This window comes from Rheinheimera sp., assembly GCF_030690345.1.
GTDB lineage: Bacteria > Pseudomonadota > Gammaproteobacteria > Enterobacterales > Alteromonadaceae > Alishewanella.
In genome coordinates this window covers 57,672-115,342 of the sequence record NZ_JAUYGV010000007.1, presented here as the reverse complement: position 1 = coordinate 115,342, position 57,671 = coordinate 57,672, and the positions used below count along the sequence as shown (strand labels likewise).

Sequence of the window (57,671 nt, the reverse complement as noted above, 5' to 3'; positions counted from 1 at the left end):
CAGCTTTAAGCGCAACGCGCCCATGGCTTCACAGACCACTTTATAGCTATCGGCACCGAAGAAAATTAAGTCACCGTTGGCAGCGCCAGTGCGCGCAATAATAGTGCTGATAATGTCCGGTGTTAAAAACTTCGCCACCGGTGATTGCACACCATCCGCGCCTGCGGCAATATCATTCACCTTCATCCAGGCTAAGCCTTTGGCACCATAAATGCCGACAAAGCTGGTGTAGTTGTCGATATCTTTACGCGATACTTTCTCGGCAGCGCCAGGTACTTTTAGTGCTACTACCCGGCCTTTGGCATCATTAGCCGGGCCGGAGAATACTTTAAACTCAACGTCTTTGAGTAAATCGGCAACATCGACAAACTGCATCGGGTTACGCAAATCCGGTTTGTCTGAGCCATACAGCCGCATCGCTTCCCAGTATTGCATACGTGGCATCTTGCCTAAATCGACACCCAGCAACTGGTTAAACATTTGTACAACCATCTGCTCGGTCACTTCCATGACCTGCTCTGCGCTCATAAAAGAGGTTTCAATATCGATCTGGGTAAATTCCGGCTGGCGATCAGCCCGTAAATCTTCATCGCGGAAGCATTTTACAATTTGATAGTAACGGTCCAGGCCCGACATCATCAGCAGTTGTTTAAACAGCTGCGGTGATTGCGGCAGGGCAAAAAACTCGCCTTTGTGGGTCCGACTTGGCACTAAGTAGTCACGTGCGCCTTCGGGCGTAGCTTTAGTCAGAATAGGTGTTTCGACATCCATAAAGCCATGGCTGTCCATAAAGTTACGTACAAAGCTGGTGACTTTAGCGCGAAACTTTAACCGCTCACTCATCAGCGGCCGGCGCAGGTCAAGGTAGCGATACTTTAAGCGCTGCTCTTCACTGTTGTTTTGGTTAGAGTCCAGCGGCAAAGGTGCAGCTTTATTGAGGATAATCAGTTCGCTGGCGTACACTTCTACTGCGCCGGTAGCCATATCTTTATTAATTTGCGAGTCTGGTCTTGCCCGTACCTGGCCTTTGATCTGAATACAAAATTCATTGCGCAGTGTATAGGCAACGTCAAACAGGTCTTTTAAATCCGGGTCGCAGACCACCTGCACCATGCCTTCACGGTCGCGTAAGTCTAAGAAAATCAAACCACCCAGGTCACGGCGCCGGTTAACCCAGCCGCATAAAGACACTTGTTGCCCAACATGTTGTGCGGTTAATAAACCACAATAATGGCTACGCATTAAACCTTCCTTCTACCTTGCTAATCAGCGGCACTAAAATGACGGCTAATTATATAGAAATGACGCCTAATGTCACTGCCCGCTTACGAAAACACCGCCCTGGAAAAACAGTACTGGTTTTTACCCTGCTGCTTAATGCGATACATCAGGCTATCAGCCACTTTCAGCAGTTTAGCGCTGTCGGTACCATCGTCCGGATAGATCGCAATGCCAATACTGGCCCCCACCTGCACCTGACCAACAGATAAGCTAACCGGTTGTGCGAATTGATGCAGAATTTTGCCGGCCACGATGGCGGCATCATCCCGGCTTAACAATCCGGTTAATAAAATGACGAACTCATCCCCGCCAAACCGCGCAACAGTGTCACTTTTACGCACCGTAGTGCTCAGCTGCTGCGCCAACTTCAATAATAACTCGTCGCCGGCGTCATGGCCGTGGGCGTCGTTTACTTCCTTAAAGCCGTCTAAATCAATAAACAACAATGCCATAATTTCATTGTGCCTGGCATGCTGCAACAGCGCTTGCTCAATCCGCTCTTTAATTAAACTGCGGTTGGGTAATTTCGTCAGATCATCATGCGTAGCCATAAAACGCATTTTTTGCTCGGCCTGGCGGCGCAACGCCACTTCACGGCGTAATGACAGATTCCAAATAATAAAAAACGTCAGCAACACCAGCACGACACCACCGATTTGCCACAACATTCTGACAAACTGTTCGCTGTTAATGCCTTGGGTGACTTGAAAATCAAACCATTTTTGGTACAACTGCTTTCGCTCCGCCTGGCCGATGCTGCGCAAGCCCTTGTTTAGCATGGTAACCAGTGGTTGATAATCGTTGCGCACACCAATTAACGAAGGATAGGCTTGCAAGCCATCAATAAGCTGAATGCGCAAATTAATGTAGCCTGTTTGACGCAGCAGTTGACTGGCCGCTTCTACCGAGTCGAGCAAATAATCGACTTCGCCCTGCTGCAATAACGTCAGGCCACGCCGCACATTGTCTACTAACACAACTTCACTTTGCGGCAGTGCTTCAGCACTGTGTTGTGCCAGTTGATAATCTTTCATAATGGCGATGCGCCTGCCGGCAAGCCCGGCAGCACTGCTGATGTCGCTGTCACTCAACTGGCTGATAACAGCCCACTGTATAGACCAAAATTCATCAGTAAAGGCCGCGTATTCATGTCGCTCTGCTACGTCAGACAAACTTGCGACCATATCAATTTTACGTTGCTGTAAATCCAGCAGCATCTGCTCAAACCGGCTGTAGCGTTTGATATCGAACCTTATACCTGTGCGCTGGCTAAGCAACTGCAAAATGTCGACCGTCACACCGGCAAAGTTGCCGTCATTATCGACAAACTCCATTGGTGCCCAATTGTCCAACATACCAACGCGCACCGGGTTGTGCTGCGCTAACCAGCTTTGTTCTGCATTAGTTAACGGTACGCTGTTGCGAAATAAGCTGAAATAATGCTGGCTGGGGTTACTTAGCCAATGCGCTTCAATCTGCTCCAGTTCGGTCAGACTAAGCAAATTAAAACCGTGGCGTATCTGCTCTTTTAACTCTGGCCGGTCAGATCTAATCAAGCTGTACAACGGTGCTTTAACCTGGCTATCCGGCAATGACGTAAAGTAATCCCAGATATTTAACTGTTGTAAGCGCAAATCAAGAATGGCTGATGCACCATAAAACCCGGCCAAATGGCCGCTCTGCACCGCCGCAACCATATCGCTTAGCGCGCTGTAACGCTCAAACTCAATGTTCGGATAACGCCGTTGTAACTCATCAAGATAGGTGGCGTTGCGAAACAAACCAACACGCAAGCCACTGACATCTGCCATGCTATGAATGTTAGTTTGGCGCGGGTAGTAAAACTCTGAGTTAAAGCTATACAGGTGGTATGCCTTGTCCAGCCCTGCCGGTAAATCGCTGACATCCGGAAAAGCCACCAAGGCGTCAATACGGTTTCTTTGCAGGCTGGTGATTAAATTGGCCGAGGTATCAGGCACAAACGCCACTTTAATACCGCTTTTTTCTGACCACTGCCGCCACAAGTCCACCAATAGGCCCTGCGCCTGGCCCTGAGCAGATACATGCATATAAGGCTGATTGTCTATCGGCACACCGAGGATCAGGGTGTCATCATCCGCCGCGCCGCCCAGCCAGCGTCGCTCCAACTTATCAAGATAGTCACGGGTAATTCCCTGCGTCAGGGTGGTTAGCGCCTGCGCCAGGGCAACATTATTATTCACAGCATAATTTAAATCGATTTTACGCAGTGGCATCTTGCGATACAGCGGAAACTGGCGTTGCAACTCATCATAACGGGCATAACGCGGCGGTAACCTGTCAAGGCCGCTAATGGCTTTTATATCGCCAGCCAGGGCAGCATCATACATTGCCGTCACATTGGGGTAATACTTTAACACTGCCTCCGGCACCAATGCCGCTACGGTATCGACATGGCTGGATTTATCCACTACACCGATGGCATAAGCTTTTAGTTCTGATAACGTGCTGACAGGCGGCATATCGCGCTGAATAAACACATTGCTGTAGATATCAATGCCGGTGTCGCCCAGCTGATACTGCTGCTCGCGTTCGACGGTGTAAGCAATACCGCCATGCACATGCACGGCGTCACTTTGCAGCAAGGTAATAGTTTGCGGCCAATTGGCGCCGACAAACTGCAGTTGCACGCCACCCAGCCGGCCAACCTCTTGCCAATAGTCTATGACCAGCCCGGCAAGTTGGCCCTGCTCGTCTGTGTACATGTAGGGGTAAGTGTCATCACTCACGGCAACCCGCAATGGGTCCGGTAATGCTGCACTGGCACCGTTGAGCGAAAAACACAGATAAATCAGGCAAATAATAGTTCTGGCTGTCATTATGTTATGCTTTGCGAACCGATATATTTAGTTTTACGCTGCCACTGCAACAAGGTCAAGCTGCCAATGTTATATCTTGGGTGCCCGGTATGGGCCAATCCGAAATGGAAAAACTCGCTGTTTTCGGCTGATGCGAAAAGTGCTGAGTATCTGCTGCAATACAGCCGGTTTTTTAACACCGCAGAGGGTAACACCACCTTCTATGCGGATCCGTCGGATGACACTTTGGCGCGTTGGCGACAGGACACAGCTGAAGACTTCCGCTTTGTGTTGAAAGTGCCGCAGCGCATCAGCCATCAGGGCAGTGCAGACAGCATACTACAGTTGCAAGACTGGCTTAAACGCATGTCTGCGCTTGGGCAGAAACTGGCACTGGTGCACCTGCAACTGCCAGCGCGCACCGGTCCGGCCGACTTTAGTTACATCAGCACTCTGGTTGAACAGATTAGCCAGCAGTGCCGCTGTGCACTGGAAGTGCGCCATCCGGCTTTTTTTGACAAAGGCCAACATGAAATTCAACTGCACAAGATGTTGCAACATTATGGCGCTGAACGTGTCGTCATCGACAGCAGGGCCTTATTCTCTGTGCCTGCTACCACTCAGGCGTTAACAGATGCCCAGGCGAAAAAACCACGGGTACCGGTGCATGCGATAAGTTTCAGTCAAACCCCGGTGCTACGCTTTATCGCTACCGATGATATGGCGCTAAACCGGCAGTTTTATCAGCCGTGGCTTATTAAGGTGCAGCAATGGCTGGACGAAGGCAAAAGCCCGTTTTGTTTTTTTCATACTCCGGATAACCATTTAGCGCCGCAGTTATGCCGCCGGTTTGCGCAGGATTTAGCCTACCCTCACAGCTGTCTGGAGCCCTGGCCGGGCGAGCAGCAATTCAGCTTGCTGTAGTTTTGTGGTATTTAAGGTAAAATAGCGCCACTTACACCGCTTCCTACCGACAAGTTTTTATGCAAAAAGATGCTATTTTCGCCGAGCCACTGGCTCATATTCAGGATTTTCGCTTTGACGATCAGGTGGCAGATGTATTCCCTGACATGATCCAGCGCTCTGTGCCGGGCTATCAAACGATTATTCAAACCATTGGCAAGTTAAGCGGCCGCTTTCAACAAGCCGACAGCAATTACTACGATCTCGGCTGCTCATTAGGTGCCGCCACACTGGCGATGCGACGTAATATCAGCGTAGCCAACAGCCGTATTATTGCGGTAGATAACAGCAGCGCCATGGTCGAGCGTTGCGAGCGGCATTTGCAGGCGTTTCGCTCCGACATACCGGTTGAGGTAAAACTGGCAGATATCAGAGAGCAAGCCATTGAACAGGCCGCCATAGTGGTAATTAACTTTACCTTGCAGTTTTTACCGAAAGAAGATCGCAATACCCTGATTAACCGCGTGTATCAGGGCTTAAAACCCGGTGGTTTATTGATCCTGTCGGAAAAGTTTATCAACAACGACCCGCTGACAAACGACTTGCTGGTGGAGTTACACCATGACTTTAAGCGCGCCAACGGCTACAGCGAGCTGGAAATCAGCCAAAAACGCAGCGCGCTGGAAAACGTGATGAAGCCCGACACTCTGCCGGAACACCAGCAACGCTTGCAGCAAGCCGGTTTTACCAGCCAAACCTTGTGGTTTCAGTGCTTTAATTTCTGCTCAATGGTCGCAATTAAATAAGGCCACTCTTAGATAAGGTTAGCTATGCTCGATTTCACGCCCTTTTATGCCCAATTGGCAACCAATAAACTGCACAGCTGGCTGCAGACGTTACCTGCGCAGCTGGCCGGTTGGAGCAAAGACGCTCTGCATGGCGATTTTAAACAGTGGCAAAAAGTAATCAGCAATCTGCCAACAACAACCCCCTCTGCTATTGAGCTGAAAACTGCGGTGCAGTTTGGTACTGCAAACGATATCAGTAATGGTGAAGCACAGCAGATCCGCTATTTACTGCAGCAGTTAAAACCCTGGCGCAAAGGCCCGTTCAGGATTCACGGCATTGATATTGATACCGAGTGGCGTTCTGACTTTAAATGGGACCGGGTGCTGCCGCATATTGCTCCGCTGGCAAAACGCACTGTACTGGATGTTGGTTGCGGCAGTGGTTATCACCTGTGGCGTATGCGCGGTGAAGGCGCAGAATGTGTCGTCGGCATTGATCCGTCGCAGCTGTTTTATGCGCAGTTTCAGGCGATTAAACATTTTAACCCCGACCCGGCAGTTAATCTGATCCCGATAGGCATTGACGAGATGCCGGCACTGAAACAGTTTGATACCGTATTCTCAATGGGCGTATTGTACCACCGGCGCTCACCGCTGGATTTTCTGCAACAGCTGAAAAACCAACTGCGCCCGGGTGGCGAGTTGATCCTCGAAACCTTAGTGGTAGAAGGTGACGAACATACGGTACTGGTGCCGGGCGAGCGTTACGCCAAAATGCGCAATGTCTGGTTTATTCCCAGCGTTGCTGCGCTAACGCACTGGCTACAAAGGTTGGGCTTTAGCAATGTGCGGCTGGTGGATCTTAACCGCACCAGCTTAGACGAGCAGCGCAAAACCGACTGGATGGAAAACGAAAGTTTAATTGATTTTCTCGATGCAACTGATCATAGTAAAACCATAGAAGGTTATCCGGCGCCGCTTCGCGCGGTGATCGTCGCCAACGTATAACGCCACAGGAGCGCACGCCCGTTATGCCCTACCGTCCACGTTCAACTCTGGAGCAATGGCGCATTTTGCAAGCGGTGGTCGATGCCGGTGGCTATGCGCAAGCAGCAGAGCTGCTGAATAAAAGCCAATCATCGCTGAACCATGCCGTAGCAAAATTGCAAACCCAGCTGGGTGTTGAGTTGCTGGAAGTGCGCGGTCGCAAAGCCTATCTGACCGAAGCAGGTGAAGTGATGCTGCGCCGCTCACGGTTACTGACACAGCAAGTGGAAGATTTGGAATTGCTGGCTGCCAATATCGACCAGGGCTGGGAGCCGGAAATCCGTATTGCAGTTGAACTGGCCTACCCGCGACGCTTTTTAAATGAAGCCCTGGCAGCGTTTTATCCGCTCAGCCGCGGCAGCCGTATTCAGCTTATCGATTGCGTTATTACCGGCACCGCAGAAATTATTCAGCAAAAACGCGCTGATCTGGTTATAGCTGCCTCGGCTGTTATTCCTAAAGGCTACCTGGGTGAACATCTGTGTCATACCCGCTTTATTCCGCTTACCGGTAGCCATAACCCGCTGGCCACGGCCAGCCATATTGATCAAAATGAGTTGAGCCAACATTTGCAACTGGTGATCCGCGACACAGCACAGAAACCGCAGGAAAATATCGGTTGGTTGCGCGCGGAGCAACGCTGGACAGTAGATAACTTCTTTGAAGCGATAGAAATTTTGCAACTTGGGTTAGGCTTTTGCTGGTTGCCGGATTTTATGGTGACAGACTATATTGCCCGTGGCACTCTGGTGCAACTTAGCCTGAACCAAAGCAGCGAGCGCATGGCAACCATATCGCTGGTCGCGCCCAAAGAAGAAACGCTTGGCCCCGGCAGTAAACAATTACGCCAGTTAATTCTGGCGGCTCATCAAAAATCCTGAGGCAACTATGCAACAACAAGAACTGAATAACTTAATGCAGGCCGCGGCCGCAGACGCGGTAAACTATGCCGCAGAAGAGCACAATATAACGCTGGATCACAGCATAGACAGCCTGCAGCAAATTGATGTTCTGCTGGCAGAATTACACAGCCGGGAACAAAAGCAGCGCCATTCGGCCGAAGTGGTGTTTACCTTATGTAACATTATCGGCGCATATATTGGCGAATTATTTATCGCCAATGTTGGCGGTCACTGGCAGCACGATCAGACCAACAGCGAAGCCCCCTTTGTTTATATACGGCTGAATGACAAAGAATTTCCATTTGCTTCAGTGTGTTACCACAAATTCACTAAGGACAACAGCATCAGCCTGTATGACTATGTAAAGCAAGCTATGGCAAATGCTATGCAGTAAGGCTTTTGTCGGCGGCGTTAAGCAGGTAAAATGCCGCCAATTTTTAGCCTTTCCACTTTCAGTCATTCGAGGATTGCCGTGAGCGAGCAGAAAACATCGTTAAGCTACAAAGACGCCGGAGTTGATATTGACGCAGGTAATGCGTTAGTTGAACGGATTAAAGGCGCAGTCAAACGCACACGTCGCCCTGAAGTTATGGGTGGTTTAGGTGGCTTTGGCGCCCTGTGCCAAATTCCGGCTGGTTATAAAGAGCCGGTACTGGTATCAGGCACTGACGGTGTAGGCACCAAGCTACGCCTGGCGATGGATTTAAAACGCCATGACGGCGTTGGCATTGACCTGGTGGCCATGTGTGTTAACGACCTGGTCGTACAAGGTGCGGAGCCTCTGTTCTTCCTCGACTATTACGCCACCGGCAAACTGGATGTTGACACTGCCTCAGCGGTAGTTAACGGTATCGCCGAAGGCTGTTATCAATCCGGCTGTGCGCTGGTTGGCGGCGAAACCGCAGAAATGCCGGGCATGTATCACGGCGAGGATTACGACATCGCCGGTTTCTGTGTTGGTGTGGTAGAAAAAGCCGATATTATCGACGGCAGTAAAGTACAACCGGGCGATCAGTTAATCGCCATGGCCTCTTCCGGCCCGCATTCCAACGGTTTTTCGTTAATCCGTAAAGTATTGGAAGTTAGCGGTCAGAGCCCGGATACTATACTGGAAGGCAAACCCCTGGCAGATCACCTGCTGGAGCCTACCCGCATTTATGTGAAAAACCTGCTTAACCTGTTTAAGCAAACCCCGGTGCATGCGCTGTGTCATATTACCGGTGGTGGCTTTTGGGAAAATATCCCACGCGTATTGCCGGAACATACCAAAGCGGTTATTGACGGTACCAGCTGGCAGTGGCCGGCCATTTTCAACTGGCTGCAACAGCAGGGTAATATCAGCCGCCACGAAATGTACCGCACCTTTAACTGTGGTGTTGGCATGCTGGTAGTGGTACCACAGGACAAACTGCAACAGGCCATCAGCATACTGCGTGATGCCGGCGAAACCGTATGGCACCTGGGTGAAATTCAATCTGCAGCTGCAGGTGATGAGCTGGTTATTATTAACGAATAAGGCAACCGATGAAATCTATCGTAGTACTGATTTCCGGCAGCGGTTCTAACCTGCAGGCCATTATTGATGCCTGCAGCAGCGGTTTTATCCCGGGCAAAGTCAGTGCCGTCATTGCCAATAAAGCCAACGCCTATGGCTTGGTGCGTGCGAATGAGGCGGGGATCAGTACTCAGGTATTGAGCCATAAAAATTACGCCAGCCGGGAAAAATACGATATTGCCCTGATGGATGCCATTGATCAGCACCAGCCGGATTTAGTGGTGCTGGCCGGTTTTATGCGCATTTTAAGCCCTGCTTTTGTACAACACTTTAGCGGCCGCTTATTAAATGTGCATCCTTCGCTGTTGCCAAAATATCAGGGGCTGGATACCCATCAACGCGCCATTGACGCCGGTGATAGCGAACATGGTTGCAGTGTGCACTTTGTTACCGAGCAACTCGATGGCGGTCCGGTGATTTTGCAAGCCAAAGTACCACTGTTTAACGACGATGATGCAACCAGCCTGGCTGAACGTGTACACGAACAGGAACACCGCATTTATCCGTTAGTGGTACGCTGGTTTTGTCAAAACCGTTTACAACAGCAGGCAGATCAGGCATGGTTGGATGGCAATGTATTAGCAGCCAACGGTTATGCCAATGATGATGAAGACTAACCGGCGCCTATGGGCGCCTTTTATCGTAATAGCAACACTCTTTAGCACTGCAACCAGTGCAGAAATCGCACCGTTAAGCAGCTTTAACGCTGACTATGTTGTCTACCGCGCCGGCAAAAAGCATGGTGAGGCCAACCGCTATTTAAAACAAACTGAACAAGGCTATCAACTCGGCTACAGCAGTAATATCAGCTGGATGATCTTTTCCGACAAGCGGCAGGAAACCTCTGACTTTGTTATTAATGACGGCCAAATCCAGCCACTGCGTTATGTACTTAACCGCACCGGCAGCGGCCCCGATCGTTATTATGAGCTGAACCTTAACCCTGACACCAAAGTGCTGAGCGAAGGCAAAAGCCGCAAAGCCAAAGCGGTAGATTGGCAGGATGACTGGCTGGATCAAATCAGTTATCAGCTGCAATTGGTGCTGGATCTTAAAGCCGGCAAAACAGAATTCAGCTACAACGTACTAAACCGTAACGGCAACAGTAAGATGTATCATTACAAAGTGGTGGCCGAAGAAAAGCTGCCTCTGCCTTATGGTAATATCGATACGCTGCGCATTGCGCGGATTGAAGCAAACAGCGATAAACAAATTTATGCCTGGGTAGCCCCTGAGCTGGATTATATGCTGGTACGCTTATGGCGCGGTGAAGACAACGTCGAACAATTTGATGTGCAGCTACACAAACTGGACCTGACACCGCAGGTTCAGGCTAACGGCTCGCCGTAGCGGAACAACTGACTCTCCCCCGCTTCCATCTTATGCCACTGCTCATTATTGGTCAGTGGCTCAGTAGCAATAATCGTCACCACATCATTGGGTGTGGTTTCGCGGCTGAAATCAATATCCACATCCACATCTGACAACCGCGCTACACCAAAAGGGGCGCGTCGGGTTATCCAGTGTAGTTTGGTGGTGCAATACGTCAGCAAGTACTCACCATCGGTCAGCAGCATATTAAACACACCCAATTTTTGCAGCTCTTTGCATTTACGTTGAATAAACTTAAATGCCGTTTTACGGCCGGGCGATTTATCCGGATAACGCTTATCCAGCTCGCTTAACAGATAGCAAAATGCGCGTTCGCTATCGGTAGTCCCCACCGGGGTAAAGCGCGCTACCGGCAACTGTTGATAGCCGCTCAGCTGGCCATTGTGCGCATAAGTCCAGTAGCGGCCCCACAGCTCACGGCTAAACGGGTGGGTGTTTTCCAATGCCACTCTGCCGCGATTCGCCTGGCGCACATGCGCGATCACAGCGCAGCTTTTAATCGGATAGTCTGACACCAACCTGGCAATTTCAGATTGATAACTGGGCAGCGCATCTTTAAAAGTGCAGACACCCTTGTTTTCATAAAACGCCACACCCCAGCCATCTTTGTGCGGTCCGGTGCGGCCACCGCGCTCTTTTAAGCCTTTAAAGCTGAAACAAATATCTGTCGGCACATTCGCCGACATGCCGAGTAATTCACACATACAGATCCTTAGCACAAAACCTGCCTGCAGCAGGCGAAACTGAGCCAAACGGCTATGCTTAAGCGTATAAGCCTACGAGTTGCACCTTAAGTTGACAATCACTTTGTGCATCAGCAGGTTTCAGGGCTTGCAACTTTAGCCAAAGCGTTCTACTCTAGCCGCATAGTGGTCAGACCTCTCATCAGGAGCAAAAGATGGAAGTGATAATTCTCTGCGCGGTGCTTATCGCCGCAATCGGTATCCTGGCATATAACCGTGCCAGTTTAACCATGTTTACCGCTGCAATAGCAGTAATTCTGGCGGTGGGTAGCGCCTTTGATGCTGCAGGCACGGTAGCTTGGGTAGTGTTTTTGTTGGTGGCACTGCCATTAAATATTGCCGTGATACGTCAGCAATATCTTACCAAGCCGCTGCTTAAGCTATACCGCAAAATAATGCCGGAAATGTCTACCACGGAAAAAGAAGCCATCGACGCCGGTACTACCTGGTGGGAAGCTGATTTATTCCGCGGCAACCCGGACTGGCACAAGATGCACAACTTCCCGGTACCACGCTTAAGCGCTGAAGAGCAGGCGTTTCTGGATGGCCCGGTAGAAGAATTACTGGCGATGGTCGATGACTGGCATACCACGCACGAACGTGCTGATTTAACCCCGGAAGTTTACCAGTACCTGAAAGACAAAGGCTTTTTTGCCATGATCATCAAGAAAGAATATGGTGGTCTGGAATTCTCTGCTTATGCCCAATCTTGCGTACTGCAAAAATTAACCAGTAAAAGTATGGTGTTATCCAGTGTTGTTGGTGTACCTAACTCACTGGGCCCGGGCGAATTACTGCAGCACTACGGTACTGACGAGCAGAAAAAACATTATTTACCCCGCTTAGCCAAAGGCCTGGAAGTGCCGTGTTTCGCGCTGACCAGCCCGGAAGCCGGCTCGGACGCCGGTGCCATTCCGGATACCGGTATTATTTGTAAAGGCCAGTGGGAAGGTAAAGAAGTCGTCGGTATGCGCCTGACATGGAACAAGCGCTATATTACGCTGGCACCTATTGCTACCGTACTGGGTTTAGCCTTTAAGCTGTACGACCCGGAAAAACTGCTTGGTGAAACCGAAGAGCTGGGTATTACCTGTGCGCTGATTCCGGTTAGCACGCCGGGCGTTAAAATTGGCCGTCGCCACTTCCCGCTTAATGTGCCGTTTCAAAATGGTCCTACCCAGGGCGAAAACATCTTTGTACCACTGGACTACATTATCGGTGGCGCCAAAATGGCCGGCCAGGGCTGGCGTATGCTGGTGGAATGTTTATCAGTAGGCCGTGCTATTACCCTGCCGTCAAACAGTACCGGTGGTATTAAAGCCGTAGCCCTGGCTACCGGCGCCTATGCCCGGATCCGTCGTCAGTTCAGATTACCGATTGGTAAAATGGAAGGCGTGGAAGAAGCAATGGCCCGTATCGGTGGTTATGCCTATATGGCTGATGCTTCCACTACGATGTCTGTCGGTTCGATTGACCTTGGCGAAAAGCCGTCAGTAATTTCAGCTATTACCAAATACCATATGACCGAGCGGATGCGCCAGGCCATCATCGATGCCATGGATATCCACGGCGGTAAGGGCATTTGTATGGGCCCGAACAACTATCTGGCGCGCGGTTACCAGGGTGCCCCTGTTGCCATTACGGTGGAAGGCGCCAATATTCTTACCCGTAATATGATTATTTATGGTCAGGGCGCTATCCGCTGTCATCCTTATGTACTGGCAGAATTACAGGCTGCGCAGTTGGACGACCAGGGCGCAGCAGTAACTGCCTTTGATAAAGCGCTGTTTGGCCATATCGGTTTTGCTATCAGCAACTTCTTCCGTACCTTCTGGTTATCGCTAACCGGTGGCGCTTTCAGCAGCAGCCCATACAGCGACGCCACGGCGAAGTACTACAAGCAAATGAACCGTTTCAGCGCCGCTATGGCACTGATGTCTGACGTAGCAATGGGTACCCTGGGTGGCGATTTAAAACGCCGCGAACGTATCTCTGCCCGGCTGGGTGATATTTTAAGTATGCTGTATCTGACCTCAGCGGTATTAAAGCGCTACAACGACGAAGGCCGTAAAATTGACGATTTACCGCTGGTGCAATGGGCCTGTGAAGACAACCTGGCCAAAGCACAGCTGGCGTTAAACGAGTTGTTTGATAACTTCCCTAACCGCGTGGTGGGTGTGGTATTAAAACGCGTGGTATTCCCGTGGGGCCGTACCTTACGCAAAGCGTCTGATGTTATCGAGCACCAGGTTGCCCGCATTATGCAAACGCCGGGCGAAGCGCGCTCACGTCTGGGCCATCATATGTACCTGACCAACGAGCCGCAAAACCAACTAGGTTTAATGGAACAGGCGTTACTGGATGTACTGGCAGCCGAGCCAATCTTTGATAAGGTAACCCATGCCGCCGGTAAGCGTCTGCCGTTCTTCCGCCTGAACGAAGTGGCCGATCTGGGTTTAGAGTTAAAAGTCATTACCGAAGCCGAAGCCAACATACTGCGCACCGCAGAGAAAGGCCGCTTATTTGCCATTAACGTTGATGACTTTGAGCCGGAATATCTGGCTGCCGACAAAACTCTGACCCAACAGGGCCCGGGCGCAGTGGCCAAAGATAAAAAAGATAAAGCCGCTTAACGCTTTACCTTTAGCTAAAAAAACGCCGGCAGTTGCCGGCGTTTTTATTTGTTGCACAGTTTGCTACACAATAACACTGCAGCTTAGTTAAAGTTCACCACTAACTCAGCCGAGCAGCTTGCAGTAGCCTGCTGACAAATTTTGTAGCTTACCGTTGTCGCTTCAGAGCGGAAGCTGTCATTTACCCGGCCGGAGCGGTTTAAATCACGTACTGCTACATTGTCACGATACAGCGTTAAATCTGTTGCATCGCCACTCCAACGCAGTTGCACAAGGCTTTGGCCTGAGCGTGAACGTATGGTACGCAACAGTTCTAACGTCACATCCAGCGGCGGAATAACAGCCGGCAAACTGAACGACACCACCACCGGATCATGATCTGATGAGCGGTACGCATCCGCCGCGTAATAATCTAACTGCTGTTGCGCCGACTTCGACTCAACATTGTAATCCAGCGCTATCGGCTCATCGGCATTAATATTCCACTTGGTCGCATCCTGAAGATATTGCAACGCCATGTCATTTAACAGCGCATGATCCAGCGCGCCGGATAAACCGGAGAACACATAGCCATGGCCCGGCACTTTGCCCAGCGCTTCAAACACATTGATATAACCGGCTTGCGCCAGCGCAGCAATAGGGTCTTCTTTGGCGTAGGCATTGAGATCACCCATTACCACGGCCGGGGTATCGGCAAACTGCTCTGCAGCAAAAATGCCTATTGCTTGTGCGGCGCGGGTGCGGCTGATATTACAGTTGCCCTGGCCATCGCCGGTATCACCGTCTTGTGCGCCACAGCCTGAGCCTTTCGATTTTAAATGGTTTACCATAACGGCAAATTCGGCGTCATTTTCCAGCAAGCGGAAACGCTGTGCCAGCATCGGCCGGTTACGGTTGTCATCAAACAACGCCACGCCCTGCTCATCTACTGCTGAATTGCCGGAATCCAATATCAACAACGGCGCAGCTGGTGTCACCAGATCGGCACGGTAAATTAAGCCTACCGCAATTTCATCCGTGCCAACCGGGCCACCGGCGTTAATATACTGCCAGCTGTCATTGCCGGATGCGCTGCGCAAGCCAGCGATCAGATCGGCAATGGCAGAAGTGTCACTGTAGCCGTCGTTCTCAATTTCCATCAAACCGACAACAGCAGCATCCAGTGCCAGCATTGCCGACAGAATTTTCGCCCGCTGGCGGTCAAACTCCAGCGCGCTATCTGCACCACGTGCCGTCGGGAAGCCGCCGCCCAGGCCATCGCCATTAAAGTAGTTCAGCACATTAAAGCTGGCTACTTTGATATTGCCGTCAGCCGCCAGCTGCGGCGCTGCAGTGCGTGGGTTGCTGTGAATAAAATTAACGCTTTGCGTCGGCATAATGCGGTATTCATTAAAACCGTAATGCACAGTACCGGTAAGGTTAAGCACCGTATCACCACTGCGCACCACATTCGCCGCCGATAAGCCACCGGTTGGATAAGGCACCACAGCAGGGTTCTGCACAGTACTGGCATCATCCAGTACAATTTTATTCAGTGCATGCTCTGCTGCCAGCGCTATAGCGTCCGGCCCCGGGTTTACTACCTGAGTTGGCGTATAGCGACGGCCATTGGCCAGCGTCAGCTCGCCAAAGCGGCCGAGGGTGGAGGTGTCGTTTACCGTTAGTTGCTGAGCAAAGCTTACCAGCATGCCTTCTACTGCTTCAAGCTCTGCCAGGCTGCTGACCGGCAAACCAAAGGGTGTCGGCGCCGGTAAGGTGCTGCTGCCGCAATCGAGACTGGCTCTGATATCCGCCAATTGAGTATGGCCAAAATATTCGCCCACGGTACCTTGTAAGCGCACACGTTGGCCAACCTCTACCGCAGGGCTGCTATTAACATAGACAAACAGCCCTTCTGAGCTGGCCGGATCATTATCCTGCTCATCGCCAACGGCTTGAATATTATAACCTTGCAAGCCCGGTAGCAGCTGGGTTACCACGGCTTCAACCTGCACCACTTCACCCACCAGCGGGCTTGCCATACCGCTACCCTGAATAGCAGAAACCGGCGTAGCCGGCTCGCCACAGGCTAATATCGGTTCCGGCTCAGGATCCGGATCTCCGGGGCCACCGCCTTCACCGTTAAATAAGCCTATATCGCTAAAATCGTCCTGGGAAAAGCCCAGCCACTGGTCTGCCGGGTCAAAGCTGTCATTTGGATTTGCATCATAGCTGACAGCGGCACGGCGCAGCGTATCGTTTGCGGTGGTAATACTACCTGAGCCCCAGGCAGAGCCCGGGTCAACACCCAGCTGGCCTATTGAGTCCAGCACCACACCATTTTTACTCAAGGTAATGGTGTCATCGCCGTTCCACAGGCTTTGTGTTACCTGCAGATCCGTCAGTGCCAGTAACTGTGCTGCCGAATCATTATCGGCAATAACAAAGGTCGCCCCTGCAGCAATACTGCCACTGAGGTTAATCGTGGTACCTGCTGTGGTATTGCCATTGAAATAGACCTGAACGCTGTAGGCATCCAGTGCAATGGCATCATTGGTTGGGTTATACAACTCCAGCGCTTTATTATTGCCGGACCCTTCAACATATTCGGAAATAAACAGTTCGGCATGTACTGCCGGTGCCAATAACATGGCGATAGTTGCTGATAATGTCCTGATTTTCATTTTGTGCTCCCTGGTTGTTTTATTAAGGACAACCGAATATAAAGCGCTTTTATGGCACATTCATTAACTTTGGTTAATTTATGCCACTTATTTTATTACATCAAATCGTCAAAAGTTTTTACAACACATACCTAACCCACGCGGTGCTAAATAAATAGACGTAAAGCCATCCAAATTTAAGCCAGCCACTTCCATCTGCGGCCGGGATCAGGTTTACTGTGGCTGAGCTTAGCTAACGGAGAATAAGATGTTTAAAGTAAACCAGTATTTTGACGGCAAAGTGGCGTCTATCGCCTTTGCCGGTGAGCAATTACCGGCAACAGTGGGTGTTATGGCGCCTGGCGAATACGAATTCGGCACCAGTGCGCATGAAGTGATGACCGTCGTCAGCGGTGCCTTAACTGTGTTATTGCCGGGTGCTAACGGTTGGCAAACCTATAGCCGCGGCCAGCAGTTTGAAGTGCCGGCTAATAGCAAGTTTCAGTTGCAGGTAGCAGTAGATACCGCGTACCTTTGCACCTATGCCTGATATGGTAACAAGGAAACCGTCATGCGCGGTATGCGCTCTGCAGCAAAACAACCAGAGCCGGTAAAACGGCCGCAAGCCACTAACCTGAAACAAACCCTGGCCATGCTATGGCCGTATTTGTGGCAGTTTAAATACCGCGTATTACTGGCGCTACTGGCCTTAATTGCCGCTAAGGCTGCCGTGCTGCTAATGCCGCTGGCGTTGAAATACATTGTCGACGCACTCGACAGCGGCCAGCACAGCGTCTTGCTGCTGCCGGTGGCGTTGTTATTGCTGTATGGCGGCCTGCGCTTCGCCGGGGTGTTTTTTGGCGAAGTGCGCGATGCGCTGTTTGGCCGGGTCACCGAGCATGCCATGCGCCAGCTTGGCCTTAAAGTATTTCAGCACCTGCACAGTTTAGAGCTGGCGTTTCACCTGGACAGACAAACCGGCGGCATCAGCCGCGATATTGAGCGCGGTACTAACGGCTTAAGTTTCTTAATGCGCTTTTTAATGTTTAATATTGCGCCTACGCTGTTTGAAATTCTGGCCGTCGCGGTGATTTTCGCCACGCTGTTCTCCCCGCTATATTCGCTGGTGACCGTGTTAGCCGTTGGCATCTATATCTTTTTTACCGTAGTGATTACCGAGTGGCGCAATAAATACACCCGCGAAGCCAACCAGGCTGATAACACTACCAACAGCCGCGCTATCGACAGCCTGCTGAACTACGAAACAGTAAAATACTTTAATAACGAGCAGTATGAAGCACAAACCTATGACAGCTTTTTGGCCAAATGGGAGCAAGCACGGTTAAAAAACCGCTTAAGCCTGCTGGCGCTAAACTCCGGCCAGGCGCTGATTATTGCCGCGGCTATTACAGCGCTAATGTGGCTGGCCGCCGATGAAGTGGTCAACAAACAGCTGACCCTGGGTGATTTGGTGATGGTAAATGCCTATATGATCCAGCTGTTTTTGCCGCTGAATTTTTTAGGTTTTGTCTACCGTGAAATCCGCCGCGCACTGACCGATCTGGAAAATATGCTCGGTTTGCTAAAGCGAGAGCCGGAAATAACCGATAGTCCGGCTGCTCAGCCGCTGCTGCTGACGCAAGGCAATATTACCTTTCATCAGGTCGGCTTTGGTTATCAGCGCGAGCGGCCGATTTTGCAACAGCTCAGCTTTAGTGTACCGGCCGGCAGCAAGGTCGCCATCGTCGGCGCCAGCGGTGCCGGCAAAAGCACCATCGCCAGGCTACTGTACCGCTTTTATGCTGTCAGCAACGGCAAGATCTGTATTGATGGTCAGGACATCAGTAACGTCACACTGGACAGCCTGCGCCGCTCCATTGCTATAGTGCCGCAAGATACGGTGCTGTTTAACAACAGCATTCGCGATAATATCCGCTATGGCCGCCCCGATGCCAGCGAGGCGCAGATTGACCAGGCCATTGAGCTGGCCCACCTGCGCAGCTTTATCGACAGCCTGCCGCAGGGCGATGCCACTGTGGTCGGCGAGCGTGGCTTAAAAGTCTCCGGCGGTGAAAAACAGCGTATTGCCATCGCCCGCGCCATTTTAAAACAGTCGCCGATTTTGCTGTTTGATGAAGCCACCTCAGCACTGGACTCCGCCTCCGAACAAGCCATTTTGCAGGCGATGCGCGAAGTGGCGCGTAATCACACCAGCGTGGTCATTGCCCACCGGCTGTCGACTATTACCGACGCCGATAATATCATCGTATTAAAGCACGGCCGGTTGGCTGAGCAAGGCACGCATGATGAGCTGTTAGCCTCAGCTGGTGAATATGCCCGCATGTGGCAGTTGCAGCAAAAACAGCATAACTAATACCGGCCGGCACTGGCATTGCGCACCCGGCCCTGCCTATACTGATGACGCTTAAAATGATAACAATAAGGTACTCTTATGACCCCATTTAAATTCTCTGTTACTGCCCTGCTGGTAAGCTCTGCCCTGCTGCTGGGCGGCTGCGGACCACAGCAACAAAAAGTTACGCCGGCACAGGCTGAGCAAAAACAACTGACCGAAGCCGATGCCGTGGCGTTTCTTAGCGAAACAGAAACTAAACTGGTGCAACTGTATAAAGAATCCAACCGTGCCGAGTGGATCTACTCGAACTTTATAACCGAAGATACCGCCTCACTGGCCGCTGATGTAAATGAAAAACTGACGCTGGAAATGGTGCAACTGGCCACCGCCGCAGCGAAGTTTGACCAGGTAACCTTGTCAGATGACAGCCGGCGCAAACTGGATAAACTGAAACTGGCGCTAACCTTACCGGCGCCGCAAGATGCGGCGAAAACCGCAGAAATGGCGAAAATTGTCGCTGAACTGGGCGGCATGTACGGTAAAGGCAAGTATTGCAAAGCCGATGGCAACTGTTTATCGCTCGGCGACATGTCGGCCATTATGGCCAGCAGCCGCGATTACAACGAGCAGTTGGAAATGTGGCAGGGCTGGCGTGAAATCAGCAAGCCGATGCGGCCGCTGTACACGCGCTTAATTGAGCTGACCAATGAAGGTGCCAAAGAGCTGGGTTATGCCGATACCGGCGCCATGTGGCGCTCTAAGTACGATATGCCGGCAGATGACTTTGCCAAAGAGCTTGACCGCGTCTGGGGCCAGGTAAAGCCGTTGTACGAATCCTTGCACTGTCATGTGCGTAGCAAATTGTCTGAGCACTATGGTGCCGATAAAGTGCCGCTGGATAAACCGATACCGGCGCATTTACTCGGTAATATGTGGGCGCAAAGCTGGGGCAATATTTATGATTTAGTGGCACCGAAAGATGCCGATCCGGGCTATGACGTAACCAAACTGCTGGAGCAGCATAATTACGACGAAATTAAAATGGTGCGCGGCGCTGAAGCGTTTTTCAGCTCGCTCGGTTTTGAGCCGCTGCCGGAAACCTTCTACCAGCGTTCACTGTTTACCAAACCACGCGATCGCGACGTAGAATGCCATGCTTCCGCCTGGGATTTAGACGCCAAAGACGATCTGCGGATTAAAATGTGTATTCAGCGCACCGGTGAAGAGTTCTCGGTTATTCACCACGAACTGGGGCATAACTATTATCAGCGCGCTTATAAAGACCAGCCGGTATATTATCAGGAAAGCGCTAACGACGGCTTCCACGAAGCCATTGGCGATACCATTGCCCTGTCGGTAACGCCGGATTACTTACAGCAAATTGGTTTACTGGACACAGTACCGGACGAGAGCAAAGACATAGGCCTGCTGCTGAAAATGGCGATGGACAAAATTGCTTTTGTACCCTTTGGCTTGTTAGTCGATCAGTGGCGCTGGCAGGTATTTAACGGCCAGATCACACCGGAGCAATATAACCAGAGCTGGTGGCAATTGCGCGAAAAATATCAGGGCGTAGCCGCGCCAATCGCACGCTCAGAAGCCGATTTTGATCCGGGCGCCAAATACCATGTACCGGGCAATGTGCCTTACACCCGTTATTTCCTCGCGCATATTTTGCAGTTCCAGTTCCACAAAGCATTGTGTGATATCGCCGGTAACGAAGGTGCTGTGCATCGCTGCTCGATATACAACAGCAAAGAGGCCGGCACTAAGCTAAACCAGATGCTGGAGATGGGCTCCAGCCAAAGCTGGCAGCAGGCATTAGAAGTGGTAACCGGCAAACCGGAGATGGATGCCAGTGCCATATTGGCCTATTTTGCCCCGCTGCAAGCTTATTTAGACGAACAAAACAAAGGTATGCAGTGCGGCTGGTAACAGCTTAAGCTAACGAAAAAACAAAAAGCCTGCTTCGTGCAGGCTTTTTACATACTGACAATAAAGACCGTTATGCCGTCTTAGTATCAGCACTGATATAACGATAAATCACTGCACCGATAACGGCACCCACGATCGGCGCCAACCAGAACAGCCATAACTGCATCACCGCCCAGTCACCGACAAATACCGCCACACCGGTGCTACGCGCCGGGTTAACCGAGGTATTGGTGACCGGTATGCTGATCAGGTGGATCAGCGTTAAACACAAGCCGATGGCAATCGGCGCAAAGCCTGGTGGCGCCTTTTTATCGGTCGCGCCCATAATAACCAGTAAAAACAGCATGGTCAGCACCACTTCGGTCAGCAAAGCCGCCTGTAAGCTGTAGCCACCGGGCGAGTGTGCACCATAACCGTTAGAGGCAAAACCGGCTGACACATCAAAACCGGCTTTGCCGGTAGCAATGCAGTACAACACCGCACCTGCGGTAACAGCGCCCAACACCTGGGACACTATATAAGGTAACAACTGCTTCGCCGCAAAGCGGCCACCGGCCCATAAGCCAATAGATACCGCCGGGTTTAAATGACAACCGGAAATATGGCCGATAGCATAGGCCATGGTTAATACCGTTAAACCAAAAGCTAACGACACGCCGGCAAAACCAATCCCCAGCTCCGGAAACGCCGCCGCCAATACTGCACTGCCACAGCCACCCAGCACCAGCCAAAAGGTGCCGATAAACTCCGCCACATAAGCTCTCATAGTGTTCTACCTTATTTAACTAAACATCAACCAAAGCAGCGCACAGCACACCAGAATACAGCGACAACCTGATTGCCGGCATATATAACGCATTGAAAATAGTCTGCAAAATAAGAAACAGCAAGGTAGGAACAACAGAGCGGTATCAACTTATCGGCCGCAAAACATTAATGACAGGCGAAGCAGTTTTTCTAGCTGCTGGACAACAGATAGGCCGCTAGCAGGGCCATAACAGCGGTTTTATCTATTCACTTCGGGATGGCTCATATGTGTTATGCATTATAGCAACGCAAACCTTCTGTTTTTACACCATGAAATTCGTCCATCCCTCGACAAAACTCTGTAGCATGGCGACCCAGCAGTGGAGCCCAATACTTGCCAGGCAACTCAGTTTGATTTTGCATATTTTCTAAAAAACCTGTTGCGATGATATCCCTAACTTGCGCGTCACCATTTTCAAGAAGAACTTCTACTGAGACGAAAAGCTCATCACTATTGTCATAGTTTCCTTCAGTGAATCTTTCCAAAACTAATGCTGATAAGGAACCGATTAAGATGATATAAAGAATGCTACCGTCCTCAGACATCCAATCGCTTGCTCGAGAAACCATCCTATCTCTAAAGCCAGGATAGCTCTTGCAGAGTAGTTTTATCATTTCCTCTTTGTTTATCATCAATCCGTACTAACCCTCATGCATAACGCCGATTGTGCGGCAACTTGTTATGTGTTTTGCCGCTTATAATTGCCACCTAAATGTACCTTAAGAACAGGCCAAGATAGTTGTTATGGATATTACTTTTCCAAGGGTTGCCATACAAACGAAATCCTAGTTGCTCAAGTATTTTCACCATCGCCGGATTAGCTGAAATTTCAGTAGAGGCCATTAGATTCTCTTGCCCGAACTCATCCAGCAGCATGCGAGCAATATTTTTTGCTATGCCTTTACCAGCATGGTTTGGGGCCGTGTACAGATACCCAAGCTCCCATTCAAAATCACTGCTTTGCTTTGGAAGCCCAGCTTTCTCATTTGAGAAATCGGATTTAGTCATGACCTTGATAGCGCCAACTCCAGCTACCTTCCCATCAATTTTGGCGATGCATAAAAACTTACACCTGTCAGCTTTGGCCCAAAGATCACCTTGAACTTTCCCCTGCTGCTTCAGTGCGGCAGCAAAGCATTCTCGGACTTTATCTGTAATCTGACTTTTCGAAATTAAATCATATTCGACTTTCATATTCCTAGAATGCTTCCTAGTCGTTCGTTGCGGCACGACGCTTTCTTCACATAACGCCCGCCACACACGCGAGTAACTTGTTGCGAGTCGAGCGCCCAACGGGCGCGTTTTTGATGGCGCTTGTTAACTAGCTGAACTTGCAATTGTATTTGCACTTTTAATAGCCAAATCCAAGTACCGCTCCGCTTCATTCTGTGAAATTGCAAAGTCTGGTAAATGACTGGCTCTGTTTCTTAACTGCCGAAGCTCGTTAATAAGTTCAATGCTATCGGAACTAAAATTTCCCGTGCTTGATAAATGCTCTAAAATCAGTCTCGGATTCGTTCTTTTAATTGTTGTGCCTGTGGTCAGGTTACTTTTAACAGCTGCTGTTTCTATTAATGTCCAAGCTTCTACAATCGCAGCCCGTGGTGAAATTTCGGCAAGTCTATACAGCATTTCTTTTTGACTGATAACTTCAGGGTTTTCATCAAAAATAGGTGCTTCAGGCTGATTCATAACTGAAGCCTTTTGTTCAGCTTTGGCTAGCTCTTTTTCAAAGCTAATTTCAGTGTCACCGTGTCTTAGCGCTGTCAGCCTGTTTAACAGACTTCGGACTTCATTTCTGAATAAATAACCGAGCCAGACGACTGAAACAGGCCAAGCTAAAGCTTTTACTATTTCTACGAAATGCTCCATATCTCTCCTTGGCCAGTTAACGCCGCCAGCACGCGCGACTTTGTAGTGGAGGCGCAGCAGCAACAAAAAAGCCGTCGAGGTGCCTGGCTTTATTATGCATCGGTCTCATGCCTGGTTTGCCAAAACGTCAGTTGATATCCTTCCAGGTCTTCCGGATCGTCTGGCATGAATAGTGAGACAGTGCACGGCTTCGATGGAAACTGCCAAGCCAATTTAGCTTCGTAGATTTCCTTCAGAACGTTGCCCAAATAGGCGATCTTTTCTGCATTCGCTTTGTCATTTTCGTGGTTGTGGAAATCGAAAATGTGAACATGGTTGATAACACACTCGACAGATTTTCTGGTGCTATGTGTCTGTGCTTCAAAGCCTCTCACGTTTTCTGCTTTTGTTCCTTCCCTAAATATATAGCCGTCAAATTCCATAAATCTAGGCCAGAATATAGTGGAGTAGCCTAACGCCAGGTTGAAATTCCCCTCGTGACCAATCCATGCGTCGACGTCAACGCCCTTTCCGTTGTTCCAGAGTCGAGTTTCCTCTATAAGATGTTCAAGTTTCTTCATAGCTCTCATGCATAACGCTCAAAGCAGCTGCGCGGTACGCGTCGGCTGCCTTTGCTTATTAAATGCTGGACGCTACTGAGGAATTTCAATATTGGCCAGCTCCATTTGCTCTTTCGGGTTCCAGTTTGGCGGAATCAACTTTTTATTGCCCCACCATTTACAGTTATCTTGTTTGACCCACTTGAGGCGGATCTTAGCAAGATGCTCAGGTGTAGAGCGCAGGTCAAATTCTGCACCTGACTCAGAGCCACAGCACTCGCAGATTTCAAATGTGGTGCAGTTGAAATCATCTAAAACCGTTATATCCGCAAAACCGCAGATTGGACACCCTTGCTTGTTCATACTTATGGCATTTAACATTTTATTATTGAGCATGCTCGTTTTCTCAATTCCGATAGAGGAAACAGGAATTGATAGTTTATTGAAAAATAACCACAAATTCTCAACTGCCATTATCACATTCTGGAAAAACGAGCTTGCCTTATATTTCGGGAGCTGTGCGTTATATTTCTGCACCCTTCGCCTTAAGTACCTAATTTATAGGATGTACATATATTCAGCAACCAGCTTATTAATGTTTGCCAGCACTAAAGTGCTATGGTGCATTTTTCACCAACTGCTTAGCTTGTGTGGTACCCCAACAGGAGCTAACACCATGTATAACTATAAAAATTATTTACTTACCGCCCTTGTTACCGTTTTTGCCAGTTGCAGCCTGATGCTGCAGGCGGCTTGTGTTGATGCGGTGGTACTGGTACACGGCAATACCGCTACACCGGCAAGCTGGAATAACACTTATAACTACTTACTGACCAAAGGCTACAGCAGCAGCGATATTTACCGGCCGGACTGGGGTTCGAAAAGCTGTGCTGCCTGCAATGACCACAACGGCAGTGAAGAAACCCCGGTACGCAATGCACTGCAACAGGCCTTAGCCAATTCCTGCACCGGCAAGATAGATGTTATAGGTCATTCGATGGGCGCTACCCTGGCGGCTCAGCAAATAGACAAGCTGGCTATAGCGTCACAGGTAAACAGTTTTGTCGGTATTGCCGGCGCGTTTCGCGGCTTATTAAGTTGTGGTGTCTACCCGTACAATGTATGGAACTCAACCTGCGGCAGTGCCGGTTTGTCGGTATCCAGCCCGTTTCTGGACAGCTTATACGGCACCCGCTTCGGCCAAAAAGTGTATTCAATCAAAAGTTACAGCGATCAGGTGGTGTGTGCCAGCGGCAGCTGCCTGGTATATGGTATTCACAGCAGCAGTATCTGGGGTGAAAATGCCAGCTATAACTATGTGCTGGGGCATTTCGGCCTGCAAACCGACACCGCGGCGCAGCAATATCAGCTGATTAAATAATTAGCATTGGCCTTCAGGATCAGGTCCTGTAAGTCTCATATAATAAGCTGAATTTAAACAACAAACCGGCAATATGGCTTATATTGGCTGCAGCGTCCAAGCTGCAGCCGTGTTGACTTACCAGGGCTGATTAGTAGGCAGCACAAAGATTTCGGCCACATTGACATGTGCGGGGGCCTCGAGGGCAAAAAGCACAGTGTTAGCAATATCTTCAGCTTTCAGAAAGGTCATCTGTTGTTTTAAACCTTCCATTTGCTGACGATAGTTTTCATCTGAAATATGTTCAAATAACTCAGACTCGACAGCCCCGGGCTGAATGCAAGTTACTCTTATATTGTGTTTTGGTGCGATTTCAAGCCTCAGCCCTTCAGAGAAGGCTGTCACAGCATGTTTAGACGCACAATACACACTCAGGCCCGGAAACACCTTACGCCCGGCAATAGAAGAGGTATTCACTATATGTCCGCTGCCCTGGCGTTGCATATAAGGTAAAACAGCAGCAGTGGTATTGAGCACTCCTTGCACATTCACATCCAGCATCTGCTGCCATTCCTGCGTTTTTAACTGTTCAATATCTGAGATCGGCATTAAACCTGCGTTGTTAAAAGCGATGTCGATTGAACCATAAGTTTTCGCCAGTAACTCCACTCCGGCTTGCACCGAGTCAGGATCCGTAACATCCATAGTTAGCGCTATAGCTTCTCCACCTGATTTTCGGATTTGTGCAGCCAGCACCTCCAGTTGCTGACTACGCCGGGCAGCCAAACCTACTTTGGCACCGGCTTCAGCCAGTTTTAGCGCGGTGGCTTTACCAATACCGCTGGAAGCCCCGGTAATTAATGCGACTTTGTGTTGAATATTCATAGATCACCTCTGTTTCAGCAATTTTCGATTCACTAAAATCCAAATGTTTTAGTGTTTGCTGATCGTGACAGTAAAGCAGAGGGGCCGCCGCTGCGCTTTTGAGCAGACTGTTGTGATTTTGCTGCGCTGTGAGCTTTTCAGTAATTATAAGCAGCCATTTCTGTATTGTACTGGCGTAACACCAACTTCGCGTTTAAACAGCTGACTGAAATGGCCAGGATTTTGATAACCAACCTGCAGGGCTATATCAATAACAGTATCGTTACTTTGTCTTAAGAGTTGCTGTGCTAACTCAATACGCAAACGGATCTGATACCGGGAGGGCGATACACCTGTAGATTTTTTGAACGCCCGGCAAAAATGGGCTTCGGTCAGTTCTGCAACCTTAGCCAAAGCCGACAGCTGAAAAGGTTCTGTGAGCTGTTGCTCCAATAGCCTCAGTACTTTTTGCAATTTAAAAGCCGGAAGACCTCCTTTGAATACTGTTTTGTTTTTATCACCAATATAATTGCGCAGTAAATAAACTGTCAGACTTTGCCCCAATCCTTGCATCATAAGTTGGCTGCTTTTGTTTTGCATCAGTTCCGTCTGAATTTGCCTCAGATAAAAACTCAGTATCGGGTCTTCCTGCGCTGAGAGCTCCTTTAAGCTTATATCTTTAGTGCTGCGGCCATAAAGCTCACAGAAAGTGCTTTGCAACAAAGGTAAGCTTAAATACAAGTGCATCACAATAAAGGCTTCTGTTGTTGTGCTTTGCCAACATAATTCGGATGGAGTACTACTGCTGGTTAAAAAAAAGTCTCCCTTTTTGGCTTGGCTGTAGTGCCACTCTCCATCCGGTTCTCTCTCTCCTACGTTGGCCTCGCCAGAAACGACCCATACCAGCAAAGGTTCTGGTACCGCAGGGATCAGAAAGGAGTTTTGCTGGTGGTGGCGATGAAATATTTGGACTAACAAGCCTTTATCTGCATGGTTGGCATTTGAGAATAACAAAGTGCCGGGAACCTGCTGATCCAATGATAACGGAGAACTGAGTTCAGTGTGCATGGTGCTTATTCTGATGACATCTAGAGCACCATAATATCGGATCCTGCAACGCTATGCAGTTCTGTCATTACTCAACACTATAGGCGCAGCATGTGTTGGTATCACTAAAACTGCCCGCTGAATAACCATTGCTGTAACTGCGCCAAAGAGTTCACTTCTTTATGTGGTGTTATACCTTGTGGCCGTGCAGCGCCATGGCGGTTTAGCCAGCAGGTGTCGATACCGGCGTTAATGCCGCCCTGAATATCGGCATGCGGGTTGTCGCCGACCATTAAAATCTGCTGCTTCGGTGGATGGTCCATCAGCGCAAAAGCATGGTTAAAAATATCAATATGCGGTTTGGCTACGCCTACCTGCTCTGAAATCACCAGCGGCGAAAATACTTCGGCAAAACCGGTGCGCTCCAGGCGGATTTGCTGCAACTCAGTAAAACCATTGGTAATAATACCCAACTTAGCACGGCCTTTTAACGCAGTTATCAGCTCAGTGGCACCGGGCAGTGGTGTACAGATATCGGCCATTGCCAGCATAAAGGCGCTGTTCAGCGCCGCAGCACTGGTATTCAATTTGGCCGCCCAGGGCGTAAAACGGTTTACCTGCAGCTGTTTGGCGCTGATTTCGCCCTGCTGGTACTGCTGCCACAGCGGCAGATTGATGGACTGGTAATAATCGTATTCCGTGCTATCGAACGCATAGTCATGGCGGGAGAACATTAACTGCAGCCCGGCAAAGGCATCAAAATGAAACAAAGTTTCGTCGGCATCAAACAAAATCCACTGGTAACGCACCGCACTCTCCACAACTTATTACAAAGCGCCAGTTTACCAGCTTAAGGCCGCAGCACACACCCGCGCGGTGTAAGTTGTTACTGCAGTTATAAAACCTTACATTTTGTTGCTGGGTTGGTTAGCTTAACGCCGCTATTATTGCGCTGCATCAAAACTGACAAGCCGGCTGTTATATAGCATACAGTCTGCGTGTTACCCTTGATGGTATTCGGCCGGTCAGAACCCCAACCTTCTGGCCGGCCTTTTTTACCACTGCAATTGCTGCACAACATATTCGCATAACTGATGGCTGCTAAGCGCCCGCTTATTTTCAGTACTGTTAGTGCCGCCGGTATCCAGTTGCTTGATAAAAGCGTCCAGCATGCTAACAAAACCGCGCCGGTATAAGGTGCTATGCCAGTCGTGCTGCGGCAACTGCTGCACCTGGCCTGCCTCAGCAAGATGTCCCTGCACAAGGTTATCAATTTGCCAATGCCTGTTGTGGCTGTAATATTCCAGCCGTTCGATATTAGCGCCGGCCAGGCGGTTCATCGACACTGATACGGTAGTTTTACCCAATTGCCAGTTTACCTGCACTGCAGCAAGCGGTTTGATGCCAGAGTGGCTATCATCAAACTGGCCGTACACCGCAGGCGTGAAGTTTCCCTTGTTGTGCACCACAGTAGCGTAATGAGCAAAATCAAGCAGGTGAATAAAATCGTCATACACAAAGGTGCGTACATCCGCGGGCAAATTGTAACGGTGTTTCTGGTAATGCAACTGCACAGGTAATACAGCCAGCGGCGGCTGATACAACGGCACATAACGGCGGTTAAAGCCGGCAAATAACAGCAGGTTTCGCTGCTCTGCTAAGGTAAGTAACTGCTCACACTCTGCCAGCTGATAACTGAGTGGTTTATCAATAAATACCGCAATACCGGCATTAAGCAGTTGTGTTGCAATACTGAAATGGCTGTCGGTGCTGCTGTGGATCATCACCGCATCGGGCCGGGCAGCAATTAACTGCGAAAGTTCAGTGTAGCCCTCTTTGATACGGTATTGCTGCATCAGCTGTTGCAGCAAAGCTGGTTGGCGGGTGCAAAGCACAGTTGTTACGCCCGGCATGGCCGTAACAACCGGTAAGTAGGCTTTTTGCGCAATATCACCAAGCCCGAGTAACGCTATTCTCATGCCGTACCCTTAATAGTTGTTCTGCTACAGGGTACGTAATGCAGTTAGCGCAAACAAGGGTTAAACCAGATGCTGACGGAAAAAATCCAGCGTGCGCTGCCAGGCCAGTTCTGCCATGTCTTTGTTGTAGCGCGCGGTAGAGTCGTTATGAAAGCCATGATGCGATGCGGGATACACTTCAATTTTGTAGTCCAGCTTGTGCTGCTTAAACAGTGCTTCTGCTGCGGGCCACATGGCATTTACCCGCTGGTCCAGCTCGCCCAGTTGCACCAGTAGCGGCGCTGTAATATTGGCAATACCGTCGGCCGGTGGCGGTGAGCCGTAAAACGGCACCCCGGCATTCACAACAGTTGGCAGCTCTGCCGCCAGACGCCCGGTCATGGCGCCACCAAAACAAAAACCGACGACGCCCAGCTTACCACTGCTGCCTTCCAGTTGCTTTAGCCACACTGCCGCCGCTTTAAAATCAGCCACTATTTTGCCGGGCTCCAGGCTGCGCTGCATATCGCGGCCCTCATCATCATTGCCGGGGTAGCCGCCCAACGGCCAGAGTGCATCGGGTGCAAAAGCAATAAAACCGGCCTTGGCAAGACGACGCGCCACATCTTCGATATACGGATTTAAGCCACGGTTTTCATGGATCACCAGCACCGCCGGTAAGGCTGCGGCAGCATTTTTCGGTTTCACCAAATAGCCACGGCCCTCGCCGTGGCCCTGCGGCGCGGCGAATTTTTGATAGCTGGCAACAATATCGGCATCGTTAAAGGACACCTGCTGCGCCAACGCATAGTTGGGCAGCATGCTGTTAATAAAGGTGGTAGCCAGCGCCGCATTTACCGCCAAACCTGCCATAGCAGTAAAAAAATCCCGCCGGCTGAGCATGCCGTGGGCATATTTGTCGTACAGTTGAAAGGCTTGCTCTGGTATCTGAGTTGAGGGCTGTTGTGCTCTGTTTTTCATCCGTACGCTTCCCGTTGCTTAATTGTTGTGCAGGTGTACGGTTTATAGTGCAAAAACGATCGGCTGTCAGTGTCAGCCGATCGTCTGAAGCTGAATTCAGTGCTGTTTTAACGGGATCTTGATATAACTCACGCCATTGCTTTCGGCTTTAGGTAACTGGCCGGCGCGGATATTCACCTGCACTGACGGGTAAATTAACCGCGGTACGGCGAGGGTTTTATCGCGCGCTTCACGTTTTTGTACAAACTCCTGCTCCGCCGTGCCGGCGTTAACATGAATATTCTGTGCTTTTTGCTCAGCTACGCTGGTTTGGTATTTCAGCTGCCGACCGTTAGGCTGATAGTCGTGGCACATATAAATTTGCGTAGCGTCCGGTAGCTGATAAATACGCTGAATGGAGCGATACAGAATATGCGCATCACCGCCCGGGAAATCGCAGCGCGCGGTACCGGCGTCCGGCATAAACAGTGAATCACCGACAAATAAATTGCCTTCGATCAAGTAACTGACACTGTCGTTAGTGTGGCCCGGTGTATTAATCACCTGCGCAGTCAGGTTGCCAATACGGAAGCTTTCATTATCGGCAAACAGTTTGTCGAAGTAATCGCCCTTCGCCTGCAGTTCATCATCACCGAGGTTAAATACCAGCTTAAAAGTTTGCTGTACCTTTTTAATGCCCTCGCCTATTGCCACCGGCGCACCGGTTTTAGCATGCAGATAGTGCGCCGCCGATAAATGATCAGCATGGGCATGAGTTTCTAAAATCCACTCCACGCGAAGATTATTAGCCGCTATGTACGCCAGCATCTTATCTGCATCTGCTGTGCTGACACTGCCAGCAGCCGCATCGTAATTTAACACCGGGTCGATAACAGCAGCACTACCGCTGCTGTTGTCAGCCACCACATAGCTGAAGGTTGAGCTGTCAGGGTCAAAAAACATTTCGATATGCAGCTTGTTAGCGGCCATACACACCTCGTAAATTAGAATATGCTAAATTTAGATTGCAGCTTAGCGAAAACCACTCTAGAATGCAATTCATGTTATAAGCATATTCCATTATGTTATATAAGGTAAAGTCATTATGTTAGCTTTGCTGGGAGCCTTAGTCATTGGCCTAAGCCTGGGGTTATTTGGCTCCGGTGGCTCTATACTTACCGTGCCGGTATTGTTGTATCTGCTGCATATGCCGCCGCAACTGGCCATAGCATCATCGCTGCTAATTGTAGCCGGCATCAGCTTATTCGGCTCGGTGCGTAACGGTTTACAACGTTTAATCAGCTGGCGTCATGTGATGTGGTTTGGTGTGCCCGGCATGTTGGGCACCTATGGCGGAGCCTGGTTAGGTACCTTAGTCGATGCGCGTTGGCAGCTGTTAGTCTTCGCCCTGCTGATGCTGGTGGCGGCAGTAATGATGTGGCGCAGCAAGGTTGGCGAGCTGGGTAACGGTAAAGCGTTTAAACCGGTAAAAATTGTTATTGATGGCTTAGCTGTGGGTGCCATAACCGGTTTTGTTGGCGTGGGTGGCGGCTTTTTAATAGTACCGGCGCTGGTGTTACTGGGCGGTTTAACCATGCCGGTCGGCGTGGCGACCAGCCTGGTGATCATTGCGATGAAGTCCTTTGTAGGTTTTGGTAAATACTATTGGGTGATGGCCGCAGAAGGCGCCGTATTTGACTGGAGCACTATAGGCCTGATGATAGTAGCCGGTATTGCCGGTAGCTATGTTGGTGCTGCCGTTGGCAAGCGCTTACCCAAGCAGCAGCTACAGCGCGCCTTTGCGGTGTTTTTAGTGATTATGGCGGTAGTGGTAATTTATCAATCTGTTATTTAATTTCAGCGGGCAGGAGCGTCAGATGAAAACAGCACAACAGTTAGTGGCACAGGCCAAAGCGGTAATTAAAGAAGTCAGTATCAATGAGCTTAACGCAGCGCTAACTGCCGACGCTGAAACCCTGTTGGTAGATGTGCGCGAGCCGGCCGAATTTGCCCAGCAGCATATAACCGGCGCGGTAAATTACCCACGCGGCGTACTGGAAATGAATATTCATAATCATCCGAAAGTAGCGGCCAGCGGCTGCGCGCCGGAGATGGCACTGGCGCAGTTAGCACAAAGCCCGCTGTATTTAATTTGCCGCTCGGGCGCGCGCTCTGCCCTGGCAGCAGAATCATTGCAACGCATGGGATTCAGCCAGGTGTATTCCGTCGCCGGTGGTATGCAAGCCTGGTTAGACGCTGGTTTAGCCGTTAAACAATAGCAGGAGACGTTTGTGGAAAATTTCACCCCGTTTACCGCCTTAATCGGCGGCAGCCTGATAGGCTTGGGCGCACTGATATTATTTGTGTTTTCCGGCCGCATCGCCGGTATATCCGGCATAGCCGGCGCCGCGCTGTTCTCCCGGGAAGGCCGCAGTTGGCGCTTAGCATTTGTAGCCGGCATTATCGCCGGGCCCTTGCTGGTTGGCGCCGTTATCAGTGATTTCAGCTACAGCACCCCGCAGCTGAACTGGCAGGTTATTGTTGCCGGCTTACTGGTTGGCATCGGCACCGGCTGGGGCAGCGGCTGCACCTCCGGCCACGGCATTTGCGGTATCAGCCGCTTATCGCCGCGCTCGATCACCGCCACTGTGCTGTTTATGTTTAGCGGCATGCTGGTTGCCACTTTGCTGCATTAAGGAGGCTGTAATGCCGATTATTATTGCTTTTATTGCCGGGTTACTGATGTCAGCCGGTATTGCATACTCACAAATGATTGACCCGAACAAAGTACTGGGCTTTTTAACGCTGAATGCCAACTGGGATCCCAGTTTAGTGCTGGTGATGGCGGCAGCTTTGGCGGTTTACAGCACGGGGTATTGGCTGTTTGTAAAAAAAGATAAACCGCTGTTTGCTGAGCATTTTAGTTTGCCCGGCAAAAAAGATTTAGATAAGCCGTTGGTCATCGGCTCACTGTTATTCGGTGCCGGCTGGGGCTTAGTGGGTTATTGCCCGGGCCCGGCGCTGGCCGCCATCAGCTCCGGCAGCAGCGGTACCCTGGCCTTTATTGCCGCTATGGTCGCTGGTTGGTTTATCAGCCGTAAGCTGCCCATTTAGCCGGCACTTGCGCCAGATCAATTTGCTGCAGCCAGCTAAGGTCGCCGCCGCCAGAATGCTATGTTATGCTGATTTTACTTACTGTAATCTGGCAGGACTTGCGAGCTTATGACTGGATTTACCTCTGTTTATCTGTTTGTTGAACGCACCTTTTTTGGCAGTTTAAGCCGGAAAATTATCGGTAATATCAGCTTTCTGGCTATTTTCTTTTTACTGGCGCTGTACTTAGCCTATCCGGCAGACGGAGCAAGCAGCAGTTGGTGGGCCCTGTTGCTGCTGGGGATGGGCGCCTTTATCTTTACCATCGGCTATATGCATTATTTAATAGTGCGGCCGGTAAAAGCGCTGGTATCGGCGCTGCACGACACCAACCGCAAAGGCACCGATTTAAACCATCGCCTGCCGGCTTTTACCTTTGATGAATTTCGTACCCTGTCTGAGGAGTACAATCAGTTTGTCAGCCAGTTGGGTGTGCTGCTGGGCGATATTCACCAGCAGGCACGCGAAACCCATCAGGTAAATGAGCAGGTATCTTCAGCGGTAAAAAGCACCCGCAGCCATTTGCAAGACACTGAACAGCGCAGCGGACAAATTCGCGGCGAAAGCGACCAGGTACTGCAGTATTTAGCCGACATAGTGCAGCACGGCGACGAAGTTAGCCAGGTATCCGGCGTGGCGGTAGATAAAGCCAAAGTGGCCAGCGGCCAGATGCAGCAGTTAAGCGGCCAGTTATCCGGTATCGTTAAATTGCTCGACAGCTTTGGCCATACCATTAATGGCCTGCATAAAAACTCAGAAAATGTGCGGCAAATTTTGGTGATGGTAGAAACCTTTTCCGATCAAACCAACCTGCTGGCATTAAATGCCGCCATTGAAGCGGCCCGCGCCGGTGATGCCGGCCGCGGTTTTGCCGTAGTGGCCGATGAAGTGCGCACCCTGGCCGCCAAGGTAAATGATGCCACCAAACAAATTTCCGGCTTTTTAAATGAAATGGAGCAGCTGGTAAGCGAAACCCGCACTGAATCACAAAGCCTGAACCAACAAGCGCAGCAGGCGCAGCAACAAATTGACAATACCAGCGGCGAGTTCAGCCAGTTGCAACAGGAGCTGCAGCAGGCGAAAAACGGTATTCAGAACATAAATAAAACGGTGCTGGAACTGGAGCAGCGTTATCAACATACTCATCAACATTTAAGCGCTATTGAACAGGTAACCAGTGACGCTTACAGCCAGATGGCGTCTATTGATCAAGCCGCGAAAGACTTACTCAGCGGCACCGCCCGCACTCAACAACAACTGGGCCGCTTTGCCCGCAGCCAATCATAATCTTCGCAGCACAGATATTGTTTCACAGAACGAGAATCGAATTGCCCTAAGCTAACCGTTGCAGGCCAGGATGGCCGAATCGAGCCCCCAGGGATGGGTTTACGGCGTGTTGGCGTGGGCAAATCGGTTCGTGTCGCAACAAAGACTGTGTAAGCCCATAACTCTGATTCACATTGTGTAATGTTAAGCCGGCTATATTTGCTTACAGTTGCAAGCTTGCTGACATTCATGCCTGTAGGTATATTTCACGCTACGCTTAACCCCGCTCTGCCGCTTTTTGCCGCCAAGGATATTTTATGTTGAAAAAAATTGCTGTCTCGCCTGTAATTATTGCTGTGATATTAAGCCTGATGCTGGTGTTTTGGCTGTTCAGCGGCGATAACTACAGCGCTAAAGACGAGGCGCCGGCAGAGCAGCAAGTACCCGAAGCACAGTTGGCACAGGTAGAAACCCGCTGGTCTGAGGCCACACCTTACCAGCTGACGCAAATTGCCCAGGGCCAGGTATTACCCTGGCGCAGTGTCAGCATTAAATCGCAGCAAGCCGGCACGGTTAAAGCACTGTTAAAGCAACAGGGCGATACCGTGCAACCTGGTGACAAGCTGCTGCGTTTATCCGATGAAGGTCGCACCGCCAGGCTGGCGCAGGCACAAGCCAACCTTAAACTGCGTAAAAGCGAACTGGACAGTGCCCGCGCGTTGGGCAAAGCGCAATTTTTATCCGCCACCGAACTTACGCGATTGGAAAGCGAACTGGCCCAGGCCGAAGCCGAGCTGCAAAGTGCTGCATTGGCCGTTAACCAAACAGAACCGGCGGCACCTTTTGCCGGCGTGGTAGACCGGCGCCATATTGAGGTGGGTGATTTTATTCAAGCCGGCACAGAGCTGATGCAGCTGGTACAAATTGATCAATTAAAAGTGACCGCACAAGTGCCGCAGCAACATATTGCCGCGTTAAGCGAAGGCCAAAACGTTACGCTGCGTTTGCTCGATGGCCGCGAGCTGAGCGGCACGCTGAGTTTTATCAGTTATGCCGCCGATACCGCCACCCGCAGCTTTTATATTGAAGTTACCGTAGCTAACCCGCAGCTTTGGCGCATCGCCGGTGCCAGCGCCACTGTGGAAGTGCAACTGACGCCGGTGTTGGCGCACCTGGTGTCACCGGCATTGCTTAGCCTGGACAGCAACGGTAATTTGGGCGTATCTGTGGTGGATGAACAGCAGCAAGTAGTGTTTTATCCGGTACAAATTTTAACGGCCGATAACGACGGCGCCAGGGTCAGTGGTTTACCTGAGCGTAGCCAAATTATTACCCAGGGCGCCGGCTTTGTGCAGCCGGGCGACACAGTGCGGGTGGCAGGAGCTGAACTATGAACAGCATTATTCAGGCGGCGATACAGCGCAGCCGCGCCAGCTTAATGCTGCTGCTGTTTTTATTTATCGCCGGCATTACCGCTTATCAATCCATTCCGAAAGAAGCCAATCCCGATGTTGCCATTCCGATGATGTACGTGTCGATGTCACTGGATGGCATCAGCCCCGAGGATGGTGAGCGTTTGCTGGTGCGGCCGATGGAGCATGAGCTGCGCTCATTAGAAGGCATTAAAAAGATGACTTCTACCTCCAGCGAAGGCCATGCCTCGGTAATGTTGGAATTTGATGCCGGCTTTGATGCCGACAAGGCGCTGGCTGATGTGCGGGTAAAAGTCGATGCCGCCCGCTCCAAGTTACCCAGCGAAGCGGACGAGCCAACGGTAAATGAGATTAACGTTGCGCTGTTTCCGGTGTTGTCAGTCGGTTTATCCGGGCCAATATCAGAAAACCAGCTGGTGTATATCGCACGGCAGTTGCAGGAGAATATAGAAGCCATTCCTGAAGTACTGGAAGTGGACATCGGCGGCGACCGTGAAGACTTACTGGAGATAGTGGTAGATCCGCAAGTACTGGAAGGCTATGGCCTGGATTACCAGCAGCTGTTTAATCTGGTATCAAACAATAACCGCCTGGTGGCAGCCGGCAGTTTAGATACCGGCGCCGGCCGCATGGCCATGAAAGTGCCCGGCGTGATTGAGAATTTAGATGATGTGTTATCAATGCCTATCAAGGTAGATGGCGATACGGTGATTACCTTTGGTGATGTGGCAACCATCAGCCGCAGCTTTAAAGATCCGCTCGGTTTTGCCCGCATTAACGGCCAACCGGCTGTGGTACTGGAAGTAAAAAAACGCAGTGGCGCCAACATTATCTCCACCATTGAGCAAACCAAAGCGTTAATAGACAAAGCCAGTGCACAGTTTCCTGACGGCATGCAGATTAACTACATTATGGACCAGTCCAAAGAAGTAAAAAGCATGTTGTCCGATTTGCTCAACAACGTGCTGACCGCTGTAGTGCTGGTGCTGATCCTGATTGTTGCCACTATGGGCGTGCGCTCAGCGCTACTGGTGGGCATTACTATACCCGGCGCCTTCTTTGCCGGTATTTTAATGGTCTACGCGCTGGGTTATACCATGAACATAATCGTGCTGTTTGCCCTTATTCTGGTGGCCGGTATGCTGGTAGACGGCGCCATAGTAGTCAGTGAGCTGGCCGATCGTAACCTGGCCGAAGGGCAAAAACCGAAGCAGGCCTGGGCTAACGCGGCCGGTCGCATGGCCTGGCCGATCATCGCCTCTACCGCCACTACAGTGGTGGTATTTATGCCCTTGCTGTTTTGGCCTGGCGTAGTTGGTCAATTTATGAAATACCTGCCGGCCACCGTTATTTTGTGCTTGCTGGCATCACTATTTATGGCACTGATTTTCTTGCCGGTAATGGGCGGGCTTAGCAAAGCGCAGCCACCGGTACACGAAGTAGCACAAAGCCGTGCCGGTAAGGCTTATCGTGGCTTACTGGCCCGTTTGCTGCGCCGGCCCGGGCTAACTTTTGCCGGTATGCTTGGCGCCATGGTGGTGATTTTCTTTGCTTATGGCAAATACAACCACGGCCTGGAGTTTTTCCCGTCGGTAGAGCCCGAGTCGGCCCAGGTTTGGGTGCGGGCCCGCGGCGATATGTCGATCTATGAAAAAGATGCTTTACTGCAAAAAGTCGAGCAGCGCTTGCTGGGGTTATCCGAAGTAAAAGCGCTGTATGCCCGCTCGTTAGCCAGCGCAGGTGGGGAACTGGCAGCCGATGTGGTCGGCACCTTACAGTTTCAGTTTATTGACTGGTACGAGCGTCGCCGCGCCGCAGAGATCCTTGATGAGATGCGTAAGCTTACTGCAGATATTCCCGGCATCATCCTGGAGTTTCGCCAGCAGGAAGAAGGCCCTTCGGGTGGTAAGCCGATAGAGCTGCAAATCAGCGCCAACGAAGCCGCTGCTACTGAACAGGCGGTAACGCAAATTATCAGCCAAATGCAAAAAATGGGCGGCTTTGTTGATATTGAAGATGACAGAAGTTTACCCGGCATCGAATGGCGCATTGAAGTTGACCGCGCCGCAGCCGCCCGCTTTGGTGCCGATGTGCTTACCGTGGGTAATGCGGTACAGATGATCAGTAACGGCTTGCTGCTGGCAAAATTCCGGCCGGAATATGCCAGCGATGAAGTGGATATCCGCGTGCGGTTTCCGCAAAGCTGGCGCTCGTTAGATCAACTGGGCCGCCTGACCATTCAAACCGAACGCGGCCAGGTGCCGCTGAGCAACTTTGTTACCTTAGTGCCGGCACCAAAAACCAGCGTTATTAAGCGTATTGATGGCAACCGTGCGGTAACGATAAAAAGCGATTTAGCGCCGGGCGCGCAGGTAAGTGAACGCTTACAGGCGCTGCTGGCAAGCGATATTAAACTGCCGGACAACGTTAACATAAAAACCGCCGGCGAAAGCGCTGATCAGCAAGAGGCGATGACCTTTCTGATGGGTGCCTTTGCTACTGCTATCTTCCTGATGCTGATGATTTTACTGGTGCAATTTAACAGCTGGTATCAAAGCTTGTTAATTTTATCCGCCATTATTTTCTCTACCGCCGGGGTATTACTCGGTCTGTTGGTGAATGGTCAAAGCTTTGGCATCGTCATGGTAGGTATGGGTATTATTGGCCTGGCCGGCATAGTGGTAAATAACAATATCGTGTTAATTGATACCTATAATCAGCTGCGTGACAGCGGCTTATCAGCCTTTGCGGCAGCGTTGGAAACCGGTTGCCTGCGCTTACGGCCGGTATTGTTAACCTCGATTACTACAGTACTGGGTTTAATGCCAATGGTGCTGGCAGTGAACGTTAACCTGCTTGAACCCAGCCTTGGCTTTGGTGCGCCGTCAACTCAGTGGTGGACTCAGCTGTCCAGCGCCATTGCCGGCGGTTTAACCTTCGCTACGGTGTTAACGCTGTTTTTAACGCCGTGCATGCTGGTGCTGGGTGAAAAGCTGCGGCCGCGTAAAGTGCAGGACGATACCGCAGCAATAAGCAGCAGTGATGATATTGCCCTGCTGTTGAAAAAACGTGCCTAAGCTTATCGCTGCTATGCTGGTGCTGCTTGGCAGCGCCGGCAATATCAGCATGGCGGCAACGCCTGCTTATCAGCTGCACTGGCAGCATGATTTCAGCGCTGCGGAGCAAGCAAAACTGAGTCAGTGGCTGGCGTTTAGCAGCCAGGCTACCTTAAACCAGCTTGGTCCTTATCCGTTTGAAATGCAGTTATATCTATACCGCCGCCCCGGTAATGAGCCGGTGCCCTGGGCCAACACCTGGCGTGAGCATAGCCAGCAGATACATTTTTATGTTGCGCCACAATTTAATAAAGCACAGTTTATAGCCGATTGGACGGCTTACCATGAAATGGCACACCTTGCACTGCCGTATCTTGGCCGGCGTCATGCCTGGTTTGCTGAAGGCTTTGCCAGCTATATGCAATATCAAATCATGCAGCAGGCCGGGTTAATCGACAGTGCCGCCAGCCACATCAGCACAAAGTTTGCCGTGCAGCGTAAACATTATCTGCAGCAGCACAGCATGGCCGATACCGCCGCTTTATTGCTAAGCCAACGGCGTTTTGCTGCCGGTTATTGGGGCGGTGCCCAGTTTTTTGTGGTCGCAGAGCGCTTACTGCAACAGCAGGGTAAAGCGCCGCTTAATCAGCAGATCCAGCGCTACCAGCAATGTTGCCGCCTGCAAGACACTAACCTGCAGCAAGTTATCCGGTCATTAGATAGCGTTAGCGACAGCACAGTATTCAGCCAGCTGTTACAGCAATTTAATCAGCTGCCGGCAGCGCAATTTCTGCAGTTGTATCAGTTGTAAGTTATTAAGTCAGCCAGTAAGTTAAGCCCTGTGCCTGCAAAAACGCCCCGGCATCAGCGCCTTGCAATAATGCGGTAGTGGCCAGCATGCCAGCCAGTAAACAGTTGGGTGCTGCCACGGTAACCGAGCGTGGTGCGTCGGTTACCGGCCAGCCGGTTTTCGGGTTTAAGATATGGCTATAACGTACACCATTTTTTAGCAGGAAGCGGCGGCTATCACCGCTGGTGGCCAGCGCGCCCTGGCTTAAGCCTACGGCTGATATGGCCTGATCGGCAAGTGTGGGGTTTTCAATACCTATGTGCCATAAGCTGCCGTCATCACGCGGCCGGTTACAGGCCATATCGCCGCCAAAGTTGACGACAAAGCCGGGTAAATCAGCCACCGGGAACTGCTGGCTTAGCAGCTGCAGCACCTTATCAACCGCATATTCTTTGGCGATGCCGCCCAAATCCAGCTCCATGCCAGTGGGTAAAAACAGCTGATCCGCCTCAAGCGTTACTTTATGCCAACCAATAAAAGGCAGCAGAGCGTCAAGTTGCTGCTGGCTGGCAATATGGTCTGAACCGTCAAACCGCCAAGCCCGGCGTAAAATGCCGCTGCTGATATCAAACAGACCATCGCTAAGCGTATAACAGGTATTGGCAAACTGCAGCAGGGCTGCAGTTTCAGTATCAACAGCTTGCCATTGCCCGGTATTATGATTCAGCAGGCTTAATACGCTGTTACTGCGATAACGGCTGTATTTTTGCTCTATACGCTCAACTTCTGCAGCAGCAAGTTGGGTGAGTTGTTGGCACAGTGCAAAGTGCTGCCCCTCCAGCAGAACTTCGCACGGGCTGGCCATAGCGCGAAACCGGCCAACCACACAGTTATTGCCCTGCTGCACACTGATGGCTGTCATAGGTTTTCCTGGCTGAATAACTATCAGAAAGAATAACTTACCTGTGCCATCACTGCCGTAACTTTTTCATACAGCTCGACATCTGCCAATATACCCGGCGCAGTAACACCATCATTTTCCGGCGTTTGCTGATACATGGCGATACGGAACGACAGCTCATTGCCGGCCGCCAGCTTGGTGCCAAACTTAGCGCCCAGGGTATAGGCACTCATTTTACCAATGCGATAATCGGCGCTGGCATATTGTGGCACCGGTTCATCTTGCTGCAAAAACGGCAGATAAAACTCAGCCGCACTTTGCTGGTAGTAACGCAGCTGCGGCTCAACATACCAGCTCTGGCCCAGCGGCAGACGCCATTTTACATCTGCGGTATGTGAGCTCAACTCCCAGTCATCCCACATATAACGGTACGATGCATCAAGGTAACTGCCGCTTAAGTGCAACTTATTCTGCCAGTATAAACTGTGTTTAGTGCGCTTATCCGGCCTGCTTTCGTAAAGGTTCTGTTGTACTTCACCATTGCTGTTTACCACGCTGACCAGTTTAAACGGGTCCGTCATATAGCCATCAGCCACACTTAGCGAGTAGTTAAACTGCATTAACCAGTCGCGGTTGATTACCTGCGTCAGCCCCAGCAACATATCCAGCGTATCTTTGGTATCGTCCGCTCTGTCGCGGGTGGCAGCAAACGCGGCCTGATAACTTTCATCATCGGCAAAGCTACTGCGCAGCAGCATAGGCGCAAAAGGTGCCGCTATGCCGCCTTCGGGTTCAATGCTGTCATGGCTGTATGCCAGGCCCAACGACAGCGTGGTATTTTTCTGGTTAAAATCACGCGCTATAGAGCCATTTAGCCCCAACGACAGATAATCGTACTCTTTAGACAGATGGCCGCCGCCACTAATGCGCCAGTTCGGCGCCAATGGTTGCTCCCAGCTGGCATCAAGCTGCACCCGTGTATCATGAAACGTATCGTCCAGCGGCGTATCGCCGGGCGCAACTTCATAGCTGCCACGACCGGAGGGTCGGGTAAAACTCTGCACATAAGGCTGCGCTACCGCACCGGTGGCTGAAGCGCCGGTCAGCGCATCGACCACTAATCCCAGGTTAAGATACTTATCATCGCCAAAATCGCCACGCGCAGTGAATACCGCTTCAGCGGCGCTGACGCGATCAGTTTCGTTATACAGCAAGATGGCACTGTTAAACTGCCAGTCATCCAATAAGGTGCCGGCTTGTGCCTGTTGTCCGAGCACGGCGCAGCTGGCCGCTGCCAGTGCTGCACTGATATTCGCCAGCTGTTTTAATTGCATCCGCAACCTCCACCGGCAAAACTGCGGCCACCGCTACTGCCCTCTTTACTGAAATAGATATGGTCATCCAGCCGGTTATCCAGCGGCGCACTGTTAAGTGCCATCTCCTCTTTGGCCATAATGTCGCGCTCCCAGGGTTTTACTCCCAAACTGCTACAGGCACTTAGCTGGCCCAACAGCAGAGCCAGAGTGATGCCAGCTATTATTTTTTTGTATTGCATTGCGCTTACTCCTCAGCCAATAACTGGCGGATCTGTGTTTCATAGCCGGCGATATCGGCTTGTTTAAAACCAATATGGCGATAACGGATTTGGCCTTTTTTATCGATCAGAAAACTGCTGGGCATGCCCATCAGCCGGTATTGCTGTGCCAGCGCGCCGGCCTCGTCGTACAACACGGCAAACTGCGCCGGTATCTGTTGTAAAAACCGCCTGGCATCACTGCGCTCGTTGTCCTCATTGACTGCCAGTACCAGCAAGCCCTCTGCGCCATGTCGCTGCTGCATCGCATTTAACCAGGGAAAAGACTTGCGACATGGCACACACCACGAGGCCCAAAAATCAACCAGTATCACCTTGCCATTTAGCTGCTGCATACTGCTGACCGGGCTGCCGTCTAACTCGCTAAGCTCAATGGCCAGGGCTTTACTGCTAACAATGCCGCTGCCAAGCAAACATCCCAGCAGCGCTGCCGTTATCACTCTGAATTGCATACCACCTCCAATACATTCAGGCTCAGGCTAACCGGCAAACCTTAAGCAAACCTTAAGCCTTACTAAGGTTGTCCGGGCAGATGATATTGTTGCTGCCGATACAGATAAGATGGCAACAGCACCTGTGCCAGCGCGCGTTTAACCTGCGGTGCTGAGGGAACCTGCGCGGATAACTGCAGCTGTTTAAGCTGTGAGTTATAGTGCGCACTGACCGGTGTTTGCCCGGGCCGCAAAATGGTGACCTGCTGCTCCTCAAGCAGCGCAAAATACTGATCGAATTGCATTAGCGCCCTGCCGGGGCTGGTAGCATCACGGCTGAAATCACGACCGGTTAACGGCGTACTGCTGCTGATGCCCATCAACGATAACAGCGTTGGCGCCAAATCAATCTGGCTGGCAACCGGGGTGATGCGCCTGGGCTCAAGATCAGCGCCGACAATCAACGCCGGGATATGAAATTTCTCTACCGGCACTAAATTATTGCCATATACCCGGTTGTCATGATCTGCGACTATTAAAAACAGTGTGTCCTGCCAGTACGGTTGCCGGCGCGCTTCGGCAATAAATTTACCCAAGGCATAATCGGCATATTTCACCGCATTATTCATCGTGGCTTTGGGCTCTTCATATAAGCTGATGCGGCCATCAGGAAACTCAAACGGGGTATGGTTAGAGGAGGTAAATACCAAACTGAAAAACGGCTTTTGCTGCTGGTGCATATCAGCCAGATGTTTGGCTGTGGCGTTAAATAAATCCTCATCACTGGCGCCCCAGCTACCAACAAACACCGGGTCTGGCATTTGTGCCTGGTCTATCACTTGCTTTATACCGTTGCCGGTAAAAAAACTGCGCATATTGTCAAAATGCGCTTCGCCACCGTAAATAAAGCTGGTGTTGTAGCCCAACTGCGTTAGCGTGCTACCCAGTGTATAGAAGTTCTGCTGCGACAAGGATAGCTTAACCGTGCTTTGCGCCGGTGTTGGCATAAAACCGGATACCACCGCCTCAATACCGCGCACCGAGCGGGTACCGGTGGCATACATTTGCTCAAACCACCAGCCGTCGTGTTTGAGCTTTTCCAGTTCCGGGGTAACCGGCACACCGCCGAGAGACTCAACAAAAGTAGCGCCCAGACTTTCCTGTAAAATAATCACCAGATTCAGCGGCTTTGTTCTGGTTACAGTAGCCTGCTGATGATGCAGAGTGGGAATAGTTGCATCATTAAATACAGCCTGTTTTAGCCAGGGCCAGTCCAAGGCAAGTTTAAACATTTCAGCGTCCGGCAGCTTGCCGTATATTTCACCGGAACGCGCTTCATGGCGCATACTGTACAGCGCATACAACACTGAGTATGGCGAGTTAATAATTAGCGAGTTCACCAACGCATCACTGGTAATAGCGAACATGGCAGGATTTGCCGGCCGATGCTCAGTGGTCGAGCGTACAGCTGCGAATATCAGTACCACTACCAGCGGCCAGGTTAACCACAAGGTTTTATCTGCATATGGCTGTGTGGCCGCCGTTACACGGTTAAACACACGATGTAAGCCCCATAGCAGCACGACTGTAGTCGCGACACCACCGAGCAACATAGCGCGATAGCCCTGCCACAAGGTGCTGAACACTTCTTTAGGGTATTTTAAGTATTCAACGTAAAGCCGGTTCGGCCTGATATCGTATTGCAAAATAAACTGCGGCGTGGAAACCTCAATAAAAATGGCCAGACACAGCCCGAGCAACACCCAGAAATGACTAAAGCGGCGCCACAAGGTAAAGCGCTTTTTACCTGCCAGCACTGGCGCCAACAGCAGCGGAATAATCAACCATAAACCGGCAAAAATCAGATCGGCTCTGACTCCTTGCAACAGCATATAACCGATATCGCCAGCAGTGCTAACACGATCAAACTGCCAGAAAAATAGCCCGATGCGGCTCACTGACAACAGCAATAACATTAGCCACAGCATAACTGCATACTGCAGATAAGGGCCAAAAAATCTGACGAAAAACGGCGTTATTCGCATGCAACAATATCCTTAAAGATTTTTGAGGCATGCTATTGGATAAACCTTAAGCGAAGCTTAGGCTGAGCAAATTACTATAAAGCATCACTTATTCATGCCGGGGAGGGCCCGGAACCAGTTGTCAGCTGCCGCAGATATTCTGTCTGTCACTCAATGAGCCGGAAAAATGCAAAACTCCGACCAGTAATATAATTCAGCACCTGTGCATTGTTAACAGAACACTTTACGTTAGTATGTGAGAGTACTCTACCGAAGGCTGATTATGCGTGTATTACTGCTTCTGCTGTTGTCTCTGAATTCTCCGGCGGGCGCCGGCAATGAAATACGCCTTGGGGTGCATAATTTCCCACCGTACTTTGTTATGCAGAACAGCGATAACTGCGCCGGTGAGGCCGTTGAATTAACACGCAGCATTTTACAACACGACAACATTAAGCTGACCACCGTATGTGCCACCCCGGCCCGGTTATACAAAATGCTCGAAAGCGGCGAAGTTGACCTGACCATTAATATTAAACATACCAAAGCGTTGCCGGAAAATGTCAGCTTTATTGCGCCGCCTTATACGCAATTATCTTTGGTATTACTTACGCACGGCGCCGCCGTGGCGCGGGAAAAACATCCGACTATTGCCGCCATTCGCGGCTTTGATTACCACGGCCAACGCCAGTTGCTGGCCGCCAAAGGTTACAGTTTTATTGATTTGCCGGACAGTATCAGTGCGGTAGAAATGTTTATTAAAGGCCGCAGCAGCGCACTGCTAACTTATGAAGCGCCGTTTAACCACTACCTGCAGCAGCACGGCTTGCCATTTGCCGCGCATTATCAATGCCAGTTGCTGGAGCACATAGACGCTTATTTTGTCGTGTCAGAGCAATCAGCGCACAAAACTTATATCAGCGAAAAACTGACACAGCATGCAAACAGCGAGCAGCTCAGTTACTTTGCACAGTAACAGTTAATTGCTGTTCAATATGGCTGAAGCCGGCCGGTTTAGCATAAAAATAGCCCTGGCCAAATTCACAACCCAGCTCTGCCAGTAACGCCTGTTGCTCTGCCGTTTCTATGCCCTCGGCAATAACAGCCACTTCAATTGCCTGCGCCATCGCCAACATGGCTTTGACCAAACTCAGGTTATGACCTTTATCCAATGCTTGTACAAAGGCTCTGTCTATCTTTATAAAATCAATCGGTAAAGACGTCAGATAAGATAACGACGAATAGCCGGTACCAAAATCATCAATGGCTATTTTAATACCTGCACTGCGAAACGCGGTCAGGTTTTCTAAAATAGTGAGCGAATTATCCATTGCCACACCTTCGGTAATTTCCAGTTGCAGACACTGCGGTGGCAATTCCAATTGTTTTAGCCAGCTAGTGATAAAACTGTACAACCCGGGATCAGAAAAGTGTTTAGCGGTAATGTTTACCGCCACCGGTTGTGGTTGTAAGCCGCTTTGGCACCATAATTTAATTTGCTGCAGCACCGTTTTCAACACCCAACAATCGAGCTTTTTACCCAGGTTAACCGCCTCTGCTATCGGCACAAACTTGTCCGGCGCTACCGTACCCAATACCGCATCATGCCAACGCAGCAGGGCCTCATAGCCAATAAGCCGGCCGCTGAGCAAATGATACTTAGGTTGCAGCACTACGCTAAGCAAGTCTTGCTCTATGGCCCGGCGTAAGCCCTGCTCAATCTCCAGCCGCCTTGTCAGCGCATTGTGAATATCGGCATGATACAAACGCAGCGGTAACGCCTGCTGCTTAGCTTCAAACATCGCAGACTCGGCTTGCTGGATCAATACCGCCAGATCAGCCGAGTCGTCCGGGTAGACACTGATACCCACACACATTGACGGTGAAATTTTCTCCTGCGCCAGCCAGTACGGCTCAGTACAATTTTCAATAAGTTGATAAGCAAAAGGCAGTAAATCAATCCGGTTAAGCAACGGTAATAACACAATAAAATCATCTGCACCGGGCCGGCATGCCACCGCGTCCTGCGGCAATAAACTTTGTAACCGGTGCGCAGCTTCTATCAGCATCAGATCGCCAAACTCGTAGCCATATTTTTCATTAATAAGCCGAAACCGGTGGCAATCAATAAACAGCACCGCCAGCGCCAGGTCAGGCTCTGAGCGCCGGCCGAACTGCTCCAGCAAACCCTCTTTATTCACCAGACCGGTTAACGCATCAAAGTTGGTAAGAAACTTAGCATGATTTTTCGCTTTAACCTGCTCGGTAATATCAATACCCACGCCCTGAATTTCATCCGCGGAGTCTGCAGTACCGGCCAGGCTGCTAAAGGTCCAATCTACCCAGTGCACCGCTTTATCCGGCCCCAACATACGCACCGACAATGAAATAGTTTGCCCTCCACCGGCCTGACGTAACTGCGCCAGCAGTGCCTCAACACCGTGACGCTCATCAGCGTGAATAAACTCGAAGATAGAAATGCCCAGCATCTGAAATAGCTGCTGGTTTAACTGGCGGCAAAAAGCATTATTTACAAAGGTAAGCCGTGAGTTTTTACTTAACCGGCAAATAAACTCTTTCTGGTTCTGCACAATATCGCGATAGCGTTGCTCTGCTGAAATAAGCCGTTGTAACACGGCTTTAAATTCGGATAAATCATGACAGACACCAACAAACAGACGGCCTTGTTCAGTGTGCGACTCACCCACCGATAAATGCATTGGAAACACGCTGCCGTCTTTACGACGCGCCTGAACATCACGGCCAATGCCGATAATTTGCGCCTTACCACCCTTTTTATAATTATTCAGATAGCCGTCATGCTGCGTAGCATGCGTCGATGTCATCAGCATGCTGACGTTCTCGCCGATCACCTCTTGTTTGTTATAACCAAACAACAGCTCGGCACCGCGGTTAAAGGTTTGCACAATGCCCCACTCATCAATGGAAATAATACCGTCTACCGCGGCTTCCAGCAGTGCATCCTGCATCGAGCGTAAACTAAGGTGGGCTTTAACACTGGCCTGATACGCAGTTAAATCATGACAGATGCCGACAAAATAACGCTTGTTGCCGGCAGTGGCTTCTCCAACCGATAAATGCATTGGAAAAACGCTGTTATCTTTGCGCTTACCCTGCACATCACGGCCTGAGCCAATAATTTTAGCGTCCATGCCGTGCTTAACATAATTGGCCAGATAACCATCATGTTCACTATGAAACGGCTCAGGCATTAACATACTTATATTCCGGCCAACACAGTCTGTCGAAGCATAACCAAACAGCTTTTCTGCCGAGGGTGAAAAGAAACAAATCAGGCCTTGCTGATCAATAACAATAATGGCATCAACCGCACAGTGCACTATGGCATCCTGCAACTGACTAAGCTCAAATGTATCCATACTGTGCGTAACCCTGTTGTTACCGGCAAATATAATAAATCGCTAATTAAAACTGTGATTTATTGATATGTTTGACACACTGTAGAAGTATTTTTTTCTTTTTTCCATACAGACAGTCGCATGACACGACGTTGTAGTAGTTATTACAGGAATAAAAGTAAAATATCAGGAATTTTGGACAATGTGGTGTGACAGGCCGGCTAAGCTCGTAACAGAGAGCAACCGACTGAACTACCGTTCAGTGCTGACAAAAATTAAGGAAATAAAATGGCGGAGCGGACGGGACTCGAACCCGCGAACACTCTGGCTGGTGGCGTGCCAGGCCGGCTAAACTCGTAACAGAAAGCAACCGACTGAACTACCGAGCTGTGCTGACAAAAAACTAAGGAAGTAAAATGGCGGAGCGGACGGGACTCGAACCCGCGACCCCCGGCGTGACAGGCCGGTATTCTAACCGACTGAACTACCGCTCCGCGCTGGAGTGAGCTTGCGCTCTTATGGCTTTACCTTACGGCAACTTACTGAAGTGGCGGAGCGGACGGGACTCGAACCCGCGACCCCCGGCGTGACAGGCCGGTATTCTAACCGACTGAACTACCGCTCCGGATCAGGAAGCATATTTTCGACACAGTGGCGGAGCGGACGGGACTCGAACCCGCGACCCCCGGCGTGACAGGCCGGTATTCTAACCGACTGAACTACCGCTCCGGTGTGTATCGAAAAATTGGCGGAGCGGACGGGACTCGAACCCGCGACCCCCGGCGTGACAGGCCGGTATTCTAACCGACTGAACTACCGCTCCGCACCAATTGCCCTGCAGAATTTCGTTTGGGTATCCTGCAGTGCGGCGGGAATGATACGGATTAGCCGATAGGCCGTCAACACCTTTTTTGCCGCTTTTGCCTAATCCTTAATCATCCGGCAAGGTCAGATCGAGAATGTCATCCATATCGTTGTTTTTTTGTGCATTAGCGTTGTTTTTCGCTGTTGCAGCCTGCTGAGTTTCACTTTTTGCCGGCTCTGGCTCTGCGGCAACCGGCTTTTTCCGCCAGAACAGTAAATCGGCCCATTTCCGATCTGTTATCACAATCCAAATGGCCAGGCCACCGCCACATAAAATCAGCAAATTAGCGCCTATCACCAAACCCCAGGGGAATTCCGGCTCAGGTTCTGCCTGCTCGGCAGCAATTTCGTCTTTAATACTCTGTGGTAATTCGTCAAGCACCGGCGCTTCAAACACCGGCATTTTCACCACAAAACTGGTTTCCGGTAAACTCAGCATAAATTGGCGGCCATCCTGCATGGCACCAAAGGCCTGCACTTCCAAAATATAACTGCCGTGGCCGCGATTATGCAGCATTACTTCACGCGCCGTTAAACCAGGTTCATTCAAGGCAAACTCGTCTACCTCACCATTAGGGTAACGTACCCGGCCCTGCAGTAGCACTGTGGCTTTATCAATGCTGTCATCTGTAATGCGAAACAGCACCTGGTGCGGTTTACCCTGATCTGCAGGCTGTCCATCCGGCAGCGCCGGTGCGGCGATAATATCGGCTACGATAGGTGCGGCTTGCAATACAACCGGCGGCTGTTCCACTTCACGGGTATACAACGGTGTGCGCACTATATACTTCGGGATCCATTCGCCGGAGACAAACCGCAGCTGAAACTCGCCGGTAAATACGCCGTCGCGGGCCCGCTCGTCATAGCCTTTGCCGTCGTCACGAAATTGTGCCACCTGTACCACGCCACGGCCAAAGTTATCGTAATTGGCGTTATTGGTACTGACAAAAATCACTTCCAGCATCAGCACTTCGCGAAAGTCCCGCGCATTCATCGGCTCATTGCCGTTAGTCAGCCTCGCTGTTACTTTCACTGTTTCGCCAACCATTAAATTCGCCGGCAGCGGATCGACATCCAGTTTAATGTCGGTTAATACCATAATGCGGCTTTCCGGTAGTAACCTGCCTATCGCCTGCCAGGGCCCGGGCATCGGATTCTTAATCTCTATCAAGTCGTAGCTGCTGGCGTCGTGCCAACGTATTTTGTTTTGCTCTGCCGTATTAAAGTGCAGCTTGCTGCCATCCGGCTGCACCAGTACTGCCGAGGCCGAGCCGCGCCGGCGAAACAGCAGCAGGGTAATTTCCTCTACGTGCTCGTCAATACGAAAGCGGTTTTCAAACAGTGGGATCTGGTTTTTAGTTGGTAAGTCACTGAGCAGCTCAAAGCCGTTGTGCAGCAGCGGTTGTTGCTCTGCATGTTCAGTAGCTGTCTGTGCTGTTGTTGTCTGTTCAGTGCCGGCTTGCCCGGTATCAGTCTGTTGCGCCAGCAAGTTGCTGCTGAATAACAATACCACTAACCAACTTATCAGTTTCGCCACAGGCAACTGCCTCCTTTTTTCTGCACCAGATCCAGCCGGCTTTCGTGCGCAACCAACTCTTCATCCGAAGCGCGGATCACCTTTAAGCGGCCATTACGCTGTATGGCTATCGGACCGTCGCCGGTATTATTGCCGTCTTGCTCGTTTGCCAGGTTTAAACTCACCTGGCCGCCGGTCATCAGCAGATACACATCCGCTAAAATCTCAGCATCCAGTAAAGCGCCGTGCAGCGTACGGTGGCTATTATTGATATCGTAGCGGCGGCATAACGCATCCAGGTTATTCTTCTGCCCGGGATGCATTTCCCGCGCCATCAATAAGGTATCGAGGATGGCACAATAGTCGCCAACCGGCGGCAGCTGCGGATGCAGCAGGGCAAATTCATGGTTAATAAAGCCGACGTCAAACGCAGCGTTATGGATCACCAACTCGGCGCCGTGAATATAGTCGTAAAAGCTTTTAGCGATATCACGAAATTTTGGCTCGTGTTTTAACCGCTCGTTAGTAATACCGTGTACGGCAACGGCTTCAGCGTCAATAATCCGTTCCGGGTTAATGTAAACATGGAAATTATTGCCGGTGAAGCGCCGGTTTATCAGCTCTACACAGCCTATTTCAATAATACGGTGGCCATCTCTGGGGTTAAGACCCGTGGTTTCGGTGTCGAGAATAATTTGTCTTTTAGCCATGGCGGTTTCGTTTTTTACTGCATTTGGGTTAGATTATACGCCGTTTTGGTTTGAGGAAAGGCTTTATGCGCAAAACAGTTGCGATCTATACCGACGGCTCCTGCCTGGGTAACCCGGGCCCGGGCGGCTATGGTGCTGTGCTGATCTATAAACAGCACCGCAAAGAGCTAAGCGGCGGTTATCGCTTAACCACCAATAACCGTATGGAGTTGCTGGCGGCCATTATTGCGCTGGAAAGCTTAAAAGACAGTTGCGACGTAGACTTAACCACCGACAGCCAATATGTGCGTTTAGGCATTACGCAATGGCTGGCTGGCTGGAAACGTAATAACTGGAAAACCAGCCAGAAGCAGCCGGTGAAAAATCAGGATTTATGGCAGCGGCTTGATACCGCCGCGTCAACACATAAAGTGGCATGGCACTGGGTAAAGGGGCATGCCGGCCACCCGGAGAACGAGCGTTGTGATGTATTAGCCCGCAGTGCGGCTGAGGCAAAACCCACTACTGTGGATGCCGCGTTTGAAATGAGCACTAAAACTTAATCAAATCGTCAACTGCTTGCGCTGAAAACTGCAGTCAGCTGCATGCATTGCCGATAAGACCTACCGTCAACTGCTTGCGCTGCAACACTCGCCTTGGCTCATCACAGCAACTCGCTACCGCTTGCGCGTTCGCTCAGACACTCTGTGATGACCAAATCGAGGTTCCAGCCGCAGTTGACTGGATAGGCAAATTAATTAGTCTATAGCTTTTACACCCGCTTAAGCAGTTGACCTACACCTTACTCGCCGGTTTTTACACTAGCTTCTGCAGCAGCATTTGCTGAGAGCATTTTTTCCAGCTCGGCGATAAAAGCTTTATCGTCCGGCGCGGTGCGGCTGCCAAAATGTTTTACCGTTTGCTCATCGCTGCTTACCAGATATTTATTAAAGTTCCAGCTTGGTGACTCGCCGGTTTTGGCAATTAAGGCTTTAAATACCGGATTAGCGTCATCGCCTTTTACTTTGGAGCTGGCAAACATCGGGAATTTAACGCCATAAGTTAAGTAACACACTTCAGCGGTTTTCTCTGCGTCATCATATTCCTGCATAAAACTGTCTGACGGGAAACCCAGAATCACTAAACCTTTATCCTGATACTTCTGGTGCAGCGCTTCAAGGCCTTCGAACTGCTTGGTAAAGCCACACTTACTGGCAGTATTCACCACCAGCAGGGTTTTGCCTTTGTAGCTGTCGCATAAATCTACGCTCTCACGCGTGTTTAACTGCTGCATAGAATGGCCGAGAATTTCACCACACTGGTTAGCAATTGCCGGCATAGCCAGTAAACCGGCTACCAGAGTGGCCGCGCTTAATAAGGTTTTCATATTTATCTCCTGTAAGGCTGCAGATGTTGCAGTCGGCTAATACGTAGCATAAGCCTAAGCCGATCTGTACGCCAGCGGCCGTTGCTAAAACCGGTAGGCCAGTTTCAATCTGGCGGTGCGCGGCTCCAGCGGATGCGTGTGCCTGTCTTCGATACCTTCAGCCGGCTCACCAGGTAAACGCGAGGCGTAAAAATAATCAATATCGCTGTTGTTACTGTCAAAGATATTCAGTAACTCCAGCGCCAGCTGCCAGCGCAGCCATTCATAGCGGTAACCGGCATTCACTGTAGTGGTTGCGGCTGAGCGCTGCTGGTTAAAGCTATCTAAGGTACGTTTACCAAAATGGCGTAAACGTAAACTAAGCTGCCACGGGTTATCGGCTTTATAAATCAGCCCCATGCTAAGCACCAAAGGCAAAGCACCATCAATGTAGTTACCCTCGTCTGCTACCGCCCCGGTAAAACGCGAGCGTGTTAATGCCAGTTCAGTATCAAGGCTCCAGTTACTGTTAAACCAATAATAAGCTGCGACTTCAACACCATAGCGTTTGGACGCGCGGCTTGGCTCATTAGTGCCGGCATCTCCAACATACAACAATTCAGAGTCCATATTCAGATACCACAGCGCAGCCGAGATATTAAACGCTGTATAGTCAAAAAACCGCAGACCAAGCTCAGCACCGTTACTGCGTACCAGCAAATCAACCGGCGCCACGCTGTCACCGCTTTGCGGATCAATAACGGTAGTGGCACCACGGGCATCATTAGAATGGAAACCCTGGCCGGCATTAAAATACGCCTGCCAATTAGCGGCAAACTGATAACTCAAGCCGGCTTTTAATGAAGCAATACCGTCGGTTGCCCCGCCACTGTTTGCCGCCAGATCACTGTTAATATCCACGCTGAAATAGTCGTAGCGCAGCCCCAAATGGGCGTTCCAATCACTGTTAAGTTGCATTGTACTTTGGCTAAACAGCGCTGCTGAGCCTTGTTGTACCGCATCCTGGCGCACTGTGCTTAAACGCTGGCGCTGCCGGGTGTTATACAGGCCCACTTCGCCAATATCGTCGTAGCGTAACTGTACGCCCACCATATGCTCAACGGCAAACTCACCCAGCTGATGGTGCCAGTGCCGGCTAAGCTCACCACCATATATCCAGCGCTCGTCGACCTGTTCAAATTGATCTCCCTTTAGCGGGTCGTTTAAGAAGTAGGTAAAATTGGACCATAAATCCAGTTCAGTTTGTATGGCATAAGCATTCCATTGCCAGGCGTCGCTGTACCAACTGGCTGAAACACTGTTGCGGCTGCTTTTGCCACCAACACTGGTATCAAGCGAACCAAAGGCATCGATCAGCCCCTGGCTGACGGCACGCTGCGGGATCTGATCAGCGGCGTTCCAGCTGTTATCGTATGCCATAAAGGTTACCGCAAACTGGCCGCTGCCCAGCGGTTTGCTGTAACGCGCCAGCAGGTTTAGTTTATCAACATCTTCGGCAATATCTGTCCAGGGGCCGTCGTATTGCTGCAGCTCACCGGCCAGCAGCAGATTGGCCTTACCCTGCTTTACATTGCCTTTTACCAGTAAGCGTTGATAGTTATTCATACCGAAGGTTAATTCGGCCGCGTTGCGGCTACGGTTTTGTATACCAAAACGTGCCACACCGGCGGCAGAAAAATCACCACTGTTGGCATGATAAGCGCCTTTTTGGTAATCAATTTGCGATACCAGCTCGGGCATTAAAAAACTCAAATCAGTGTAACCCTGGCCGTGGCCGTGGCTACGCATATTTACCGGCATGCCATCCACATAGCTGGCAAAATCAGTGCCGTGGTCAAGATTAAACCCACGCAGGAAATACTGATTAGCCTTGCCGCTGCCGCTATGCTGGGTAACCACCATGCCGGGAATAAACTCGAGGATCTCGCCACCGCGCAGTAGTGGCCGGTCGGCAATTTCGGTATTGCCCACCACGCCTTCTGAGGCTGAACTGGCTAAGCCCAACAAATCGGTTTGCCGGCCTTTGACACTGATTTGTTCCAGTATATGCGCCGATAAAGGGTCAGCTACAAGTTGCACCGGAGCAAGTAATACTGCTGTACAAACAGTAAGATAACGATAAACAGCCATACGTGTTCCTTAATGTGTGAGCAGTGCCGGATAAAGCGGGCTTGTTGGCGATAATACGGCGTTGGCCTTATCTGGCGGCAGTTGCCATGACAGCAACAACTTATGGCTATGCTGGCTGTCAAACAGCGCAGTGTAGCTTAGCTGCCAGCGCTCAATGCTATCACAGCGTACCTGTAGCGGTAACAGCAAAAACGTATCCTGTTGCACACGCTGCACTAACCAGTCAGCAGCTGCGGTATTGATATCGCAGGCCCCGGCAGCACTGCTGAAACTCAGCCGCTGTCTGATATAGTCTTGTAGCTGAGGCTCACTATCCAACACTTGCTGCCAACGTACCTGATGGCTGTCTTTAGCCTGAATAAGACCGGCCTGTGCTAAATCGTGTAACGCCACTTTCCAGAGCAAAGCCGGTTGCCCCTGTTGCTCAGTGACATCCATATAAGCCGTGCTGAATTTATGCGCCTGTGCAGTTAGCGGCCAGATAAACGCCGTTATCACGCTGATAATTAACAAGTATCTCATTGATTTATTCCTGTGGTGTGCTGCAGCGCTTGCTGACTTAGTTGCAGCAGGCGTTTATCGTCAGGCTCTTTAGCACTTTGGTAATTTAATTCGGCCCAATAAAGCGCGGCAGCAGAGTCAGGCACAACATACAAAAAATAGTGCACCAAATCAGCGGCATGCTCAGTATCTCCGCGCAGCAAACGCAGCTGCATACGCTGATGCAGCTGTTCAGTAAACACCGGTGCTTTTGCCAGTTGCAGCTCGGCACGGGCTAAACGCAGCAGCAGGCTGTCAGCCAGGGCGTGATCCGCAGCCAGAGCTGTTAGTTGTTGATACACTTGTTCGCCCTGCCCAAGCGCCAGGCTTAAATCGGCCCATTTCAGCCACAAACTGGTGGGCGCTTGAGCCAGTACCGGCGTTAACCATTGCTGCGCTGTAGCTATCAGGCCAAGCTGCTCAGCCTGTTCGGCCAGGATGCCGCGCAACCAGATATCGAGCTCTGCCGGCAAGCTTTGCTGGCGCTGCCACAATTGCTGCAGTGCGGCGTAACTTTGCTGCCAGTTGCCGCGCCGGCCGGCCACTTCATAGCTGCACACGGTGAATAAAAACAAATCCTGTTGCCATAAACGGCCGCAAGCTTGTTGCGCGCTGTCCGGTTGATGCATTGCCAGATGCACCCTGGCTGTCATTAAACTGGCCTGAATATGCTGCGGTTGCTGCGCCAGTACCCTGCTTAGGGTTTGCAGTGCAGCAGCAAACTGGTGCTGTTGCTGCTGAATGTCGGCCAGCAGCAACAAGTACAGCAGAGTTTGGCGGCTATCATCACCGACAGGGTTTAATAACTGTTCGGCCTGATGAAACCAGTCATCAAAGCCCGGGCGACGCGCGCCGGATAAATAAAGTTGCGCCAGCTGTAACCGCTGATGGTCATCCGGCTGACGCTGCAAAGCTTGCTGCAGCTGCTGCATTTCAGCGCTAAGCGGCAGTGCGCTGTCTAACGCCAATTGCTGTGAAGCATCGGGTTTAAATTCGCTTGCAGCGGCGACAGACCACCACAGCGCACAGATAATACTCAGTGTCTTAAACATGAAGCACCCCAAATAAAGAGCGGAGCCGGTATCCGGCTCCGCTGCAAGCCCTGTTACTGACCGCTGAGTAAATCAGCGTAATCAGCCTCGTTCATCGCATCTTGGGTGAAATCACGGCCGTTCAATGGCAATGCAGGCGCCTGCTCGTCCTGATTAAACGCTGTCCGGCTATAGGTTAAAAACGACACTACCGCCACTGCGACATCAATTGTAACCTCACCATTGGTTGTCAACTCACCGTCCGACACAGCGACCATAAAGCTGTCGCTGCCGGTAAACTCCGCTGCCGGTGTGTAGGTAAAGTTGCCGTCTTCTGCCAGAGTCAGACTGCCGTTTTGCGGCAGGGCCGTAACCGCGAACAGCAGGCTGTCGCCGTTGTCATCGCTGGCGTTAAGCCGGTCCACTACCGCGACATCGGTTTCAGTGACAAAGCTGTTGCCACCCAGTTGTGGTGCGACATTCGGCTTGTCAGAATCGTTACATCCTGTCAGCACTGCAGCGGCCGCCAGGGCCAGGACTAAGGTTAACTTGTTCATGCTCAATTCCTTAATTTGGCGAGCCGGCCAGCGGCGTTAACAGATACGGGAAGCTTGCGTCCAACATGCCGGCATCAACCGGGGCACCGTCAGTAAAGGGGACATTACCCACGGGGGCATCTTCCGGTGCACAGAAACCCAGGTTTGTCGGCTCACCGGCCACCGGTATGTCATGGCACAGTGCGCCCATTACTACGCGCAGCGCAATGTCTACCACATCGTCGCCTGGGCGGCGGCCATTAGGGAAGCCAGCCAAATCATTACCGGCAACACCAAACGCCGATTGCATAGCCGCCGGTGTGGCAGGAATAGCCGTGTTTAACCGCAGCATTTCTGCAGGGGTCACCGTAGCAAGTTGGTTAACACCGGCTACGCCGGTTAAAAATGCCGCGACTAAATCAGTACGCGGAAAGTTCGATGGCGCCAGATCTTCAATATCGGTGCCCAATGTCGCATTAACCGCATCTTTAAACAGAATATTCAGCAGTGCCGGCAAACTGGGGTGCG

General features: G+C 50.7%; 53 protein-coding genes and 4 tRNA genes (2 of these 57 cut by a window edge). 23 read left to right on the top strand and 34 right to left on the bottom strand.

From position 1 onward, the window contains the following. Together aspS and Q8O77_RS11145 are read right to left on the bottom strand one after the other, a co-directional pair. Window positions 1-1,242: the 5' portion of an aspartate--tRNA ligase gene (gene aspS, locus Q8O77_RS11150; RefSeq protein ID WP_305552946.1), read on the bottom strand. It extends 537 nt beyond the left edge of the window; the window shows 1,242 of its 1,779 coding nt (coding positions 1-1,242); it begins with the start codon at window positions 1,240-1,242; its stop codon lies beyond the left edge, outside the window. An 83-nt stretch (window positions 1,243-1,325) separates the two neighbouring features. Continuing rightward, entirely contained in the window at window positions 1,326-4,139 is a 2,814-nt protein-coding gene (locus tag Q8O77_RS11145) for a transporter substrate-binding domain-containing protein (protein ID WP_305552945.1), read from the bottom strand. Between the two features lie 66 nt (window positions 4,140-4,205). On the opposite strand from Q8O77_RS11145, the gene Q8O77_RS11140 reads away from it, so the two are divergent. From Q8O77_RS11140 to Q8O77_RS11105, 8 genes are read left to right on the top strand one after another with little or no spacing between them, the layout of a single operon-like run. Next, a complete protein-coding gene (locus Q8O77_RS11140; RefSeq protein ID WP_305552944.1) occupies window positions 4,206-5,042 on the top strand; it encodes a DUF72 domain-containing protein in 837 nt (278 codons plus the stop codon). 59 nt (window positions 5,043-5,101) lie between these two features. Continuing rightward, window positions 5,102-5,827 (top strand): carboxy-S-adenosyl-L-methionine synthase CmoA, encoded by a 726-nt coding sequence (gene cmoA / locus Q8O77_RS11135; RefSeq protein WP_305552943.1) that lies wholly within the window; start codon window positions 5,102-5,104, stop codon window positions 5,825-5,827. Window positions 5,828-5,851: 24 nt separating this feature from the next. Then, window positions 5,852-6,817 (top strand): tRNA 5-methoxyuridine(34)/uridine 5-oxyacetic acid(34) synthase CmoB, encoded by a 966-nt coding sequence (cmoB, locus tag Q8O77_RS11130; protein WP_305552942.1) that lies wholly within the window; start codon window positions 5,852-5,854, stop codon window positions 6,815-6,817. 23 nt (window positions 6,818-6,840) lie between these two features. After that, window positions 6,841-7,737 carry a LysR family transcriptional regulator gene (locus Q8O77_RS11125; protein ID WP_305552941.1) on the top strand — a complete coding sequence of 299 codons (897 nt, stop codon included), beginning with the start codon at window positions 6,841-6,843 and terminating at the stop codon, window positions 7,735-7,737. A gap of 7 nt (window positions 7,738-7,744) precedes the next feature. After that, window positions 7,745-8,152, top strand: a complete 408-nt coding sequence (locus tag Q8O77_RS11120; RefSeq protein WP_305552940.1) for a hypothetical protein — start codon at window positions 7,745-7,747, stop codon at window positions 8,150-8,152. A 30-nt stretch (window positions 8,153-8,182) separates the two neighbouring features. Next, complete coding sequence (gene purM / locus Q8O77_RS11115; RefSeq protein WP_371133478.1) at window positions 8,183-9,274, top strand: phosphoribosylformylglycinamidine cyclo-ligase; 1,092 nt, start codon at window positions 8,183-8,185, stop codon at window positions 9,272-9,274. Between the two features lie 8 nt (window positions 9,275-9,282). Next, a complete protein-coding gene (gene purN / locus Q8O77_RS11110; protein WP_305552938.1) occupies window positions 9,283-9,930 on the top strand; it encodes a phosphoribosylglycinamide formyltransferase in 648 nt (215 codons plus the stop codon). Next, the gene (locus tag Q8O77_RS11105) at window positions 9,914-10,663 is read left to right on the top strand and encodes a DUF3108 domain-containing protein (RefSeq protein WP_305552937.1); all 750 of its coding nucleotides are present in this window, start codon (window positions 9,914-9,916) and stop codon (window positions 10,661-10,663) included. Before purN ends, Q8O77_RS11105 begins: the two co-directional genes overlap by 17 nt. On the opposite strand, the gene Q8O77_RS11100 is transcribed toward Q8O77_RS11105, so the two are convergent. Continuing rightward, entirely contained in the window at window positions 10,642-11,409 is a 768-nt protein-coding gene (locus Q8O77_RS11100) for a class II glutamine amidotransferase (RefSeq protein WP_305552936.1), read from the bottom strand. The genes Q8O77_RS11105 and Q8O77_RS11100 overlap by 22 nt on opposite strands. Window positions 11,410-11,603: 194 nt before the next feature. On the opposite strand from Q8O77_RS11100, the gene fadE reads away from it, so the two are divergent. Continuing rightward, window positions 11,604-14,081: an acyl-CoA dehydrogenase FadE gene (gene fadE, locus Q8O77_RS11095; protein WP_305552935.1), complete on the top strand. Its 2,478-nt coding sequence runs from the start codon at window positions 11,604-11,606 to the stop codon at window positions 14,079-14,081. An 83-nt stretch (window positions 14,082-14,164) separates the two neighbouring features. Here fadE and Q8O77_RS11090 read toward each other — a convergent pair whose 3' ends face one another. Continuing rightward, a complete protein-coding gene (locus tag Q8O77_RS11090; RefSeq protein WP_305552934.1) occupies window positions 14,165-16,744 on the bottom strand; it encodes an ExeM/NucH family extracellular endonuclease in 2,580 nt (859 codons plus the stop codon). Window positions 16,745-16,991: 247 nt separating this feature from the next. On the opposite strand from Q8O77_RS11090, the gene Q8O77_RS11085 reads away from it, so the two are divergent. From Q8O77_RS11085 to Q8O77_RS11075, 3 genes are all read left to right on the top strand, one after another. Beyond that, entirely contained in the window at window positions 16,992-17,273 is a 282-nt protein-coding gene (locus tag Q8O77_RS11085; RefSeq protein ID WP_305552933.1) for a pyrimidine/purine nucleoside phosphorylase, read from the top strand. 21 nt (window positions 17,274-17,294) lie between these two features. After that, the gene (locus Q8O77_RS11080; RefSeq protein ID WP_371133477.1) at window positions 17,295-19,097 is read left to right on the top strand and encodes an ABC transporter ATP-binding protein/permease; all 1,803 of its coding nucleotides are present in this window, start codon (window positions 17,295-17,297) and stop codon (window positions 19,095-19,097) included. Between the two features lie 78 nt (window positions 19,098-19,175). After that, the gene (locus Q8O77_RS11075) at window positions 19,176-21,014 is read left to right on the top strand and encodes a M2 family metallopeptidase (protein WP_305552932.1); all 1,839 of its coding nucleotides are present in this window, start codon (window positions 19,176-19,178) and stop codon (window positions 21,012-21,014) included. A 70-nt stretch (window positions 21,015-21,084) separates the two neighbouring features. Here the strand turns inward: Q8O77_RS11075 and aqpZ are convergent, their stop codons facing one another. From aqpZ to Q8O77_RS11045, 6 genes are all read right to left on the bottom strand, one after another. Beyond that, the gene (aqpZ, locus tag Q8O77_RS11070) at window positions 21,085-21,780 is read right to left on the bottom strand and encodes an aquaporin Z (RefSeq protein ID WP_305552931.1); all 696 of its coding nucleotides are present in this window, start codon (window positions 21,778-21,780) and stop codon (window positions 21,085-21,087) included. Between the two features lie 272 nt (window positions 21,781-22,052). Continuing rightward, the gene (locus tag Q8O77_RS11065; RefSeq protein WP_305552930.1) at window positions 22,053-22,454 is read right to left on the bottom strand and encodes a hypothetical protein; all 402 of its coding nucleotides are present in this window, start codon (window positions 22,452-22,454) and stop codon (window positions 22,053-22,055) included. Between the two features lie 76 nt (window positions 22,455-22,530). Then, window positions 22,531-23,016, bottom strand: a complete 486-nt coding sequence (locus tag Q8O77_RS11060; protein ID WP_305552929.1) for a GNAT family N-acetyltransferase — start codon at window positions 23,014-23,016, stop codon at window positions 22,531-22,533. A 123-nt stretch (window positions 23,017-23,139) separates the two neighbouring features. Then, on the bottom strand, window positions 23,140-23,694 hold the full coding sequence (locus Q8O77_RS11055) for a hypothetical protein (RefSeq protein WP_305552928.1): 555 nt from the start codon (window positions 23,692-23,694) through the stop codon (window positions 23,140-23,142). A 92-nt stretch (window positions 23,695-23,786) separates the two neighbouring features. Further along, window positions 23,787-24,254, bottom strand: a complete 468-nt coding sequence (locus tag Q8O77_RS11050) for a hypothetical protein (protein ID WP_305552927.1) — start codon at window positions 24,252-24,254, stop codon at window positions 23,787-23,789. Between the two features lie 72 nt (window positions 24,255-24,326). Next, window positions 24,327-24,707, bottom strand: coding sequence for a hypothetical protein (locus Q8O77_RS11045; RefSeq protein ID WP_305552926.1), 381 nt, complete (start codon window positions 24,705-24,707; stop codon window positions 24,327-24,329). Window positions 24,708-24,909: 202 nt separating this feature from the next. On the opposite strand from Q8O77_RS11045, the gene Q8O77_RS11040 reads away from it, so the two are divergent. Continuing rightward, window positions 24,910-25,614 (top strand): alpha/beta fold hydrolase, encoded by a 705-nt coding sequence (locus Q8O77_RS11040; protein WP_305552925.1) that lies wholly within the window; start codon window positions 24,910-24,912, stop codon window positions 25,612-25,614. 117 nt (window positions 25,615-25,731) lie between these two features. Here the strand turns inward: Q8O77_RS11040 and Q8O77_RS11035 are convergent, their stop codons facing one another. From Q8O77_RS11035 to Q8O77_RS11010, 6 genes are all read right to left on the bottom strand, one after another. After that, complete coding sequence (locus Q8O77_RS11035) at window positions 25,732-26,478, bottom strand: SDR family oxidoreductase (protein ID WP_305552924.1); 747 nt, start codon at window positions 26,476-26,478, stop codon at window positions 25,732-25,734. Window positions 26,479-26,622: 144 nt separating this feature from the next. Next, window positions 26,623-27,525, bottom strand: a complete 903-nt coding sequence (locus Q8O77_RS11030) for an AraC family transcriptional regulator (protein WP_305552923.1) — start codon at window positions 27,523-27,525, stop codon at window positions 26,623-26,625. 104 nt (window positions 27,526-27,629) lie between these two features. Further along, complete coding sequence (yjjG, locus tag Q8O77_RS11025) at window positions 27,630-28,313, bottom strand: pyrimidine 5'-nucleotidase (protein ID WP_305552922.1); 684 nt, start codon at window positions 28,311-28,313, stop codon at window positions 27,630-27,632. A gap of 246 nt (window positions 28,314-28,559) precedes the next feature. Next, a complete protein-coding gene (locus tag Q8O77_RS11020; protein WP_305552921.1) occupies window positions 28,560-29,483 on the bottom strand; it encodes a Gfo/Idh/MocA family protein in 924 nt (307 codons plus the stop codon). A gap of 60 nt (window positions 29,484-29,543) precedes the next feature. Next, entirely contained in the window at window positions 29,544-30,443 is a 900-nt protein-coding gene (locus Q8O77_RS11015; RefSeq protein ID WP_305552920.1) for a dienelactone hydrolase family protein, read from the bottom strand. A gap of 96 nt (window positions 30,444-30,539) precedes the next feature. Next, window positions 30,540-31,412, bottom strand: a complete 873-nt coding sequence (locus Q8O77_RS11010; RefSeq protein ID WP_305552919.1) for an MBL fold metallo-hydrolase — start codon at window positions 31,410-31,412, stop codon at window positions 30,540-30,542. A 115-nt stretch (window positions 31,413-31,527) separates the two neighbouring features. Here Q8O77_RS11010 and Q8O77_RS11005 point away from each other — a divergent pair, with 115 nt between their 5' ends. From Q8O77_RS11005 to Q8O77_RS10970, 8 genes are all read left to right on the top strand, one after another. Next, window positions 31,528-32,277 (top strand): sulfite exporter TauE/SafE family protein, encoded by a 750-nt coding sequence (locus tag Q8O77_RS11005; protein ID WP_305552918.1) that lies wholly within the window; start codon window positions 31,528-31,530, stop codon window positions 32,275-32,277. Between the two features lie 22 nt (window positions 32,278-32,299). Then, window positions 32,300-32,701 carry a rhodanese-like domain-containing protein gene (locus Q8O77_RS11000; protein ID WP_305552917.1) on the top strand — a complete coding sequence of 134 codons (402 nt, stop codon included), beginning with the start codon at window positions 32,300-32,302 and terminating at the stop codon, window positions 32,699-32,701. A 12-nt stretch (window positions 32,702-32,713) separates the two neighbouring features. Then, on the top strand, window positions 32,714-33,118 hold the full coding sequence (locus tag Q8O77_RS10995; protein WP_305552916.1) for a YeeE/YedE family protein: 405 nt from the start codon (window positions 32,714-32,716) through the stop codon (window positions 33,116-33,118). 10 nt (window positions 33,119-33,128) lie between these two features. Further along, window positions 33,129-33,536, top strand: a complete 408-nt coding sequence (locus Q8O77_RS10990; protein ID WP_305552915.1) for a DUF6691 family protein — start codon at window positions 33,129-33,131, stop codon at window positions 33,534-33,536. A gap of 108 nt (window positions 33,537-33,644) precedes the next feature. Next, window positions 33,645-34,862 carry a methyl-accepting chemotaxis protein gene (locus tag Q8O77_RS10985; protein WP_305552914.1) on the top strand — a complete coding sequence of 406 codons (1,218 nt, stop codon included), beginning with the start codon at window positions 33,645-33,647 and terminating at the stop codon, window positions 34,860-34,862. A 296-nt stretch (window positions 34,863-35,158) separates the two neighbouring features. Further along, window positions 35,159-36,235, top strand: coding sequence for an efflux RND transporter periplasmic adaptor subunit (locus Q8O77_RS10980; RefSeq protein WP_305552913.1), 1,077 nt, complete (start codon window positions 35,159-35,161; stop codon window positions 36,233-36,235). After that, window positions 36,232-39,351, top strand: coding sequence for an efflux RND transporter permease subunit (locus tag Q8O77_RS10975; protein ID WP_305552912.1), 3,120 nt, complete (start codon window positions 36,232-36,234; stop codon window positions 39,349-39,351). The genes Q8O77_RS10980 and Q8O77_RS10975 overlap by 4 nt, the downstream gene beginning before the upstream one ends. Then, on the top strand, window positions 39,344-40,141 hold the full coding sequence (locus tag Q8O77_RS10970) for a hypothetical protein (RefSeq protein WP_305552911.1): 798 nt from the start codon (window positions 39,344-39,346) through the stop codon (window positions 40,139-40,141). The genes Q8O77_RS10975 and Q8O77_RS10970 overlap by 8 nt, the downstream gene beginning before the upstream one ends. Before the next feature lie 4 nt (window positions 40,142-40,145). On the opposite strand, the gene Q8O77_RS10965 is transcribed toward Q8O77_RS10970, so the two are convergent. From Q8O77_RS10965 to Q8O77_RS10945, 5 genes are all read right to left on the bottom strand, one after another. Continuing rightward, window positions 40,146-41,042, bottom strand: coding sequence for an FAD:protein FMN transferase (locus Q8O77_RS10965; RefSeq protein ID WP_305552910.1), 897 nt, complete (start codon window positions 41,040-41,042; stop codon window positions 40,146-40,148). A 23-nt stretch (window positions 41,043-41,065) separates the two neighbouring features. After that, window positions 41,066-42,355: a DUF3570 domain-containing protein gene (locus Q8O77_RS10960; RefSeq protein ID WP_305552909.1), complete on the bottom strand. Its 1,290-nt coding sequence runs from the start codon at window positions 42,353-42,355 to the stop codon at window positions 41,066-41,068. Further along, on the bottom strand, window positions 42,346-42,576 hold the full coding sequence (locus Q8O77_RS10955) for a DUF4266 domain-containing protein (RefSeq protein ID WP_305552908.1): 231 nt from the start codon (window positions 42,574-42,576) through the stop codon (window positions 42,346-42,348). The genes Q8O77_RS10960 and Q8O77_RS10955 overlap by 10 nt, the downstream gene beginning before the upstream one ends. A 5-nt stretch (window positions 42,577-42,581) precedes the next feature. Continuing rightward, a complete protein-coding gene (locus Q8O77_RS10950; protein ID WP_305552907.1) occupies window positions 42,582-43,067 on the bottom strand; it encodes a TlpA disulfide reductase family protein in 486 nt (161 codons plus the stop codon). 62 nt (window positions 43,068-43,129) lie between these two features. Next, window positions 43,130-45,034 carry an LTA synthase family protein gene (locus tag Q8O77_RS10945; protein ID WP_305552906.1) on the bottom strand — a complete coding sequence of 635 codons (1,905 nt, stop codon included), beginning with the start codon at window positions 45,032-45,034 and terminating at the stop codon, window positions 43,130-43,132. Window positions 45,035-45,353: 319 nt separating this feature from the next. Between Q8O77_RS10945 and Q8O77_RS10940 the strand changes: the two genes are divergently transcribed. Beyond that, window positions 45,354-46,046, top strand: a complete 693-nt coding sequence (locus Q8O77_RS10940) for an ABC transporter substrate-binding protein (protein ID WP_305552905.1) — start codon at window positions 45,354-45,356, stop codon at window positions 46,044-46,046. Here the strand turns inward: Q8O77_RS10940 and Q8O77_RS10935 are convergent. The 7 genes from Q8O77_RS10935 to dnaQ form a co-directional block, all read right to left on the bottom strand. Further along, complete coding sequence (locus Q8O77_RS10935) at window positions 46,027-48,471, bottom strand: EAL domain-containing protein (RefSeq protein ID WP_305552904.1); 2,445 nt, start codon at window positions 48,469-48,471, stop codon at window positions 46,027-46,029. The two genes, Q8O77_RS10940 and Q8O77_RS10935, sit on opposite strands and share 20 nt — an antisense overlap. 396 nt (window positions 48,472-48,867) lie before the next feature. Next, window positions 48,868-48,944 (bottom strand) — tRNA-Asp (locus tag Q8O77_RS10930). 54 nt (window positions 48,945-48,998) lie between these two features. Beyond that, window positions 48,999-49,075 (bottom strand) — tRNA-Asp (locus Q8O77_RS10925). A gap of 27 nt (window positions 49,076-49,102) precedes the next feature. Then, window positions 49,103-49,179: transfer RNA gene (locus Q8O77_RS10920), tRNA-Asp, on the bottom strand. A 17-nt stretch (window positions 49,180-49,196) separates the two neighbouring features. Continuing rightward, window positions 49,197-49,273, bottom strand: a tRNA-Asp gene (locus tag Q8O77_RS10915). A 108-nt stretch (window positions 49,274-49,381) separates the two neighbouring features. Next, window positions 49,382-50,851 (bottom strand): TIGR03503 family protein, encoded by a 1,470-nt coding sequence (locus Q8O77_RS10910; RefSeq protein WP_305552903.1) that lies wholly within the window; start codon window positions 50,849-50,851, stop codon window positions 49,382-49,384. Further along, window positions 50,839-51,540, bottom strand: coding sequence for a DNA polymerase III subunit epsilon (gene dnaQ, locus Q8O77_RS10905; protein ID WP_305552902.1), 702 nt, complete (start codon window positions 51,538-51,540; stop codon window positions 50,839-50,841). The genes Q8O77_RS10910 and dnaQ overlap by 13 nt, the downstream gene beginning before the upstream one ends. Before the next feature lie 65 nt (window positions 51,541-51,605). Between dnaQ and rnhA the strand changes: the two genes are divergently transcribed. Next, window positions 51,606-52,082, top strand: a complete 477-nt coding sequence (rnhA, locus tag Q8O77_RS10900) for a ribonuclease HI (RefSeq protein ID WP_305552901.1) — start codon at window positions 51,606-51,608, stop codon at window positions 52,080-52,082. Window positions 52,083-52,321: 239 nt separating this feature from the next. On the opposite strand, the gene Q8O77_RS10895 is transcribed toward rnhA, so the two are convergent. From Q8O77_RS10895 to Q8O77_RS10870, 6 genes are all read right to left on the bottom strand, one after another. Further along, window positions 52,322-52,906 (bottom strand): glutathione peroxidase, encoded by a 585-nt coding sequence (locus Q8O77_RS10895; protein ID WP_305552900.1) that lies wholly within the window; start codon window positions 52,904-52,906, stop codon window positions 52,322-52,324. 84 nt (window positions 52,907-52,990) lie between these two features. Then, complete coding sequence (locus tag Q8O77_RS10890) at window positions 52,991-55,036, bottom strand: TonB-dependent receptor (RefSeq protein WP_305552899.1); 2,046 nt, start codon at window positions 55,034-55,036, stop codon at window positions 52,991-52,993. A gap of 9 nt (window positions 55,037-55,045) precedes the next feature. Then, complete coding sequence (locus tag Q8O77_RS10885) at window positions 55,046-55,558, bottom strand: hypothetical protein (protein WP_305552898.1); 513 nt, start codon at window positions 55,556-55,558, stop codon at window positions 55,046-55,048. After that, window positions 55,555-56,628 (bottom strand): tetratricopeptide repeat protein, encoded by a 1,074-nt coding sequence (locus Q8O77_RS10880; RefSeq protein ID WP_305552897.1) that lies wholly within the window; start codon window positions 56,626-56,628, stop codon window positions 55,555-55,557. Before Q8O77_RS10880 ends, Q8O77_RS10885 begins: the two co-directional genes overlap by 4 nt. Window positions 56,629-56,681: 53 nt before the next feature. After that, window positions 56,682-57,164: an Ig-like domain-containing protein gene (locus Q8O77_RS10875; protein ID WP_305552896.1), complete on the bottom strand. Its 483-nt coding sequence runs from the start codon at window positions 57,162-57,164 to the stop codon at window positions 56,682-56,684. Between the two features lie 10 nt (window positions 57,165-57,174). Beyond that, window positions 57,175-57,671: the final stretch of a DUF4331 domain-containing protein gene (locus Q8O77_RS10870; protein WP_305552895.1), read on the bottom strand. 1,084 nt of this gene lie beyond the right edge of the window; the window shows 497 of its 1,581 coding nt (coding positions 1,085-1,581); its start codon lies off the right edge, out of view — the gene reads right to left on this strand; the stop codon is at window positions 57,175-57,177.

What these genes read in the sequence shown, in the direction of transcription:
- Q8O77_RS10985 (WP_305552914.1), top strand. Translation starts at nt 33,645, where the DNA reads ATGACTGGATTTACCTCTGTTTATCTGTTTGTTGAACGCACCTTTTTT.
- cmoB (WP_305552942.1), top strand. Translation starts at nt 5,852, where the DNA reads ATGCTCGATTTCACGCCCTTTTATGCCCAATTGGCAACCAATAAACTG.
- Q8O77_RS10875 (WP_305552896.1), bottom strand. Translation starts at nt 57,164, where the DNA reads ATGAACAAGTTAACCTTAGTCCTGGCCCTGGCGGCCGCTGCAGTGCTG.
- Q8O77_RS11120 (WP_305552940.1), top strand. Translation starts at nt 7,745, where the DNA reads ATGCAACAACAAGAACTGAATAACTTAATGCAGGCCGCGGCCGCAGAC.
- Q8O77_RS10935 (WP_305552904.1), bottom strand. Translation starts at nt 48,471, where the DNA reads ATGGATACATTTGAGCTTAGTCAGTTGCAGGATGCCATAGTGCACTGT.
- Q8O77_RS10890 (WP_305552899.1), bottom strand. Translation starts at nt 55,036, where the DNA reads ATGGCTGTTTATCGTTATCTTACTGTTTGTACAGCAGTATTACTTGCT.
- Q8O77_RS11050 (WP_305552927.1), bottom strand. Translation starts at nt 24,254, where the DNA reads ATGAAGAAACTTGAACATCTTATAGAGGAAACTCGACTCTGGAACAAC.
- Q8O77_RS11080 (WP_371133477.1), top strand. Translation starts at nt 17,295, where the DNA reads ATGCGCGGTATGCGCTCTGCAGCAAAACAACCAGAGCCGGTAAAACGG.
- Q8O77_RS10880 (WP_305552897.1), bottom strand. Translation starts at nt 56,628, where the DNA reads ATGTTTAAGACACTGAGTATTATCTGTGCGCTGTGGTGGTCTGTCGCC.
- Q8O77_RS10975 (WP_305552912.1), top strand. Translation starts at nt 36,232, where the DNA reads ATGAACAGCATTATTCAGGCGGCGATACAGCGCAGCCGCGCCAGCTTA.
- Q8O77_RS11040 (WP_305552925.1), top strand. Translation starts at nt 24,910, where the DNA reads ATGTATAACTATAAAAATTATTTACTTACCGCCCTTGTTACCGTTTTT.
- Q8O77_RS11105 (WP_305552937.1), top strand. Translation starts at nt 9,914, where the DNA reads ATGATGATGAAGACTAACCGGCGCCTATGGGCGCCTTTTATCGTAATA.
- Q8O77_RS10965 (WP_305552910.1), bottom strand. Translation starts at nt 41,042, where the DNA reads ATGACAGCCATCAGTGTGCAGCAGGGCAATAACTGTGTGGTTGGCCGG.
- dnaQ (WP_305552902.1), bottom strand. Translation starts at nt 51,540, where the DNA reads ATGGCTAAAAGACAAATTATTCTCGACACCGAAACCACGGGTCTTAAC.
- Q8O77_RS10980 (WP_305552913.1), top strand. Translation starts at nt 35,159, where the DNA reads ATGTTGAAAAAAATTGCTGTCTCGCCTGTAATTATTGCTGTGATATTA.
- Q8O77_RS10895 (WP_305552900.1), bottom strand. Translation starts at nt 52,906, where the DNA reads ATGAAAACCTTATTAAGCGCGGCCACTCTGGTAGCCGGTTTACTGGCT.
- Q8O77_RS11125 (WP_305552941.1), top strand. Translation starts at nt 6,841, where the DNA reads ATGCCCTACCGTCCACGTTCAACTCTGGAGCAATGGCGCATTTTGCAA.
- Q8O77_RS10940 (WP_305552905.1), top strand. Translation starts at nt 45,354, where the DNA reads ATGCGTGTATTACTGCTTCTGCTGTTGTCTCTGAATTCTCCGGCGGGC.
- purM (WP_371133478.1), top strand. Translation starts at nt 8,183, where the DNA reads ATGCCGCCAATTTTTAGCCTTTCCACTTTCAGTCATTCGAGGATTGCC.
- Q8O77_RS11020 (WP_305552921.1), bottom strand. Translation starts at nt 29,483, where the DNA reads ATGAGAATAGCGTTACTCGGGCTTGGTGATATTGCGCAAAAAGCCTAC.
- Q8O77_RS11140 (WP_305552944.1), top strand. Translation starts at nt 4,206, where the DNA reads ATGTTATATCTTGGGTGCCCGGTATGGGCCAATCCGAAATGGAAAAAC.
- Q8O77_RS11090 (WP_305552934.1), bottom strand. Translation starts at nt 16,744, where the DNA reads ATGAAAATCAGGACATTATCAGCAACTATCGCCATGTTATTGGCACCG.
- Q8O77_RS11035 (WP_305552924.1), bottom strand. Translation starts at nt 26,478, where the DNA reads ATGAATATTCAACACAAAGTCGCATTAATTACCGGGGCTTCCAGCGGT.
- Q8O77_RS10990 (WP_305552915.1), top strand. Translation starts at nt 33,129, where the DNA reads ATGCCGATTATTATTGCTTTTATTGCCGGGTTACTGATGTCAGCCGGT.
- Q8O77_RS11000 (WP_305552917.1), top strand. Translation starts at nt 32,300, where the DNA reads ATGAAAACAGCACAACAGTTAGTGGCACAGGCCAAAGCGGTAATTAAA.
- Q8O77_RS10955 (WP_305552908.1), bottom strand. Translation starts at nt 42,576, where the DNA reads ATGCAATACAAAAAAATAATAGCTGGCATCACTCTGGCTCTGCTGTTG.
- Q8O77_RS11100 (WP_305552936.1), bottom strand. Translation starts at nt 11,409, where the DNA reads ATGTGTGAATTACTCGGCATGTCGGCGAATGTGCCGACAGATATTTGT.
- Q8O77_RS11085 (WP_305552933.1), top strand. Translation starts at nt 16,992, where the DNA reads ATGTTTAAAGTAAACCAGTATTTTGACGGCAAAGTGGCGTCTATCGCC.
- Q8O77_RS10950 (WP_305552907.1), bottom strand. Translation starts at nt 43,067, where the DNA reads ATGCAATTCAGAGTGATAACGGCAGCGCTGCTGGGATGTTTGCTTGGC.
- Q8O77_RS11030 (WP_305552923.1), bottom strand. Translation starts at nt 27,525, where the DNA reads ATGCACACTGAACTCAGTTCTCCGTTATCATTGGATCAGCAGGTTCCC.
- cmoA (WP_305552943.1), top strand. Translation starts at nt 5,102, where the DNA reads ATGCAAAAAGATGCTATTTTCGCCGAGCCACTGGCTCATATTCAGGAT.
- rnhA (WP_305552901.1), top strand. Translation starts at nt 51,606, where the DNA reads ATGCGCAAAACAGTTGCGATCTATACCGACGGCTCCTGCCTGGGTAAC.
- Q8O77_RS11065 (WP_305552930.1), bottom strand. Translation starts at nt 22,454, where the DNA reads ATGATAAACAAAGAGGAAATGATAAAACTACTCTGCAAGAGCTATCCT.
- Q8O77_RS10945 (WP_305552906.1), bottom strand. Translation starts at nt 45,034, where the DNA reads ATGCTGTGGCTAATGTTATTGCTGTTGTCAGTGAGCCGCATCGGGCTA.
- Q8O77_RS11145 (WP_305552945.1), bottom strand. Translation starts at nt 4,139, where the DNA reads ATGACAGCCAGAACTATTATTTGCCTGATTTATCTGTGTTTTTCGCTC.
- Q8O77_RS11045 (WP_305552926.1), bottom strand. Translation starts at nt 24,707, where the DNA reads ATGGCAGTTGAGAATTTGTGGTTATTTTTCAATAAACTATCAATTCCT.
- Q8O77_RS11060 (WP_305552929.1), bottom strand. Translation starts at nt 23,016, where the DNA reads ATGAAAGTCGAATATGATTTAATTTCGAAAAGTCAGATTACAGATAAA.
- Q8O77_RS11055 (WP_305552928.1), bottom strand. Translation starts at nt 23,694, where the DNA reads ATGGAGCATTTCGTAGAAATAGTAAAAGCTTTAGCTTGGCCTGTTTCA.
- Q8O77_RS11015 (WP_305552920.1), bottom strand. Translation starts at nt 30,443, where the DNA reads ATGAAAAACAGAGCACAACAGCCCTCAACTCAGATACCAGAGCAAGCC.
- Q8O77_RS11005 (WP_305552918.1), top strand. Translation starts at nt 31,528, where the DNA reads ATGTTAGCTTTGCTGGGAGCCTTAGTCATTGGCCTAAGCCTGGGGTTA.
- purN (WP_305552938.1), top strand. Translation starts at nt 9,283, where the DNA reads ATGAAATCTATCGTAGTACTGATTTCCGGCAGCGGTTCTAACCTGCAG.
- Q8O77_RS11010 (WP_305552919.1), bottom strand. Translation starts at nt 31,412, where the DNA reads ATGGCCGCTAACAAGCTGCATATCGAAATGTTTTTTGACCCTGACAGC.
- Q8O77_RS10885 (WP_305552898.1), bottom strand. Translation starts at nt 55,558, where the DNA reads ATGAGATACTTGTTAATTATCAGCGTGATAACGGCGTTTATCTGGCCG.
- fadE (WP_305552935.1), top strand. Translation starts at nt 11,604, where the DNA reads ATGGAAGTGATAATTCTCTGCGCGGTGCTTATCGCCGCAATCGGTATC.
- Q8O77_RS10960 (WP_305552909.1), bottom strand. Translation starts at nt 42,355, where the DNA reads ATGCAATTAAAACAGCTGGCGAATATCAGTGCAGCACTGGCAGCGGCC.
- Q8O77_RS11075 (WP_305552932.1), top strand. Translation starts at nt 19,176, where the DNA reads ATGACCCCATTTAAATTCTCTGTTACTGCCCTGCTGGTAAGCTCTGCC.
- aqpZ (WP_305552931.1), bottom strand. Translation starts at nt 21,780, where the DNA reads ATGAGAGCTTATGTGGCGGAGTTTATCGGCACCTTTTGGCTGGTGCTG.